Genomic DNA, 40,511 nt, shown 5'->3' on the forward strand with positions numbered 1-40,511 from the left:
CGACGTGGTGACTGGCCTCCGGATGGGTGACGACGTGGATGCTGCGCACCGGTGCGCCTTTCTCTCGGTTTGCCGGTCCGGGACTTCCGGTCCGGGGTATCCGGTCCGGGGTCGTGCTCGGGCCGTGTCGGACGGTACCGCGCGTCGGGTCCGCGCGTCGGTGCGTCGGCGCCTCAGGGCAGGGACAGTTCCAGGACCGTCAGCCCCCACAGCAGCCGGGCCCGGTCGCGGTGTCGGGCGTGCCGCGCCAGCACGCCCCGTACCGCGCCCTCGTCGAGGAACCCGCCGGCGCGCAGCCGGGGCGCGCCCAGGACGTCGGTGACGAACTCCCACAGTCGGGTACCGGGCGTCAGGAAGGCGTCCACCGGAAGGGTGAAGGGCTGTTTCTCCCTGACCCGCACCGACGCGGGGACGAGGGCGCGACCGGCTTCCCACAGGATCGACTTGCGCCGGTGCCCGTCGACCTTCAGCGCGTCGGGGGTGCGGCGCGCGAAGTCCGTGACCGCCGGCTGGCAGTAGGGCACCCGACCCTCGATCGCGTGCGCCATGGAGAGGTGGTCCAGTTTGCGGAGGTTGAGCCCGGGCAGCTTGTGCAGCCGGTCGTAGGTCAGGAGCCGCTCCAGGCGGGAGGGGCCGGGCCGGCCCAGGAGTTCCAGGGAGCGTTCCCGACTGCTCGTGCCGGAGTCGAGGAACGCACGGTACTCGGGGGTGTAGAGCCGCCGGTAGTGCTCCCGGGGGACGAGCGACAGCCGGTCGAGGTAGCGCTCCCGCCAGTCCTCCCCCTCGTGGGCCAGGGCGGTGGTGTAGCGGCGGTACCCCCCGAACTGCTCGTCCGCGCCGTCGCCGACGAAGCAGACCCGAAAGGAGCGGTCGGCGATCGCCTCGAACAGGACGTACGCGCTCAGGGCGTGCGGTGTGGCGTTGGGGCCGCCGAGCGCCGCCACCATGGGCGCGATCAGTTCCGGCAGCCGCGCCTCACGGATCTCGACGACCTCCAGGGGGATCCCGGCGTGCGCGGCGGCGTCGCGCGCGTAGTGCACCTCGTTCGAGGGGTGCTCTCCCTCGTGGGTGACGTGGAATGCGGTGACGTCGCCGCGGCGCGCGGCCAGCAGCGTGGCGAGCACGGCGGAGTCCAGTCCGCCGGACAGCTGCACGGCGACGGGCGCGGCCTGTTGCGACATCCGCTCGACCTCGCCGGTCAGCAGGGCTCCCAGCCGCTCGGGCGTGCGGGAGTCGTCCGGCGGCGGCGCGGCCGCGACCGGGGCGCCGGCCCGGACGATCGGGCGGTGGCCGTCGTGGACGAGGTGTTCGCCGGGGCGCAGTGAGGCGACACCGGAGTACAGGGAGGTGCCGGGGGGCAGGCACTGCCAGTTCATGTAGCGGTCGACGGCGTACGGGTCCACCGTCGGGCTGCCGGTCCGCAGGGCGGCCAGGCCGCCCGGCTCGGAGGAGAACGCGACCCCGCGCGGGCCCGCCTCGTAGTACAGGCTCTTGACGGCCAGCGGGTCGCTCCACAGCTTCAGCCTGCGCCCGTGACGCAGGTCCACCAGGGCGATGGCGTACATGCCTTCGAGGCGCTCCACGAAGCGGTCGCCGTGCAGCGCGTAGTACGGCAGCAGCACCGAGCCGTCGGAGTCGCCCTCGACGCGCACCCCGTGCGCGGCGAGCTCCCGCCTGATGGCGCGGAAGTTGTAGATCTCGCCGTTGAACACCGCGTACGCGGAGCCGTCGGCGGCGACGAACGGCTGCCGGCCGTGGGCCGGGTCCTGGATCGCGAGGCGGTTGCAGCCCAGGGCCCAGCCGTCGCCCCGGACGTGTTCCTGCCGGTCCGGGCCGCCCGCCAGTTGGGCGGCGCGCGCGGCGGCCATCGCGCGTGCGTCGAGATCGAATCCGAAGTAGCCGTAGATCCGGCACAAGGACGTCTCCCCCAGGTTGTCGACGGGGACCGGCGGGCCCCTCGGGCGGATCGGGCGGGTCGGACGGATCGCTCGGGCCCGGCGGGTCGGGCGGTCAGGCGGACTTGTCGTTCTCCCCGACGGGGGCGGCGCGTCCCCGCGCCCACTCCCTCAGCGGCAGGTGGTGGGGGGCGGCGCTCCGCGCGGTCATGGCGGTCAGCAGTTCGCGCAGCGGGGGGAGGCCGTCCTCGGCCTCCCGGGCGCGGAAGCAGTACTCGTTGGAGATCTCGGCGTTCCAGCGCATGCCGTCGTGCAGTTCGTTCCTCAGCAGGTCGAGGAAGTCGCGGCGCCCGACGAACGCGTCGGCCTTGTCGCGCACCGCGCGGATCCCGTCGAAGGCGAGGTCGATGAGGTCGAGCCACTCCAGGACCGCCTCCCCCGCGTCGGCCCCGTCGCCGACCCCGTACGCGTGCAACCTCCGGAAGTGCGAGACCAGTTCCCGGTCCAGCGGGAGCCGGTCGAGGAAGCGGGCCAGGTACTTCGGGTTGCGGTTGGTGTTGCCGTGGGCGTGGCTCAGGCCGCGGAAGGTGTCGACGCCCAGCTTGCGGGCCGCGATCAGGGCCGATTCGTGGTCGCCCTGCGCCCACATGCCGACGAGGTCGCGGAAGTCGGGGTAACTGCCCACCGCCGTACGGAAGGCGGTGTACGCGATCTCGCCGGGGCGCACCCCGCGGGCCAGTTCCTCGAAGGCGGCGGCGTTCGTGAGGGGGACGCCGTAGCTGAGGCGGGACAGGACGCGGAAGTCGACGGCCGAGTGCGCGAAGGCGGAGGACTTGCGGGCGCGGGAGCGCTGGTGGGCGTAGAGCCGGGCGTGCGCGGCCAGCATGTCCGTGACCTCGTCGCGCGTCCGGTACTCGACGTCGACGCCGAGGAGGCTGTGGGGCAGGTAGTCGAAGCTGGCCTTCACCCGGTCACCGCTCGTGTAGTACCGCATGTGCCGCGAGCGGGGGAAGGTGTCACGGTGGAAGCGGTCGTCCTTCGAGCGGGCGATGACGCAGAAGTCGAAGTCGGAGGAGGGGGTGCCCGAACCGTCGACGAGCGAGCCGGACAGCATCAGGATGTCGTCGTCGGCGAGGTGGATCGCCTCCAGGACCGTCTCCTCGTCGAAGTCGTCCATGCCGGTGACCGCGGCGAGGTGCGTACGGAAGGAGAGCACGGCGGCCCGCCCCTCTCTGTCTGGGTGCGCCGTCCCGGTCGGGATCGGCCTGGGTGCCCGGGTGGGCTCAACTCCGCTTCGGCGTACGGTCGTCGACGTCTCTGCGGAGCGCGGTGCGGCGCGGCGCGGGCAGATGTGCGCGGAGGTGGGCGGCGAGCCGGCGCGCCTCCCGGTCGACGTCGCGGAACACGTAGCGGAAGCGGAACGTCGGCAGGGCGGTCAGGGCGTCCCGGGTGCGGGCCAGGTCGGCCGCGTCCGGTTCGTGGCCGAAGATGTTGAGGTGCTTGTTGGGCAGGCCCAGGACGTGCCGCTCCAGCAGGGCGGCCCGTTCGGCCGGCGGGACGGGGGCCACGGCGCGTTCCTCGGGGCCGTCGGCGAGGCTCAGGTGGACGACGGCGTCCACCCCGGCCGTGCGTCCTATGCCGGTGCCCAGCAGGTCGGCGTACTCCCAGGGGTAGATGAGGGCGGTGCCGTGCTCCTCGATGCCCGATTCCCGCAGGCTCGGCAGCGTCCGGTTCGCGGGGTGGGTCAGGGACGACAGCACCGACCGCGCCCGCCTGGGGCCGAACAGCAGGTCCAGGGTGTCCAGTCGGACGGAGATGGACCGGGGCCAGCCGGCGCCGGACACCCCGTCGCCGTCGGGGTCCGCGGCGAGGCTCACGTCGTCGTTGCAGACCATGACGCCGGATCCGCCGAGGACGCTCGCCATGATGAGGGAGGTCTTGCCCGCCCGGCTGCCGCCGACGAGGGCGACGCCGAGCCCGTCCAGCTCCACGAGTCCGGCGTGCAGGAACAGCATGCCCTGCCGGCTCGCGGCCGAGCGGTGGATGGCGCGGGTGGCCCGCAGCAGGGACTGGGCCGTCCACGCGTCGCCGCCGGGTGCCAGGTGGTAGAGGGTCGTGCGGGGGCGGTCGACGGCGTAGCGGACGGTCTCCTCGCCCTGGGCGGTGACCGCTTCCGGGGCGGCGTCCGCGGGGGGATCCGCGTCCGCGACGACCTGCCAGGATCGCGGGGCGCAGGGGCCGGGGGCCAGGCTCAGGTAGGGGCGGGCGAGGCGGTCGATCTGCTCGGCGACGTACGGGGAGCAGGTCAGGCCGGTGCTCGCGAAGCGTGAACGGACGGTGTAGCGCCGCCCGGTGTCGATGGTCGAGGTCATTGCGTCTACCGCCCCCGTGTCCGGTGAGGGCCCCGCGCCGTGCCGGGATCCGGTCTGTTCGACCGATCATGGCAAGGACGGCGGGGCCTGTCCCGGGCGGTTCCGCAGGGCGGAACGGCCCTGCGGTCGGGGCGGGTCCGCCACGAGGGGGCCGCGGGTGTCCCAGCCCAGTTCGTCGAGCCCCCGGAAGAACCGGCCGTTGGCGCGTACGGCCGGCAGGTCCAGCAGGCGCACCAGGTCGTCGGCGGCGGGTCCCGGTTCGTGCGGGGCCGACGGGGTCCCCATGTCGGTGCGGATCCATCCCGGGCAGTACGAGAACGCGGCCAGGTCCGCCCGGGCCGCGGTGAAGTGCCGGGCCACGGACAGGACCAGGGAGTTGGCCGCGAGTTTGGAGGAGCGGTAGGCGAAGGAGGCGCCGTCGGCGTCCTGGAGGCGTCCCATGCCGGAGGAGACGCAGACGATCCGGCCCGCGCCGCGTTCGAGCATCCGGGGGGCGTACCTCAGGACCAGCCGGGCGGTGCCGAACAGGTTGACCTCGAAGGTGTCCCGCAGGTCGTCGGGGGTGAGGGAGAAGAGGTCGCCGTAGCCGCCCCGGGGGTCGTCCAGGTAGACGCCCGCGTTGTTGACGAGGACGTCGACGTCCTCGTCGGCGAAGAGGTCGTCGACGAGAGGGGCGCGCAGGTCGACCGCCCGGTAGTCGTCGAGGTGGTCGTGGCGGGGGTCGGCGGCGAGCCCCACGCCCAGTACGCGGTACCCCGCCGCCTTGAGCGCGCGGCAGAGGTGGGCCCCCAGGCCCCGGGAGACACCGGAGACGAGTGCACTCGGCATGGGGCGAGGGTAGCCGCCGCCACGCGGTCCGTCCCGGTCCCGGCCGGCCGCCGATCGGATCCGGCCGGCGGTCCTTCGCCCGGGTGACCGGGGCGCGGGAGGCCCTGTCTCGGGGCGGGATCCCGGCTAGGGTCTGTCGTCGAACTCCTGTCGTCGCCCGGAGCGTCGCGGGGCAGGCGGGAGTTTGACGACCGGCCCAGGGCCGGTGCGTCTCGATCACGGGGTGGGTGAGGAAGGGGAGGCGGCGGATGCACGCGCACCGACTGCTCGTCACGGGGCCGAGCGGGGCGGGCAGCACCACGCTCGGCCGGGCGATCGCGACCCTGTGGGCCGCGGCGCACGCGGACGTGGACGACTACCTGTGGATGCCCACCGATCCGCCCTACACCCACAAACGGCCCGTACCGCAACGGCTGGAGCTCATGAACGCGCTGTTCGTGCCGCGCGCCGCCTGGGTGTTGTCGGGGACGCTGCGGGGCTGGGGCGACAGCGTGATCGCGCGGGCCGACGCGGTCGTGTTCCTGACCGTCGAACAGGACGTCCGGATGGACCGGTTGATGCGTCGGGAGGTCGTCCGCTACGGGGACACCATCGCCCCCGGCGGGGTGCTGGAGCCGGCGCACCACGATTTCATGGACTGGGCGCGGGGCTACGAGGACACGGACGTGCCGGCCCGCCAGTCCAAGGACGAGCGCTGGCTGAAGGGCCTCACCTGCCCGGTGCTGCGGTTGGACGGCGCCCGGCCCTCGGACGAGCTGGTCCGCGCCGTGACGCGGTGGTTCGAGGACGGGACGCCGGGCGGCCCGGTGGGCGGCGGGCGCCGACCGTGACCGGGGCCGCGCGGCTCACCGTCGGGCGGGCCGTGGGGCTCGTACGGGCGGGCGGGGCCGAGCGCCTCGACGGTCGGGGCCTCAACGCCTCCTGGCGGGTGACGCACGCCGGGACGCCGTACGCGGTGAAGGTGCACTGCGAGGAGCGCTCGTCCCCCGCCGAGTCCCGCCGGATCCTGCGCGTGGACCGCGCCCTGCGCACCACGCCGTGGTACCCGCCGGTGCTGGACCTGGGATGGGCTCCGGGGCCGCGACCGCGCCTCGTCGTGGTGCGCCCGTTCGCCCCGGGGGCGCCCTCGGACGACGCGCGGCGCCACATCGGCGCGGTCGTGGGCGTCCTGGCGGAGCTGGTGGCGCGCGGGCGGGGGGTGGCGGTCGACGAGGAGCTGATCGGGGACTACGCCTCCCCGTGGCTGGCGGACGCGCGGGCGGAGCGGGCCCTCGCGGGGAGGCTGCTGACCGGCGAGTGGCGTGCGCTGGGGCGCGCCGTGGACGCGCACCTCGCCGAACTGATCGCCGCTGCGCGGCGGTTGACGCGCGAGGAGGCGGTGTCGGTGCACCACGGCGACCTGCACGGCCGGAACCTGATCTCCGACGGCGGCCGGGCCCTGACGGTGATCGACTGGGACGAGACCGGCTTCTCCCGGCGGCCGGCCGACGCGGGCAAGGCGCTGTGGCTGTCCTGCCGGCTCGCGCGGGGCGACTTCGCCCTGGACCGGCGCGCGGTGGTCCGCTTCCTCGGGGGGCTGCACGAGCGGCTGGGCGTGCCGTACGCGAGCGCGTGCGACCTGGCCCGGCTCGGCGCCCTGTGGTTCCTGCCCCGGCACGGCCACGTGACCCTGCTCGGGCGGGGCGGGGCGGACGCGGCGGACACGGTCACCTGGTACCTGGGCTGGGTGCTGCGTTTTTGGACGCGGTTCCGGCGGAACCTGGAGGTGGTCGCCGGGGCCGCGGCGGACCTCGCGGCGGGGCGGGGCGCGCCGTAGGGAGTGCGACCGGGCCGGGGGCCCGGCCGCACAACCGGCTCGGGCTCCGGCCCGGTCGCTCCCGGCCCGGTCTCACCTGCGGACCCGGTCGGCGAAGTCGGCCGCCAGGCTCGCCACGTCGGCCGCGCTGCCCACGGAGCAGCGCAGGACGGGGAGCTTCGTGAGGTGCTCCAGGAAGGCGTCGAGCGACGGGGGTGCGGCGGTGTGGCGGACGGGTACCTCCAGCCAGTCCTCGCCGTAGAGGTTGTCGTCGAGGGAGAAGCAGTTGCGGGTGACGACGTCGGCGGTGTGGGCGGGGTCCGCGGGGCCGAAGGAGTAGCCCGCCTCCCGGTCCACCCGGGGCAGGATCACTCCGGCGAGCGGCGCGTGCGGCACGACGCGGACGCCGAGGTGGTGGGCGACCTCGCGCGAGCTCAGCTTGAGCTTGTCCTCGCCGTGGAAGCGGTCCCAGTCCGAGTCCGCCGCGGGGAGGCCGGCCCGTACGGGCCAGGAGGCGAAGTCGGTGACCCCGAGGACATCGAGGGTGCCCTTGTTGACGGCCAGCGGCAGCGGGCAGGCCGTGACCCCGTACCCCTGGCCGTTGCGGTCGAGGTGCATGCGGTCGTTGCCCATCCAGCCGGAGGAGGGCAGCAGGCGGGCCAGGGCGATGGAGGTCGTCGACTTCCCGGCGCCGGAGTCGCCGATGACCAGGTAGGCGCCCTCGTCGTGGACGAAGGCCGAGGAGTGCAGGACGAGGGAGCCCCGCGCCTTGGCGATCCTGGTGGAGACGTCCCGGATGATGCGGGTGAGCCAGCGGTCGCCCAGGCCCGAGCGGGGGCGTACGAGGGTCGCGCGGCCCTCGGTGCGGATCAGGGCGGCCTCCTCGTCGGAGTTGGCGTCCCGGAGCACGAAGACGGTGTGGGTGTCGCCGTCGAAGCGCGGTTGCCGGTAGTGGCGCGTCAGCTCGTAGTCGCCGCGTACGCAGGTGTCGGCGGAGCGTCGGATCAGTTCGGCGACCTCGGCGGGCTCCCGGGGCAGGTCGACGATGGTGAGGTCGGGTTCCGCCCCCGGTCCGGTCTCGGTGACGCCGAGCATCCCGGGCGGGTGGAAGGTCTCCGAGACGAGGCCGTCGGCCTCGGGCGAGGTGGTGACGATCTTCAGGGCCTGGTCCCGGACGCTCAGGTACCGGGTGGTGGCGCCGGCCGGGTCACGGGCTACGAGGTCGCTGACGAGCATGCGGACTCCACGGGAGGAGGGGCGGCGGGACGTGAGGGCGGGAGCGGGGCGAAGGGGCGGGTGGCGGGTGGCGGGTGGCGAATGGCGGGGCGGGGCGTCAAAGGAGCGGGCGGGTCACGGCGGCGCCCCGGCGGAAGACGGTCCACGTCCGGAACCCGATGTCCCCGAGCGTCTTCACCACCTCCGGGTACTGGTCGGCCACGCGCTCGGGGACGTGCGCGTCCGATCCGAAGGTGATCGGGACCCCGAAGTGGTGCGCCCGTTCGAGGAGGTCGAACTCCGGGTACCAGCCTCCGCACATCTTCGTGCCGCCGGAGGTGTTGATCTCCATCACGGCGCCCGCGTCGCGGATCGCCCGCAGCATCTCGTCCGCCGCCGCGGGTGCGGGGACCGCGCCCAGGGCCGGGAAGTTGCCCTTCAGCGCGTCCACGTGCCCCATGACGTGGAACAGCCGGGAGCGGGCACAGGCGGCGACGGTGCGGAAGTAGCGCGCCTTGACGGCGGGGAGCTCGTCCTCGCGGACGTCCGCCCAACGGGTGCGGTCGAAGATGTCCCGGCCCTCGAACATGTGGACCGATCCGATGACGTAGTCGAGGGGGTAGCGGCTCAGCTCCCGCGTGTACGCGTCCATCCGGCCCTGGAAGAAGTCGGCCTCGGTGGAGACGAGGATCTCGATGCTGCCCGCGAACTCCTCCTTGAGGGCGAGGGCCTCGGCGATGTAGGAGGGGAACTGCGACTTGGGCATCGCCACCCGCGGCAGCGCGTGGTCCTCCTCCTCCGCGAACATCGGCGTGTGGTCGGAGAGCCCGAGGACCCTGACCCCGCGGTCCAGGGCCGCCGTGACGTAGTCCCTCAGGGAGCCGGTGGCGTGGCCGCAGCGCCGGTGGTGGGTGTGCAGATCGATCATGGATTCACACCGCCAGGTATCCGCCGTCGACCGGGAGGTCGGTCCCGGTGATGAATCCCGCCTCCGCGGACAGCAGGAACGCGATCGGCGCCGCGATCTCGGCCGGGTCGGCGAAGCGGCCGAGGAGGAACCTCCCGCCGTGTTCGGGGTCGGCCTCCGCGGTGGCCCGGTCGAGCCCGAGCACCTCGCGGTGGTAGCGCTCGTTGTTGGCGTTCCACACCGTCCCGGGGCTCACCGAGTTCACCCGGACGCCCCTCGGGGCCAGTTCCTGGGCCGCGCACCGGGTGAACCCCAGCACCGCCGCCTTGCCGGTGTTGTAGGTCAGGTAGCCGCTCTGCGCGATGTGCGCCGAGATGGAGGCCATGTTCACGATCGCCGCGCCGACCGGGTCCGGCGGCAGGTGGGCGACGAACTCCCGGGTGACCAGGGACAGCCCGATCAGGGTGGGGTCCAGTGCGGCGCGCCAGTCCTCGGGGGCGGCGTCGAGGCCCTTGAAGACGAAGCCGGCGGCGAGGTTGACGAGCAGCGTCGGCGGGTCCCAGCCGGCGGGCACCTCGGCGAAGGCGGCCCGTACCGTCCGCTCGTCCACCACGTCGCCCACGACGAGGCTCACCGCGTGGCCGTCCTCGCGCCACCGCTTCACCGCCGCCCGGCCGTGTTCGGCGCTCTTGTCGAGGACCAGGACCCGGCACCCCTCGGCGCACAGCCGCTCGGTGACGGCGGCGCCGATGCCCTGGGCGCCTCCGGTCACCACCGCGGTGCGCCCCGCGAGTCCGCGTGCGAGCGTGCTCATGTCGTCACCAGCCCCTTCCCGCCGCGGGCCCAGCGCGCCACGCGGCCCAGCGCCTCGTCGCGGCGCAGCCCCTCGGTGTCCCCGTGCGGGGAGAGCGTCCGTACGCCGTCCTCGGTGAGGTTGTGGTCGGCGGCCAGCGCGGCGACGGCCGGCAGCGGCACCCGCCGCTCGACCAGGGTCCGGCCGAAGCCGGTGCTCTCGACGCCCCGCCCGTCGGTGGCGTGGAAGTACCGCCAGGTCTGGAACATGCCTTCGAGGTGGCCCGCCGACAGGTGGACGGCGTTGCGTCCCTCGGAGAGCGCGATGCCCCGCTCCCGGGCGAGGGCGCCCAGGGCGCCGCGGAGCGAGGCGGGCGCGGCGTCGGCCGGGTGGAGCGCGCCCAGGAGTTCGCCGCGCAGCGCCTCGATCTCGCGCGGGCTGTGGCATTCGAGGAGCCCGACGAGCGCGGTGGCCCCGGTGGCGTAGCCCTCGGCGAGGGCCGGCAGGAAGCCGTTGAGGACGATCGCGGGGCCCCCGTCCAGCTCGGTGACGGAGGCGTACGAGCCCGAGCCCAGCTTGTGGATGCCCGCGGCCCGGCACCGCGCGTCCAGCGCCTTCGGCGTCAGGCCGGCGCCCCGGGTCATCGCCTCGTACGCCCCGAGGACCTCGCCGGCCCCCGAGCTCTCGGCCAGGGCGGCCAGTTCCCGGCGGGCGCCGGAGGCGAGCGCCTCGACCCCGTCCGCGGCGACCCGGTGCAGGCGCGGGTAGTGCAGGAGCAGGTAGCCGCGTCCGGCGAACTCGGCGGCGGGGACGACGGCCGCCCGGCGGACGCCCACCCCGCCCTCGTGGAGCACGCGCAACGCCGCCTCGGTCGCGTCGGGGGCGGCGGCCGGGGTCATGACCTCCGGCTTGAGCAGGACCACGAAGTGGCTGCCGGTCGCGGGAGCGGCGGCGGCGGGGGGCCCGGTGTCGGTGCGCAGTCCGGTGGCGCGCGTACGGGCGATGAGGGACCGCGTGCCCCTCGCGCTCACCCCGGTTCCGGTCACCACAGGGTGATGCCCGTCTCGATCAGTTCGACGGTCAGGTCGGCGGAGCTCGCGACGGTGGCCTCCACCAGGGCCCGCAGGGCGTCCTCCTCGGCGTCGGGGGTGGTGACGACGACCTCGTCCGGACGCTCCAGCGGGGCCTCCTTGGAGGTGAAGATGTGCACCTGCGCGGGACCGCCGAACTCCTCGTGGACCTGTCGGGCCAGCCGCGTGGCCATGACGTTGTAGATCTTCCCGGTGTGGTCGAGGGGGTTCTTCCCCGCGGGCGCCTCGATGCTCATCGGGCGCATGGGGGTGATGAGTCCGTTGACCCGGTTGCCCCGGCCGACGACGCCCACGTCGCCGGTGTCGGCCACGGATCCGAGCGCGGTGAGGTAGGGGCGGCCGTTGCGGTCGGTGGCGTTCATCAGGAGCCGGGAGTCGCGGATGCCCTGCGCCTCGACGTACGCCTCCAGTTCGGCGAGGACGACGGCCTTGCGCGCCAGGTAGTGGTCCATCGAGTCGATGTGGGCGGCGAGGAAGGGCATGTTGACGACGAGGCTGAACGCGTCGTCGCGCCTGCTGCCGAACACCTTGACGTCCCAGCCGGAATCCGCGTGCCGTTCCTTGAAGGAGGCCCCGTTGACGAGGCGTTCCAGTCCGAGGACCACGTTCTCCAGGCGGGAGAGCGGGGCGTAGCCGTGCAGCAGGTTCGTGTCGTTGGAGACCAGCCCGCCCGACCGCAGGGGGACCAGGTCCGCCGGGGAGGCTGGTTGGTAGCGCGAGCGGCCGCGGCCCGATCCCTGGTGGTCCACGACGCCGATCTCGACGACGAGGTGGCGGGCCGGGTCGAAGCCGGTGGTGACCTCGGCCATGACGTCGGCCGCCGCGCGGAAGGCGAGGTCGTGCACGGGTATCTCGACGGCCCCGACCCGGAAGGCGGCCTTCCCGAAGACCATCACCCGGTACGGGGAGGTGAGTTCGCCGCGCCCGTAGTCGGTGTCCGCGCCTCCTCCGTAGAGGGTCACCTTGTCGAACCAGTGGTGGGCGACCCCGCCGAACTCCTTGAGGCAGTGCAGGGAGTAGTAGCGGGACAACCGCTCGGCGATGGCGTCGCACATGGTGTCCGGGTGTCCCGTTCCCTTGCGCTCGACCAGTTCGTAGGGCAGGTCCTCGACCGAGCGGAAGTCCCTTTGCGTCGACAGCATTGACCGTTTCTCTCTCTTCGGTGACCGGGGACGATCAGCGGGCGAAGTCCAGGAACGCGGTCCTGGCCTCGGATTCGGGCAGCCCGTTCGGGGGGCTCTTGAACAGCAGGGGGGAGGGTCCGTCGACCGTGCCGGACAGGCCGCGGTCGCCGGCGGTCTTGGCCGCGCGCACGGCGTTGGCGATGACCCCCGCGGCGTTGGGGCTGTCCTCCACGGTGAGTTTGACGTCGATGCGCACCTCGGAGCCGAGCACGGAGCGGGCGGTGACGTTGGCGAAGCACAGTTTCGTGTCGGCGAGGTGTCCGATGAACCCGGTGGGGCCGGCCACGCCGTCGACGTCGGTCATGCCGGCCGCGCGCAGCGCGTTGGCCTTCGAGGTGAACTTGGACGCCGAGCGGCCGGCGTCGGCGAGGTTCAGGAAGTCCGTGTTGCCGCCGACGTTGAGCTGGTAGGTGCTCTCCAGCTCCAGTCCGCGGCTGAGGAGCAGTTCGATGAGGGCGGTGTGCAGGCAGGTGGCCCCGAGGTGGCTGCGCAGGTCGTCGCCGAGGAGGACCACTTCGGCCTCGGCGAACCCGCGGCGGACGTCGGGGTCGCGGGCGAGTTCCTCCGGGGTGCAGTTCACGACGGCCGTGCCGGCCGCGAGCGCGGCGTGCGCGAACATGCGGATCGCCCGCGAGGCACCCGTGGGCAGCGCGATGACCAGGACGTCGACCTCGTGGTCGATCAGGGCCTTGGCGACGTCCTCGTGGGTGGCGTCCCGTACGGCCTCCGCCGGGCGCACCACGGCGCCCAACGGCCCGAGGAGCCCGTCGAGGAGCGGGGCCGGCAGGACGGGGGCCTCCCCGTCGGAGCCGAGCGGGGTGAAGGCGGTCGCGGAGATGGCGGGAGCGGTGAAGGCCTGCGCGAGGGGCCGGCCGACCTTCGCCTCGTCCACGTCGAAGGCGGCGACGATCGTCACGTCGGCGAGGCGGTAGCCGCCCAGGGTGTGGCACATCAGCCCCGGCAGCCGGGCGTCGGGGTCGGCCTGGGCCAGGGCGACGAACTGGGCGAAACTCCATGCGCAGTTCCCGACGCCGGCGAGTGCGACGCGTATGTTCCTCATGGCGGGTTGGTCCTCTCTGCACGAACGACGAACGGGAAGCGGCGGACGGGACGCGACGGACGGGACGAACGGGAAGCGGCGGCTCAGCGCCACGCCCGGGGGACCCGGCGCGCGAGGTTCTCGTGGGTCTCGGCCCAGCGGCGTATCGAACGGTGCAGCACCTGGACGGTGTCGGGCACCCGGTGGGTGACGTCGAACGGTTCGGTGACCGACAGGTACCCCTGGTAGGCGCGGAACGCGGTCACGCGCAGCAACTGCGCCCGGTCCAGGTGCTCTTCGGCGAAGGGCAGGTAGAAGCGGTTCCACTGCTCGGGCGTCATGGACGGCAGCCGGTCCAGCGGCGGCACGCCGTGCTCGGCGCGCCAGGAGTTGAGGGCGGCGCGGACCGTTTCGAACACCCCGGTCACCGGCTGGGCCCCGTCGCCCCGCCCCAGGATCGACAGCCGTCTGCCCGTCGGCGGTCCGCCGGCGACGAGGCGCGTGACGTGCGCGGCGACGTCGTCGGTGCTGACGATGTCCAGCAGCGCCTTCTCCTCGGCCACCATCGCCGGGACGGCGCCGCTGCACAGGGAGGAGGGCAACCAGAAGAAGCCGCTGTAGCGGTCCAGGAGTCCGTCGGCGCGCGCCCCCATGACCACGGGGAAGCGCACGATGTCGGCGCTGTCGCGTTCGGCGTGGACCAGGCGTTCCGTCGCCGCCTTGGACCATTCGTAGGAGTTGCGGTACGCCGTCGGGGAGGCGGAGTCGATGCCACCGGCGAGGCCCGTGACGTAGGAGGAGGAGAGGTGGATGAAGTGGGTCCGCGGCTCCGCCAGGCGCAGCGCCGCCCGCAGCGGGGCCACGTTGGCCTGCTCGGCCTGTTCCTCGGGGAGGTTCCAGCGGGTGTCGGCGGCGCAGTGCACCACCACGTCCCAGGCGCGGCGCAGCGCGGGCGGCGGCTCCTGCCGGCCGGCCCGCCAGGTGTGCTGCCGGGGGCCGACCGGGCCGCGGCGGCTCACGCCGTGCGGACGGTGGCCCGCCGCCTCCAGCGCGCGCATGACCGCGCCGCCCACGGCGCCGGTGGCGCCCGTCACGAGGATGCGTACGGGAGCGGTCACGACACCGTGATCCGCCGCTCGATGGCCCGGAGCATGTGTTCGGAGTTCTCCCGCAGGGCCTTGGCGGCGACGGGGTTCAACATGTCGGCCAGCAAGGGGATGCCGATCTCGAAGTCGACGGAGAAGACGACCACGGAGCCGGCGGCTCCGCGGTCGTCGACGCGCCAGTACCCGGTGAACTCGTCGAGGTCGCCGGAGACCTGGGTGAAGGACATGACGCGGTTCGCCTCGTCCAGGTCGTCCTCCTCCACCCATTCGAGGACCGAGCCCTTCAGCAGGACCGACCAGGCGCTGGTCCGGGTGCCGGTGTCGGACGCGCCGAGCACGGTGACGGACTCGACGTTCTCCATGTACGCGGCGTAGTCCTCCAGGCGTGTGACGGCGCGCCAGGCGTCGGCCGCCGGGGCCTTGATGGGGAGTGTGACCTCGACGTGCGGCATGGCTGCGGGTCTCCTTCGGGCAGGGGGGCGGTCGGCTCAGCCGGCCGGGTCGAAGCTGATCTCACGTCCCGTACAGAAGGCGCCGACCACCTCGTCGCAGGTCAGGAGCGACGGGGGGTGGTGGTGGACGGCGAGCGAGTCGACGAGGAGGGCGGCGGCCGGCTGACCGCGCCCGTAGAGCCGGCCGCCGATGACGGGGGTGACGGCGGCCAGGACCCGGTCGCGGGTGTCGCTGAGGGAGGCCCGCAGTCCCACGGCGGCGGCCAGGGCCACCCGCCCGGTCAGCGCGCCGGAGGCGGTGTCCGCGGCGAGTTGCCGGCAGGCCCCGCCGAGGGTCAGCAGTTCCCGGGTGGCGCGGCCGAGCAGGGCGGTCCTGGGGCCGTACGCGCCGGCCCCGGTCACCTGCCGGTGGGCCAGGTCCAGCAGCGCGCTCAGCACCCCGTGGTAGGTCGCGCCGAGCAGGACGGAGAACCAGGTCATCCCGGAGATCACGTTCTCGTCGATGACGTCGGCGGGGCCCCGGTGGAAGACGAGCCGGTCGTCGAGTTCCACGTCCCGCAGGACGAGCCGGGCCGTGTCGGAGCGGTTCATGCCGAGGGAGTCCCACTCCCCCTCGACCGTGAGGCCGGGCGAGGAGCGGGGGCACAGGGCGAGGATCGTGTCGTCGGTCCCGCTCACCCGGGCCGTCAGGCAGACCAGGGTGGCGGTGGTCGCCAGGGAGCAGGGGAACTTCACGCCCGAGACGCGGTAGCCCTTGGCGGTGGGGACCGCCTCGGAGCGGCTGCTCATGAAGTTGGGGCTGCCGCCCGGCTCGGCGAAGGCCGAGGCGACGAGGGCTCCCGTCCGGGCGATCCCTTCGAGCAGCATCCAGCTGGAGTCCCGCCGGCGCCGCCAGTAGTCGGCCATCAGGCCCACGGTGAAGGCGTGCATGTTGAGGGCGATCGCGGCGGAGGGATCGACCATGCCCAACGCCCTCTGGGCGGAGGCCACTTCGAGCAGGGTGGCGCCGGCGCCGCCGAACTCGCGGGGCACGGGCAGGGCCGCGTAGCCGCTCGCGGTGAGGGCGCGGATGCGGTCGGGTCCGGCGGGCTCGGGTCCGGCGGGCTCGGGTCCGGCGGGGTGGTCCGGTCCGGGGGCGCCCCCGCCGGCCGGTGCCGGTGCCTGCGCCGGTGTCCAGAGCGTGCTCCAGCCGGCGTTCAGGAGGGCCAGGTGCGGGGCCTCGTCGTGGTCGGTCCCTCGCGTCGCGTCCGCGGCGGCCTTCGTCATGCCTCTCCTTCCCACGCTCGGGGTCGGGCAGGGGATCGTCGGGCGGTACGGGATGAACATAGGCGCGGCCCGGGGCCGGCATCAGCGGGTGTTTCCCTGTGCGGAACACGAATCATCGGGGAGCCCACAGCGCGGCGAGTTCCGCCGGGTCGGGGGCCGCCGGGTCCACCCGCACGGTGTCCCAACCGAGGGCGCGGGCGGGCCCGATGTCCAGTTCCCAGGAGTCCCCGACCATGACGCGCCGCTCGAAGGGCCCGTCCCCGATGAGCCGGAAGGCCCGCGGATCCGGCTTCTTCGGCCCGCCGTCGGCCGTGAACAGGGCCCGGTCGTAGACCTCGGGCACCGCCAGCCGTCGCAGCAACCTGCGCATGAGGGTGCCGGGCAGGTAGCAGTTGGACAGGAGCCGCACGGTGTGTCCGGCCGCGGCGACCCGCCGCATCGCGTCCGCGACCGGCTCGCACAGCACGTACCGGTCGTGGTCCGCGCACCCGAGGGCCTGCCACAGGGCCTCCTCCAGATCGGCGCGCGACCGCCGCTCGCCCCCGTCCCGCAGCGCCTCCTCCAGCAGGCCGAGGGTGGCCGGTTGGAGGGCGTACGGGTCCGCCATCGCGGTGAGCACGGCGGTGAAGACCGTGTGCACGACCTCGCCGGCGCGCCGCGCGTCGAGTGCGAGGACATCGGCCAAGCAGGCGGCGAACCGCTCGGGGCCCGGGAGGGGGCCGGACAGGACGACGGTGTCGAAGCAGTCGAAGACCACGACGGCGGGCATGGCGCCCCTCTCGGACGTCGTACGGCGGGCTGCGGGCAGTGGGCAGCGGAAGGGGAAGGGCGGGCGCGGGCGCGGGCGGCGGATCCGCTCAGGACCACGAGAGCTTGCGGTGGTGGACGCGGAAGAAGAGCAGCGTCACGCCGGCCAGACCGGCCGCGAACGCGCACAGCACCCCGGCCGGGACCAGCACGGCGCCGACCCCGCCGCCGTCGAGGATGACGGTGTTGAAGCCGCGCATCGCCCAGTAGCTCGGCACCGCCGGGGCCAGCGGGTGCGCCCATCCCGGCAGTGCGGAGAGCGGGGTCAGCGCTCCGCCGAGACCGGCGAAGAGCAGCGCGATGAGGTTCGCGAAGACGCTGAGCTGGGCGATCGTGCGGCAGAGCGCCACCAGCGCCATGCCGACGAGCACGACGCACAGTGCGAGGGGCACCCCCACCACCACCAGGGCGGGCCAGGAGCCGCGCACCCGCAGTCCGAACAGCAGGCCACCGGCGGCGAAGACCACCGCGAGCTGCGCGACCGCGACCGCGAGGGGCACCACGATCCGGCCCGCGATCAGTTCGAACGGCCGGGCGGGCCCCGCGCGGAGCCGGTCCCAGGTGTTCCAGCCGTGCTCCCTGAACATGGCGAAGCCCACGACGGTGACGAGGAAGAAGAGGAACATCACCGCCATGCCGGGCACCCCCTGCTCGGCGCCCGTGGCGTCGGGCACGTCGTCGGCCCGCAGCGCCGTGCGGAACAGCGGCTGCATGAACCCCATGATCAGGAGGGGCATGACCGTACGGACGACCAGGGGCGCGGGGTCGCGCACGAGCAGGCGCAGGTCCTGGCGGACGAGGGCCGCGATGCGACCCGGTGTTCCGTCACCCATGCCGACCCGCCTCCACCCGCTCCGCGCCCGCGCCGTCCGGACCCGCGCCGTCCGGACCCGCCGCGCCGGGGTCGGCGGTCCGTCCCGGACCCGTCAGGCGCAGGAAGACGCTCTCCAGGCTGGGTCGCACCACCCGCAGGTTGACGAGCAGCCGGGCCCCGTCCCCGAGGGCGGCGAGCACCTCGGGCGCGGCCAGGTGCGGCTCGGGAGCGTGGACGCGCAGGAGGGCGCCGTCGCGGGTCGTCTCCCAGGGCAGGCGCAAGGGGGGCGGGGCGCCGGAGAAGGTGATTTCGACCGCGCCGTCGCCGTGCGCGCGGACGAGTTCGGCGATGGTGCCGCGCGCCAGCAGTCGGCCGCGTTCGAGCACCGCCACGCTCGCGTCGAGGTCCTCGACCTCACCGAGGTAGTGCGTGGAGTAGCAGACCGCCGTGCCCTTCGCGGCCAGTTCCCGGACGTACGCGATCAGGCGGGCCCGGGTCTCCACGTCGACTCCCGCGGTCGGCTCGTCGAGCAGGAGCAGTCGGGGCCGGTGGAGCAGGGCCATGGCGGTGTGGACGCGCCGCTGTTCGCCTCCGGAGAGCCGGGCGACGCGGCGTTCGAGCAGGGCCGTCAGGCCGAGGGGCTCGGCGACCTCCTCGATCCTCCGCGTCGCCTCGCGGCGGCGCAGTCCGGCCAGCTCCGCGAAGAAGCGCAGGTTCTGTCGGACGGTCAGGGGCGGGTAGACGCCCAGTTCCTGGGGGGCCAGGCCGAGCGCGCGACGGGCCCGGCGCGGGTCGCGGGCCGACGGAATGCCCCCTATCTCGATCTCCCCCGCGTCGGGGCGCAGCAGCCCGGCGACCAGGGACATCAGCGTGGTCTTGCCGGCTCCGTTGTGCCCGAGCAGGCCGACGACCTCGCCTTCGGCGATGTCCAGCGTCACGTCGTCCAGGGCCCGCACGGCGCCGTGGCTCTTGCCGACGCCGCGCAGGGTCAGCGCGGGCGGCGGACCGCCGTACGGGGTCCCTCCGTACGGGGTCCCGCCGCCGGGGTGGAGGTCGGGGGCGCCGGGGACGCGGGGGTCAGTCGACACGCTGTGACCAGGCGTCCGGGAGCAGGTCGGGCAGGCCCACGCGGGCCAGGTGCGGTTGCCAGGTCCGGGCCAGTTTGAACCCCTTCATCAGGCCGGTGCCGGAGCGCACGTCGGGCAGCGGCTCGCGGTACCCGAGGAGGGCCTCGGTGTCGCGCAGGTGCGCGCGCAGCCGCTCCAGCCACGCCTCGCCGCGTACGCCGCCCCGCGCGTCGCCGGCGTCCGCCGCGGCCGTGGCGTCCACGGCGTCCGTGCCCTCCGCCACGAGGGCCAGCCCGGCCTCGACCTCCGCCGCGGGCACGCCCGCGAAGGGGTCGCAGGCGGCCTCGTCGCGGCCGTAGCTCAGTTCGCCCTGGGTGCGCAGGCCCCGTACGGACAGCGAGAGCTGGACGAGTTCGTACGCCATGAGGACGGCGGCCTCGGTCTGGCCGGCGCGGGTGGCGCCCTCCACGTCCTCCAGGCGGGCGCGGCAGCCGAGCAGCAGGCGGGCCGCGCCGTGGGCGCGGAAGGCGAGGAGCCGGCGCAGGTCGGCGGTCTCGGTCGGATCGGCGGGTGGGGCCTCGGCGGCGGGGACGGTGGTGGGTGACGTCACGCGGGCACCTCCGGATCGGGTCGGGCCACGCCCAACCACACCATGTCTCCGACGAACAGCGGGGCCAGGTCGTCCGGGAGCGCGGAGCCCAGGGGGCCGGACCAGACGATCGCGCCGCCGCCGGCGGGCGGCAGGTCGGGGCGGTGCACCTCCAGGGCGCGCAACTGCCACCGGTCGACGACCGTACGGTCCTCCAGCACGGTGGTGGCGACGCCGGTGGACCAGCGCAACACCGCGTGCAGGGGCGCGGACCCGGGGGATCCGCCGGGTCCGCCCGTCAGCCGGTCGACGAGGGCCAGGCAGTGCGGCACCCGCTCCCGGGGGTCGAGCGGCGGCGCCAGCGCGTCCCGCAGGACGGCCAGTCCCTCGGTGTCGTCCAGCGCCTTGAGCTTCTCCCCCACCCACTTGGCGGCGAAGTAGCTCTCCCCGCCCGCCGCGGCGCGCGCGTTGAGCGCGGCGACCACCGCCTCCCGGGCGCGGGCCGCCGCCGCCGGCGGCCGGGCGCCGAGCAGCCAGCGGGCGGCCTGGGCGAGCCGGTGCGCCTCGACCGTCCACCACTGCTCCACCACGCGGGTCAGCCACGGGCGGCGCAGGGACTCGTGCCAGGCGTCCCAGGGCGGGCCGGCGAGCAGCGGCAGTCCGAGGGCGAGCCGGTTGGCGGTGTTGATGGCGCGGCGCCGGTGGTTCCAGCCCGGCTCGTCGACCGTCGCGAACCGGGGCCAGTCGTCGGTGCGCAGCGCGGCCGTGGTGTCCCGGACGGCGCTCGCCGTGCGGATGTTGACGTCCATCAGGGTGCCGTGCTCGTGGGACTGGATGGGGAAGCGGGTGAGTCGGTCGCTCTCCACGAGGACGAGCAGGTCGAGGTCGCTGCGGTGGTTGCCGAAGCCGGCGAGCACCGATCCGGCGGCGACGGCGAGCACCGGCCGGCCCACGCCCTGGTCCACCTCCCGGCGGACCGCGTCCAGGGTGATGCCGCGCTCCGCCAGGAAGGCGTCCAGACGGCGAGCGAGGATTCCGTGGTCGGGGAACGCTTCGGCACGTGTCGTGGTGGTCTCCATGACGGTCGGTGCACCTTTCCGATACGGCTGGAGGCTGCGCGGGGAACGGCTCCGGAGGCTTCGCCGGAGGAATTCGGGGGTCAGGCCGGCGGAATCCACGGTGATCCCCTCGGAAACCATCGGGATCTCCGTTCGGATATTCGACGGAACCCCGCCCGGAATCCGTCCGGAATCCGTTCGGATCTCCGCTCGGAGCCTGGTGTGGAATTCCTCTCCGGATCCGTCCGGGACCCTGCGGAAATCCGTGGGAGTTCTTCGGGGATCCGTCGTGAATCCGCGGGGGAACGCATTCGGATTGCGTCCGGAGTCGGTCCGGCGGTCCGTTCGGAATCCGTCCGAAGCCCTTCCGGTATTCCGTCGGGGCCCATGCTCCGCCGGCGGCCCGACCCAGCCTTCCAGGAGCCGTCGGCGCTGTGCAACGGGCGTTCCGGCAGCCGGAACACGGCTTCTCACGGGCCCGGTCGAGCCGCTAGAACCGTGAACCGGACCGTTTCTCCGCGCCCCGGCGTCCGCCCGCCGCGACCGCGCCGGCGGCGGGCCGGGAACCGGACCGGACCGACCAGGAGAGGACGGTGGCGGTGGACGCGACCGAGGGACGCGAGGCCGCCCGGAGCGCGCTGGAGGCGACGCGCCGGCACCAGTCGCCCCGGCTGGCCCTGGTCTACGGGATGAACGGCTCCGGTGCGATCGAGAGCCGCGGCGAGGGCGCCCGGCTGGTGCTCTCCGACGGCCGCACCGTCCTCGACTTCGGCAGCTACGCGGTGACCCTGCTCGGGCAGCGCCACCCCGCGGTGCTGGACGCCGTACGGCGGGAGCTGGAGGCGGTGCCGGTGTCCAGCCGGGTGTTGGCCAACGGGACGACCGCCGGACTCGCCCGGGCCCTCGCGGGCTGGGCCGACCCCGGGCGGCTGACGAAGGTGTGGCTCGGGCTCAACGGCTGCGACGCGGTGGAGGCCGCGCTGAAGCTGGCGCGCCTGGCCACGGGCCGTACGCGGGTGGTCGCGGTCGAGGGCGGCTACCACGGGAAGTCCCTGGGGGCGCTGGCCGCGACCTGGAACGCGCGCTACCGGCGCGCGTTGGAGCCCCTGCTCGGCGGTGTCACCCACGTCCCGGCCCGGATCTCCGCCATCCCGGCGGCCTTCGAACCGGACGACGTGGCGGCCGTCCTGGTGGAGCCCGTCCAGGGGGAGGGAGGCGTACGCCCCCTGGAACCGGGGTTCCTGACGGCCCTCGCGGACGCCGCGCGCGCCCGCGGCGCCTTCGTGATCGCCGACGAGGTCCAGACCGGGCTGCGCCGCTGCGGGCCCCGGTCGGTCGCCGTCGACCTCGGCGTGCGGCCGGACGCCGTACTGCTCGGCAAGGCGCTCGGCGGCGGGGTCCAGCCGCTTTCCGCCGTACTGGCCACGCCGGAGCTGTACGCGCCGCTGACCGCCGACCCGTTCGCGCACACCACGACGTTCTCCGGGCACCCCCTCGGGGCGGCGGCCGGGCTGGCCGCCCTGGCGGTGGTCGAGGAGCTCGCGGAGCGCGGAAGGCGGCTGGAGCACCTGTTCGCCGAGGGTCTCGCCGAGATCGCCGGACGCCACCTCGACCTGATCCGCGCCGTACGCGGCCGGGGGCTGCTGTGGGGCGTGGAGTTCGCGGGCGCCGCCGCGGCCGGGGAGGTGCTGATGGAACTCGGGCGGTGCGGGCTCGTGGTCTCCCCCTGCCTGGGCCGGCCCGAGGTCCTCCGGCTGCTGCCACCCCTGGTCGCCTCGGACGAGGAGGCGCGGGAGGCCCTCGCGATCCTCGACGCCGTCTGCGCCGCCGTGCCCGAAGAGTTCCGCCCCGCCGCGCGCCCCGCGCGACCCGCACCCGCCGCGGGGCGACCGTAGAACGCCCACCGGGAGGTCCGTCACCGTGCCGTACACCGAGCCCGCGCCGAGCGACCGGCGCGAGGTCCAGTACCGCTACCACCGGGGCCTGTTCCCCGCGCTGCACGACTGGGAGCGCACCGAACGCGCCATCGTCGGATTCACCGGCCGGGAGGGGCCCGAGGGGCTGCTGGGCCTGGACCAGATGGGGCACTTCGGGCCGCAGGGCTGCGACCTGGTCGTCGAGGCGGTCCTCGCCCGCGCCGAGCGGACCGCGGACCTGTGCGAGCTGGGCAGCGGATTCGGGGGCGCGCTGCGGTACGCGGTGGACCGGCTCACCGCCCGCGGCGCACCGGTGCGTCGGGCCCTCGGGATCGACCTCGTCCCGGAACACTGCGCGGTCGCGCGGGACATCGACCGGGCGCAGGGGCGTACGGCGTCGACGTTCCTGTGCGCCTCGGCCGGCGCCGTTCCCCTCGCCGACGCCTCGCTCGACCTCGTCCTGGTCACGGGATCGATGCCGCACTTCCCCGCGCCGGGCGAGGTCCTGCGCGAGGCCGCGCGGGTCCTGCGTCCGGGCGGGTTGCTCGCCGTCACGGAGGAGGTGAGCCTGACGCCCGGGGAGGGCGGGCCGTCGGAGGCGTTCCGGGTCACGCACCCGCGCGCGGTCTTCTGCACGACGCCGCTCGCGGAGCGGCTGCGCGCACTGGCGGGCGCGGGCTTCGTGGACGTCGTCCGCCGCGATCTGACGGACTGGGCGGTGGCGTTGCTCGCGGACCGCCTGAAGGTGCTCCGCGTCTTCCGGGGCAGTGTGGTGGGGATCTACGGGGCGGCGTCGACCGACCTCATCCGGGACACGCTCGCGGCGGCCCGCGCGGAGTACGTGGCGGGGCGCCTGTCGCCGGCCCTGATCACGGCGCGCAGAGCGTGATGTGACGCCCCGTCGCCACCGGTGCCGACCCTCGGGCCCTCCCGGCCCAACCGGCCCTCCTGGTCCGCCCGGCCCTCCCGGTCCCCCGGCCCGGCACTCTGCCGATCCGGGGCACGGTCGGCCCCGGCTGGTTCGGGGCCGGCTGGTTCCGCCCCGGCCGGCTCCGGGCCGAAGTACGCGCCCCCACACGGCCCCCGCACCCCCGTCGCCCGCGCGGCCGGGGTGGACCGCGCGGGCGTGACGGGAGCGGGGTTCAGTGCGCGGGCGCCAGCTCGGGAGTGCGTTGGAGGGCCCGCGACACGGCGGCGCACGCCGCCCTGAGGTGCGAGACCGCCCCGGCCACCTGGAGCCGACCGTGGGGGCCGGTGACGGCCAGGGCCCCCACCGCCGTGCCCGGTGTGGTGAGGAGCGGCGCCGCGATGCCCACGGCGCCGGTGGCACCGCGGACGGCGGCGAAGCCCTGGTTCCGCACCCGCCCCACCTCCCCCTCGACCTCCGCCCGGGGTGCCGCCGGGGGCCGCTCCGGCGACGCGGCGCCGAAGGCGTGGAAGACCCGGGCGGCCGCGCGGGCCGAGGCCCACGCCTCGTCCTCGACCCCCGGCCGGGCACCCGCACCGGGCACGCGGCGCACCGCGTCCACCAGGGCGGGATCCCGGCCGCAGGAGTCGGAGATGAAGATGAAGGCGCTGCCCCGGGTGACGTGGTGGAGCTGCTCGGCGTAGGGGAAGGCCAGGTCGCGCAGTTTGAGCTGCCGGGGGACCCGCGTGCCCAGGGTGAAGAGCGCGACGCCGAGCCTCAGTCCCCTCTCCCCCCGCTCCAACATCCCCTCCTCGACGAGTTCCGCGATGATCCGGTGCGCGGTGGCCTTCGGTATATCGGCTCTGCGCGCGATCTCCGAAAGCTGGAGTTCTGGTTCACCCGGCCGAAAGCAACGCAGAATGCTCAGGCCGCGCGCGAGCATGGAACGAGAGCGCTGATCGGACAAAGACACCTCCCCTGAGGGGCCCGGTGGAGCGGCTGAGGACATGCGGACGCGCCCACCGCGAACAAGGCATCCGATGTCGTCGGGAACACCTGTTGCGTACAGGGTTTCCGGTTCTCGGGGACGCTTCTCGTGCCGCGTTCCCGCCGATGTCGACCGAGTTCGACGGCCGGAATCTGTACGGAAAGAAAACTGTAGCAGTACCGAGTTGGTCGCCGGCTCGGTGGAAATTCGCCCGGCACCGTGAACAAGTCACTTCGCACGAGTACGTCGGGAGGGGTTTGGGGCGGCGATTTCACCGTCTGCGCAGGGTGGGCGCGGACCGCGCGACCGCGCGTGGGGGCGCGCGGTCGCGTACGACGGCCGAAGAACGGGAAACCGGTCATTATCCGCACATGGCCGACGGGATGGGACATGTGGGAGCGCTTCGGAGAGGCCCCGGTCAGTCCACGAGCACGCCGGGGTTGAGGATGCCGCGCGGGTCGAGCGCGCCCTTCGCGGCCCGCAGGGCGAGGGCGAAGGGCTCGGGGCGCTGGCGGTCGTAGAACGGACGGTGGTCCCGGCCGACGGCGTGGTGGTGGGTGATGGTGGCCCGGTGTCGGTGCAGGACCTCGCCGGCGACGGCCTTGAGGTCGTCCCAGAGGGCGACCTCGTCGCCCTCGCGGCCGCCGGCGAGGACGGTGAAGTAGGGCGCCGCTCCGTCCGGATAGACGTGCGTGAGGCGGCAGTTGACGATCGCGGGGTGGCCGGTGGCCCCCAGCGCCGCCGCGCCGACCTCGGTGCGGACCGCGTCGATCAGCGCGGGTATCCGGTCCCAGGTGGCCGCCGTCTCGAAGGTCTCGGCCACGGCGCCCATCCGCACCAGTCCGTCGCGCAGGTAGGGCATCCGCAGGAACGCCGATCGCCAGGCGCCCACGGCGGCGTCACCCGAGCCCCCGCCCGCGCCCGCGCCGTCCTCGCCACCGTCACCGGGTCGGCCGCCGTACGAGCGGGCGAGGTCGACGGCGCCGCGCAGGCGGTCGGTCACCGGTCCGTCCGCCGACTCGAAGCCGAGGACCAGCACGGCGTGACCGTCGTGCGCCGCGCCCGCCATCGCGGCCTCGCCCGCGTCCAGCAGACGGCAGTTGGCGGGGGCGAGGTCGCACTGCGCGAGGGCGCGGACCGCCTCCAGCGCACGCCCGAAGTCGGCGAAGGCGACCGCGGCGGACGCCTTGTGCCGGGGGCGGGCCTGGAGCCGCACCCACGCCTCCGTGATGATCCCGAGGGCCCCTTCGGAGCCCAGGAAGAGGCGGTCGGGCGAGGGGCCCGCCCCGGAGGCGGGCAGCCGCCAGGAGTCGTTCGTCCCCGCGGGGGTGACGACGCGCAGCGACTGCACGAAGTCGTCGATGTGCGTGCGGCCGGTGGCGTAGTGCCCGCCGGCCCGGGTGGCGAGCCAACCCCCCAGGGTGGAGAACTCGAAGCTCTGCGGGAAGTGCCGCAGGGTGAGTCCGTACGGCCGGAGTTGGTCCTCCAGGCTCGGGCCGAGGGTGCCGGCCTGGATCCGCGCGGCCCGCCCGGCGGTGTCGACCTCCAGGACGCGCCCCATGGCGGTCAGGTCGAGGGACAGCACCGCCCGGTGGGCGTCGCCCCGGTACTCCACACCGCCGGTGACCGAGGAGCCGCCGCCGTACGGGACGACGGCGATCCCGCGCTCGCCCGCCCAGTCCAGCAGGTCGGCCACCTCCCGGTCGTCCGTCGGGCGGGCGACGAGGTCGGGGACGCGGCCCGGCCGCCCGCGCAGGGCGCGCACCACGTCGCGGTACGCCTTGCCCCTCGCGTGCGCGGCGCGGTCCCGGGGGTCGGCGGTGAGGACGTGGGCCAGGCTCGGCGGGGGTGCGACGGCGGGGGCGCCGATGCCGAGGTCGCGGATCCGGGGTACGGGGAGCGGGCGGGCGAGCGTGCCGGGGAGCAGGGCGCCCATCGCCACGCACTCGGCGTCGTCGGGGTGCGCGTCGGTCCAGCCCCAGCCCCACCAGGAACGGGTGCGGGAGGTGGGCTGCGCGGTGGTGCCGGCCATGGAGGCGCTCCAGGGGTCGGAGGAATTTACCCAGCGGTAAATTACCTACTGATAATATCGGCGCATGGCAACCCCTTCCTCGAAAGCCGGCACCAAGGGAGTCCCCCGGCACGAGCGCCGGCAGCAGATGCTGGACGCCGCCACGCAGGAGTTCGGCACCCGCGGCTACGCCGCCGCGTCGCTCCCCGCGATCGCCGCGCGCGTGGGCGTCACCAAGACGCTGCTGCACCAGTACTTCGGGACCAAGGAGGACCTCTACGTCGCCTGCCTTACCCCGGTCGGGGACCGTCTCCTCGACACCATCCGTACGGCGATGGGCCCGGACGGGGCCGCGCCGCAGACCCCGTTGCGCGTGCTCCACGGCATCTTCACCGCGCTGGAGGGGCAACGGGAGGCGTGGTTCGTGCTCTACGACACCACCCTGCCGGAGGGGGGCGAGGCGGCCCGGCGGGCCTCGGAGTACTGGTCGGCCATCGACCGGCTCGCGGCCGGCGGCACCGCCGAACTGCTGCGCGCGGCCGGATCCACCGACCCGCTCGACGCGGACGCGCTTCTGTACGTCTGGCGGGACCTGGTCGCCACCCTCGTCCGCTGGTGGGTCAAGCACCCGGAACAGACCCCGGCGGCCATGACCCGACGCTGCGCCCGTCTCTTCGCGACCGCCGCCACGCTCGTCCCCGAAGCCTCCGAAGCGGCCGAAGCCCCCGAAGCCGACGGGCCGGACGCCGGCGGCCCCGTCTGACGGACCCGGCCGACACGCGCACCGGACGGATCGGGGCCATCATGGCGGGAGGTCTCCCGCGCGCGGGAGACCGGCTCCGAGTCGGGAGGTGACCGGCGGGCATGGACGAATCACGCAGGGCCTGGATCGGGATCGGCGTCGTCCTCGCCGTCATCCTGCTGAACCTCGCGGCCATCATCCTGATGAACACGCTTTGAGGCGGCGGCCGGCGCCCCGCCGGGCCTGCCCGGCGCGACCGGGGCGTCCTCGCGCCCGCACGGTCCCGCGCCCGGCGCGAGGGGGGTCAGGGCCGTGTCCACCCGCGACGGGCGGGCCCGGCGGGGGTGGACACGGCGGATCCGCGGCGGTCCGGACTCGCCTTCGCGGCGACGTCCGGACCCCTACGGGATGGTCAGGCCGGCACCTCGCTCGGCAGACCGCGGGTGGTGACCACCCGGGCGCTGCCGTCGACCAGCCGGTAGGACAGGCCCACCACGGCGGTGCGCCCGGCCGCGACCTGGTCGGCTATGACGCGCGAGCGGTCCATGAGGAGGTCGACGGTGTGCCGTATGTGCTCGGCGATGATGTCGTCCTCGTCGGTGAGTCCGGCGGCGCGGGCGGCCAGCACGCTGGGGGTGACGCGTTCGATCACGTCGCGCACGTAGCCGGTGGCGCTGACGCCGTCGGTCAGGGCGGCGCGGGTAGCGGCGACGGCACCGCAGGTGTCGTGGCCCAGCACGACGACCAGCGGGGCGTCGAGCACGCTCACCGCGTACTCGATGCTGCCCAGCACCTCCGGACCGGCGACGTGGCCGGCGGTGCGGACGACGAACAGGTCGCCCAGACCGCGGTCGAAGATGATCTCGGCGGCGAGCCGTGAATCGGAGCAGCCGAAGAGCACGGCGAAGGGGGTCTGGGCCGGTGCGGTCTCGGTGCGGCGCGCGGCGTCCTGGTTCGGGTGCTCGGGGGCGCCCGCCGTGAAGCGCCGGTTGCCGGCCAGCAGCAGCTCGTAGGCCTCGGACGGAGTCGGTGACAGCGAGGTACTCATGACCGCAGGCTACGGCCCCGCCCGCGTCCGCACACCGTGGGGTACGTCGCACGGGCGGACCTCGGCGGCCCGGCCCGCCCCGCCCGCTCGGCGCGGGCGTCCGCCGGGACCGTCGGCGCCCGCAGGTCGGGCGCTCCCCCGCGCGGGTGGCGGGCTCCGGCGGCGCCCGCGCGCGTGCGGACCGGCCCGCGCCCCGCGCAGCGCGTCACCGGGCTCCGCGGCCGTACCCCTGCCGGGGCGCCGGCGCGACCCCGCCGGCTCACGAGCGGTCCTCCGGCGCCGTCCCGCCCCTTCGGCCCGGACGGGTGATCGAGCCCGGCGGCGGGGGCGCCCCCGGCGCCCGACCGACCCGCCCCGTCGTCGCCGGTCAGGACTCCTGGCCGGTCAGGACTCCTGGCCGGTCGCGGCCAGGACGATCTCGCGGACCGTGACGTGCCGAGGCCGCCCGTAGGCGTACGCGATGGCCGCGGCCACCTCGTCGGGGTCCAGCGCGCCGCCCGCCGATTCCTTCCACTCCTGGTAGTCGCTCTTGATCCGCTCGTCGCTGGTGTGCGACAGCAGTTCCGTCTCCACGGCCCCCGGGGCCACGGTCACCACCCGGACCCCGGTGGCGGCCACCTCCTCGCGGAGGTTCTCCGACATGGAGTGGACGGCGAACTTGGTCCCCACGTACGCCGCGTGGTTCGGGAACGTCTTGCGGCCGGCCACCGAGCCGATGTTCACGATGGTGCCCGCGCCCCGGTCCACCATCGCGGGCAGGACCGCGCGGGTCGCGTACAGCAGGCCCTTCACGTTGATGTCGAGCATCCGCTCCCACTCGTCGACCGGCTGGTCGGCGATCCGGCCCAGCAGCATCGCGCCCGCGTTGTTGACCAGCAGGTCCACCGGCCCGTACCGCTCCTCGGCCTCGCGCACGGCGGCCTCCACGGCCGGCCGGTCGGTGATGTCGACCTTCCGGCACAGGGCGTCGGGCAGCCCCAGCTCCTCCATGCGCTCCAGTCGGCGGGCCAGCAGGAGCAGCGGGTGCCCCTGGGCGGAGAACAGGCGGGCGGTGGCCGCGCCGATGCCGGAACTGGCGCCGGTGATCACGATCAGGGGCTTGGGCATGCCGGTCGGGGCCTTTCCCTCGGGGGCGCGGACGACGGAGCCCCGGCGCGGGCCGTCGGCTCCCGCCCCAGGAGACCACCGCCCGCCGGAGCCCGCCCGGCGCCACCGGGCGTGGTGCCGCCCGACCTGCCCGGATACCCCCGTGCGGCGCAACGGCGAGGAGGGCTCCGGGGTGGCACGGGGCATGGTCCGCGGGAGCGGAGCGACGGGGTAACGTCTTTGTCATGTTCTTCCAGACGCCGATTCCCGAGTGAACGCGTGACGGGCACCCGCCGACGTCCATCCCCGTGGCCGCGCCCGTCCCCACCGCCGAATCCGTAGACCCCTCCACCTCACCACCGGGAGAACCCGTGCCCGACAGCAAGAACATCAACAACCCCGTGGGCCAGGGCGGCGGCCCGCGCAAGCGGCAGTCCCGCGCCGAGCGGCAGGACAACGGTCCGCACCGCAACCGCGACCGCCAGAGCGCCGCCGACCGCAAGGCGGAGCTGATCCGCCTCATGCGCGAGAAGGCGGGCACGGCCGACGCCGCCACCTCCCCGACCGACGACGCCGCCGCCGCCGGACAGCAGGACGGGGACGCCGCCCGCAGCTGAGGCACCGCCGCCGCGGGGCGGCGCACCGCCCGTGGGAGGGGCCCGTACCGCGCCGCGCGGTACGGGCCCCTTCGCCGTACCGGGCCCGGCCGGGCCCGCCGACCCGACCGGGACCCGGTCCGCTGACGGTCCGGTAGATTCGGCGGCGCAGCTGATCTTCAGGAGAGCGGCCGGGGGGCCGCGCGTGCGACACGGGGGCAGTGGGTGCGGAGCACAGACGCGCGGGACCGTCGGCGGGAGACCCTGCTGCAGTGCTGGCGCGCGATCGAGCTGTTCAGTCCGCCGACCATCCCGGCGCCGCCCCGCCGGCGGCCCGCCGCGCGCTCCGGTTCGGCGGACGAGTACGTCGTCGACCTGACCCCGGAGCCGGGCCGGGCGGCGCCCCCGCTGCCCTGGGCCGTGGACCATCCGGAGACGGGGGCGCGCCGGGCGCCGTACGGCCGGATGTGGCGCCACGAGGTCTACTGCGGGGTCTTCGACCTGGAGCTGCTTCGCCAGGCGATGATCGCGGTACTGCCGCCAGGGACCGATCCCGACCCCGGGGTGCCGCAGTCCGAGCTGGTGCTGTCGGGCCAGAGCGCGATGTTCGCGCTGGTCGTGGACGACGAGGGCCGACCGGTCGAGGACACGTCCGTCGTGTCCGCGTGCGCCTGGGCGACGGGCCGGCTGTTCGATCCGGGGCCGTCCACGCCGGGGTGGCTCGACGGTTTCGAGGAGCTCGACGACGCGTTCGGCCGGGCGGTCGACGAGCTCACGGCCACCGCGATCCCCTACGGGCCCACCGCCCCGGAGGCCGGCGCGGTCTTCGAGCGCCGGCCCGGCGCCGAGGCCGCGTCGGGAGCGCCGGGCGGCACGGCCGGTGGCGGGGGCTGGCAGCGGCTGCTCGCCGAGATCCTGGGCGGCGCCGCCGTCGGCGCGGTCGGCGCCCTGTTCGGGGAGGTCGCCGGCGCCGCGGTCCAGGGCGCTACGGAGCCCCTGGTCCGCCGCGCCGCGGACTGGGCCGCGGCCCGCCGCCCCGCCGGGGAGCAGGCGGGCTCGGGCTCGGGACGGCCCGACGGCGCCGGGGAGGTCCGCGCGGGGGCGCCGGTCGAGGTCGCCGCAGCCGCGCCCGGACCCGTGGTCGACGCCGGAGCCGCCGCCGACCCCGCCCCCGCCACCGACCCCGCCCCCGTCCCCGGCGCCGGATGCCGTGCGCTCGGGTTCGCGGACCTGGTCGCCCTGACCGCGCAGATCGCCGACCTGTGCGGCGTACGGGATCACCTGCGGCCGCGCGTGATCCGCGTGCGCAGCCGGCTGGTCCACCGACCGCGTGACCCTCGTACGAAGGTCACGGCCGCGGCCCCGTTCCTGAACAGCCTGCTCCCGCCCGATCTGGCCCGGGTGTCCGCCGCCGTGGGCGAGGGGATCGGGCCGGCGCTGGAGGCGTACCTGACGGAGCTCGACGAGGTCGCGGTGGGGGCGCGGACGGACGTCCGCCAGGAACGCGGGGTCGTGCTGGACGGCGTGGCTCCGGATCTGGTTCCGGCCGGCCGCTGGCCCGCGGCGGCGCGGTTCCCGCTCGCGCTGAGCCAGCAGTTCGCGGTCGACCGCATGCTCGCCGACCGGGCGGGGACCGGGGGCGGGATGTTCTCCGTGAACGGGCCGCCCGGCACGGGCAAGACGACGATGCTGCGCGACCTGGTCGCCGCCCTCGTCGTCGAGCGGGCGGCGGTGCTGGCCTCGTACGACCGGCCCTCGCAGGCGTTCACCGGCCCGGCGTGGCGGGGCAGGGACCGCCAGGGCGCCCACGCCCGCTTCGTGTCGCGGCTCGACCCGCGCCTGACCGGGTTCGAGATCGTGGTCGCCTCCTCCAACAACGGCGCCGTGGAGAACATCACCGCCGAACTGCCCGCCGTCGACGCGCTCGACGACCACTGGCGCGGCGACCCCGACCCCTACGTCGACCCCTTCGCCGACCTCGCCTCCGCGCTCCTCGGCGGGCCGGCCTGGGGTCTGGTCGCGGCGGTGCTCGGCAACAAGGGCAACCGCAGGGAGTTCGGGGAACGCTTCTGGTGGGGCCGGCTGCCCGAGAAGGAGAGCGACGCCCGCGAGGCCGCGGGGCTGGAGCCGCTGCGCGGCATGCGGGAGATCCTCGGCGACTGGATCCCTCCCCGGCCCCGCCCCGGCGGCGCGCGTCCCGCCACCGGCGCGGACGGGACCGCGGCGGCGGTGGCCGGCCCCGCCGAGGCCGTGCCCTCGTGGACCGGCGCGGTCGCCGCGTTCCGTGCCGCACAGGCCGAGGTCGAGCGGCTGCGGGCGGAGCGCGCCGGGTTGGCCGTGACGCTGGCGGCCGTCGAGTCCCCCTCGGCCGGTCGGGCGCTCGCGGACCTGGAGGCCGCCGTGACCCGCGCCGACCTGCGGGTCGGCGAGGCCGTCGCGGACCTGGACCGGGCCGCCGCCGCCTCGGCCGCCGCCCGGAGCGCCACCGCGGCGGCCGAGGCCGCCCACCGGGCGACGTCCGAGCACGTGCCGCGGGCCCACCAGGAGCTGGCCGGCGCCCGCGCGGACCTGTCGGCCGCCCGTGAACGGGCCGCGCACCACCGCGAGTACGTGACCGCGCTCACCGTCCGCCACGACGCTCCCCCGGTCGTCGAGCGGGGCCTGCGTGGGGGGCTGCGCCGCCTGCTGCGGAGCACGGCCGAACGTGAGGCGGCGGAGCGGCAGCAGGAACACACCCAGGCCGAGATCGCGGACCTGCTCGTCCGGCAGCGCGCCGCGCTCGACGAGGCCGTGGAGCGGGTCGCCGAGGCCGTGCGCGCCGAGTCCCTGGCCGCGGACCGGCACGCCCGGTCCGGTACCGCCGTCGCCGGGGCCTTCGCGGACCTCACCGCCGCGCTCGACCGGGAACGGGCCGCGAGCGAGCGGGAGGCGGTGGCGGTCGCCACCCTCGGGCACGTCCGCCACCTCGCGGACGCGGCCCGCCGTGACCTGCGGGCCGCCGTGACGGAGCTCGACGACCGCCGGCGCGCTCTGCGGGAGGCGGCCCGGACGCTGCCGTCCCTGCCCCTCGGCTGGGCACACCTCGACGAGGCCGATCAGGAACTCGGCTCACCCTGGTCGGACGAGGCGTGGTCCACCGCACGCGGCGACCTGTTCCTGGCCGCGCTCGACCTGCACCGCGCGTTCGTCGCCGGGGCCGCGCAGAAGGTCCGGGGCAACCTCCAGGTCCTCATGGAGTTGATGGCCGGCACCAACGGGCCCGTTCCCGACGAGGAGGTCGCGCACGCCTGGCACACCCTCTTCCTCCTGGTGCCCGTCGTCTCCACGACGTTCTCCTCCATCGGCAGCATGTTCGCCCGGCTCGGCCGGGAGTCGATCGGCTGGGTCCTCGTCGACGAGGCCGGACAGGCCACCCCGCAGGCCGCCGCCGGGGCCCTGTGGCGGGCCCGGCGCGCCGTCCTGGTCGGCGATCCCCTCCAGCTCGAACCGGTCGTCACGATGCCCGCGGCCCTCCAGCACCGGCTGCTGCGCGCCTACGGCGTCGACGAGCACTGGCTGCCCTCGGCCACCTCGGCCCAGGCCGTCGCCGACCGGACCAACCGCCACGGCACCTACCTGCCCGCCCCGGACGGCGGCGACGAGCAGGTCTGGGTGGGCTCGCCGCTGCGCGTGCACCGCCGCTGCGAGGAGCCGATGTTCACGGTCAGCAACGAGGTCGCGTACGGGGGCCTGATGGTCCACGGCACCGCGCACAAGGCGTTCCCCGACGCGGACCGGGACGGCCTGCTCCCCAGCCGCTGGCTCAACACCGACGATCCGGCGCGCCCGTCCGACGCGCCGTGGGGCGAACGCGACCGCCGGGCCTTCGAGTTCGTCCTCGACCACCTGCGCCGGCAGGGCGTGGACGTCGAACGCGTGCGCGTCATCGCCCCCTTCCGGGCGCTGGTCGCCGCGTGCCAGAAGGTCTGCCGGGGCCGTGAGGAGTGGACGTCCGCGCTGATCGAGGAGCGCTGCGCCACCGTCCACCGGGCCCAGGGCAAGGAGGCCGACGTGGTCGTCCTCGTCCTCGGCGGCGGCCGACCCGGCGCCCGCGCGTGGGCGGCCCGCACCCCGCACCTGCTCAACGTCGCCGCCAGCCGCGCCAAACGCCGCCTCTACGTCATCGGCGAGCGCGCCCTGTGGGCCCCGCTCGCGCACTTCGACGTCCTCGCCTCCGAACTGACCGAGTTCCACCACCTGCGCGACCGCGCCGACTGGCCGCCGGAGAGCGACCTCCACGAAGCGACGGACGCACCCCGAGCCTCCGAACGGCCCTGAAGAACCCGCTCGCCCCGAAAGATCTTCGGCCCTGACACCATGTCACGGCCATTTCTCCGGTGATCCATTGACCGGTGGCGAGATGCCCGGATAGAAAGATCACGATCAGGACTCGCGGCGCTCCCAGGGCCCCCTGCGTCCCATCCCCACGACCGCGACAAGTGAGCGAGCACCATGACCGTACAGCGACGGCACGACCCGGACGAGCGCGGCTTCGCCAGCGACAACTACGCGGGGGCGCACCCCGAGATACTCGCCGCGATAGCCCTGGCCAACGGCGGCCACCAGGTCAGCTACGGCGCGGACGTGTACACCGAACGCCTCCAGGAAGTGGTGCGCGGCCACTTCGGCCCCACCGCGCACGCGTACCCGGTCTTCAACGGCACCGGCGCGAACGTCTTCGCGCTCCAGACCATGCTCGACCGCTGGGACGCCGTGGTCTGCGCCGAGTCGGCCCACATCAACGTCGACGAGGGCGGGGCGCCCGAGAAGGTCGCCGGCATCAAGCTCCTGACGGTGCCCACCCCGGACGGCAAGCTCACCCCCGAGCTGATCGACCGTCAGGCCTGGGGCTTCGAGGACGAGCACCGCGCCCGGCCCCGGGTCGTCTCGATCGCCCAGTCCACCGAACTCGGCACCTGCTACACGCCGGACGAGATCCGCGCGATCTGCGACCACGCGCACGACCTCGGCATGCTCGTCCACCTGGACGGCGCCCGGCTCGCCAACGCCGCGGCCACCCTGGGCGTGTCCCTGCGCGAGATGACCACCGACGTCGGCGTCGACGTCCTCTCGCTCGGCGGCACCAAGAACGGTCTGCTCTTCGGCGAGGCGGTGATCGTCCTCGACGAGCGCGCGGTGCGCGGCATGGCCCACCTGCGCAAGACGAGCATGCAACTGGGCTCCAAGATGCGCTTCATGTCGGTGCAGTTCGAGGCGCTGCTCGGCGGTGACCTCTGGCTGCGCTCGGCGTCCCGCGCCAACGCGATGGCCCGCCGACTGTACGAGGCGGTGCGCGCACTGCCGGGCCTGGAGATCGCCCGCCCGGTGCAGGCCAACCAGGTCTTCGCCGTCCTGCCCCCGGCCGTCACCGAGCGGCTCCAGAAACGGTTCCGCTTCTACACCTGGAACGAGCGGACCGGCGAGGTCCGCTGGATGACCTCCTTCGACACCACCGAGGAGGACGTGGACACGTTCGCGGAGGCGATCGCGCGGGAGCTGGCGGCGGAGCGCGGCGAGGGCCCGGCGGACGCGCTGACCCCGACCGAACGCGAGGAACTGGTGCGCCTGCGCGCCCGGGTCCGCGAGATGGAGGAGGCCATCGAGGCGCTGGGCGCGCGGTAGGACATCGCCCCCGCGACGGGAGGGCGGGCCCACCCTTCCGACGCCGTGACGGCCCTCGGGGCGCGGGCGTTGTCCCGGGTGTGCGCGGACCCCGGCGGAAGCGAGCGGCTCCGGCGGCTCCGGTTCGCGCGTGGTTCGGACGGAGAGGGAGCGGGCGAGGGATGATGGGCACCGATTGGCGAAGGCGGTCCGTGGTCGTGACCGGCGGGACGCGCGGGATCGGCCGGGGCATCGCGGAGTTGTTCGCCCTGCGCGGCGCGGCCGTGGTGGTGACCGGCCGGGACGGGGCGGTCGCCCGCGAGGCCGCCGACGAGATCGCCGACGCCACGGGCGGACGGGTCGAGGGCCTGGGTGTGGACCTGCGGGATCCGGAGGCGATCGAGCGGGTGGCCGCCGAGGCGGAACGGCGCCACGGTCACGTGGACGTGGTGTGCGCGAACGCCGGGGTCTTCCCGGAGAAGCCGCTGCGCGACATGAGCGCCGAGGACGTGGACGACGTCCTCGCGGTCAACCTGCGCGGCTCGATCCTGACCGTGAAGGCCTTCCTGCCGGCGATGGAGCGGGCCGGTCACGGCCGCGTCGTACTGACCTCCTCGATCACCGGCCCCGCCACCGGGTACACCGGCTGGACCCACTACGGGGCGAGCAAGGCGGGCCAGCTCGGATTCCTGCGGGGCGCCGCACTCGAACTCGCGCCCTCGGGCATCACGGTCAACGCCGTCCTGCCCGGCAACGTCCGCACCGAGGGCCTCACGGGGCTGGGCGAGGAGTACCTGCGGCGGATGACCGCGTCGATCCCGCTCGGCCGACTCGGCGAGACCGCCGACGTCGCCCACGCCGCGCTCTTCCTGGCATCCGACGAAGCCGCGTTCATCACGGGCCAGACCCTCACCGTCGACGGCGGCCAGACCCTCCCCGAATCCCTGGACGCCTTCACCCCACGCACTCCCTGACCCGCCCCCCGGCCCCGTCGATCGGCCGCGCGGTGCGGCAGCCCGGACGGGGCCCGGTAGCCGCTACGGGGCTGCGGGGATCAGGACGGGCTCGCCCGTGATCACGAGGGTGGCGACGCGTCCGGGGGGACCGACGGGGCCCGCGGGTCCGGCCACGCCCTGGGGCCCGGCGGGCCCGGCCGCTCCCGGGGTGCCGGCCGGGCCGGGGACCCCGGGAGCGCCCTGGGCTCCCGCAGGACCGGGGGCTCCGGCCGGGCCGGCCGGTCCCGGGGCTCCGGCAGGGCCGGGAGGTCCGGCGGGTCCGGGGGGGAAACGGCGGCCCTTCGGGGTGGGGCTCGCACGACTCCCACGGCCGCGCCTCGGCGCATGCGTCGTGGTGCGGAGGCGGATCCACCGTCAGGTACCGCGCGTCCGACGGTTCCTGCGGGCCGGCGGCGGCCGCGGGCGCCGCGAAGCCGGCGCCCGTGAGGGCGAGCGAGACGACGGCTCCGGCGACCCATCCGGTCCGGCGCGGCGGACCGCTCCGCCGTGTCGCTGCTGTGCTTTCAGACGGCATGCGTGTGCTCCTGATCATCGTCCGGTGGAAGTGGACCCGGGGCCCGGGCCCGTGGGCGGTCGGCGACCGCCTTCGGGTCGTCGCGGGGCCCTCATGGCGTGGCGCAGACGGCGTACGGGGTGAGGGTGACGTCGTCCCGCGTCCTGTTCTGCCCGTTCACCTCCCAGGCGTCGGTGCCGGGTACCGGCCTGCTGACGAGCTGATCCGGTGCGGGACCGGTGGATCCGAATCCGCCGCCGGTCAGCACGCTGCCGGCCGGGCAGGACACCTTCGAGGTACCGGGCACCGAACCCAGGTCGATTCCGATGAGCCCGGGACCGTCGACGGTCGCGGAGACTGAGTTGGTGGCGAGGTCGATGACGGACATCCCGTGCACGCCGTTGGGGTGGCTGACGTACAGGCGGGCTCCGGTGGGGGAAACCGTCATCTCCGCGGGATCGAAGGTGGTGGGGATCGACGTGACGACGCTGTTCGTGGCGGCGTCGATGACCGTCACCCGGGAGTTGTTCCGGTCGGCGACGTAGACGCGCCTTCCGTCCCGCGAGACCTTCACGCCGTCCAGCCCCTGGCCGACCGGAATCGGCACCACGACCGTGTTGGTGGCGGTGTCGATGACCGATACCTCGCCCGAGTTGTTCTCCGTGACGTAGACGCGCGCGCCGCTCGGCGAGATGGCCACCTTGCGCGGTGCGCTCGGTCCGACGTCCACCGTCGTGACGGGCGTCATGGTGGCGGAGTCGATCACTGCCACCACACCCGCGCCCCGATAGGCGACGTAGACGCGCTTCCCGTCCGGGGAGACCGCCAGCCCGTTCGGGAGCGTGTCCACCCCCGTCTCCAGGGTGCCCACGACGGCATCGGTGGCGGTGTCGATCGCCACCACGCGGTTGGCCGCTCCGTTCCCCTCCACGGTGACGTAGGCGCGACGGTCGTCCGGCGAGACGGCCACGCTCTCCGGAGTGCCGTTCCCCGTGGGGATCTCGGCCACCACGGTGTTGGTGAGGGCGTCGATCGCCGAAACGGCGCCCGAGTCCCGCTCCGTCACGTACACCTTCTTGCCGTTTCGGGTGGCGGCGACCTGGAGGGGCCCGCTGAACGCTCCGGTGTCGATGCTCGTCACGAGGGTGTTGGTGGCGGTGTCGAACACCCGGACCTCGTTCTGGCCCGTGTTGGCGACGTACGCGTACGTGCCCGGTGCGGCGGGAGCCGCCAGGGCGACGGACGGCGTCAGAACGGCCGCGGCGGCGAGTACCGCGCACGAAGCCTTCCGAACGCCGCGCTTCGACACGTACCCCCGGACGCTCCCCACACGCGGATTCCCGCGGACGGCGAAGTGCTGCATGGGTCCTCCTCGAACGACCCGATCAGGGAGTGTCCCTGTTCGAGCTGCGAGGAACGTTCTATGCGTACTTATATCTGATTATCAATCACAACATGTCCCCAGTCATCCGAATGCCGCAATCCGGCCCGCCTCCGGGGCGGGGTCGACGGCCAGGCCCCGGCGCGAACACCGCGTCGGACCGCCACGGCCGGCGACCCGATACGGGATCACCCCTCGACAGACCCCCGAAGCCCGAGCTCAGCGGACCCTTCCCCTGGGCTTCAAGTGGGTCGGCGGGAGCTGCGGCGCCGGGATCGGGGGGCCGTCGTAGCCCTTGACCTCGCCGTAGCGGGTGCCGTTCGTCCAGTCCTCGCGGAACCGCTCGATCTCCTCGTGGGAGCGGCCGATCCAGTTCCAGAACATACCACTCCTCAGGAGCATCGGTGCAGGTCAGAGCACTCCTAGGCCGCTGAAGGTCAGCAAACCGTCAGCATCGCAAGCCAAGGAGTACTACCACCGTGGCAGCCACGACAACCATCCACGGCACCGGCACCGTCTTCAAGGACTGCGGGCACGCACCCTCCTATTGGCCGAAGTGTGCCCACGGCTGGAAGATCCGGTACCGCAATGCCTTCGGCAAGCAGAGCCAGGAGTCCGGCTTCCCCGACAAGGACAAGGCGTCCGAGCGTCTGTTGGAGATCCACAACCAGAAGGCCTCCAAGCCGGCGAACCAGGCGAAGGCCCAGCGCATCGCGCGATACGGCCAGATGCGGTTCGACGAGTACGCCACCGCGTGGAAGGAAGGCCAACGCCACCTCGCGCCGGCGTCCGTCGGCCACCTCGACTCGCTGCTGCAGCACCACCTCTATCCGGCCTTCGGCAGCCGCCGGATGGGCACCTTCGACCACAAGGTCGTCGACGGGTTCATACGCACGATGGAGCGGAACGGCGCCGGGCTGGCGACGCAGTCGAACGCCTTCGACAAGCTCAAGGCGATCCTGCTCGACGCGCACCGCCTCGGCCTCTTCGAAGAGAGCCCACTGCTCGGCGTGCAAGCACCGGTTTACGACCCCAAGAAGGCCGTCATCCCGTCGCCCGAGCAGTTGCGCAACCTGCGCCTCGCGGGCGACGACATCTTCACCCTGCTGGTCGACGTCATGAGCGGGTGCGGCCTCCGCAACGCGGAGGCGGCCGCGGTCAACGTGAACAACATCGTCGCCGACGACGTGTACCGCGTCACCGAGCAGGTCAACCAGACCACCAAGCACTACGAGCGCCTCAAGCACCGGAAGCCGGGCGAGTATCGGGACGTTCCCCTGCCTGCCCGAGTGAAGGACAGCATCGAGTGGTACGCCGACAAGTACGGCACGGTGGACGGCTATCTGTTGCGCCATCCGCACGACGCTGGCCGCCCGTACCAGCCGTACCTGCTCCAGAACCAGTGGCAGAGGCTGAAGCGCTCCGGCGCCGTCGACATCCCAGAGGGCATGGTGATCTACGGTTGCAGACACTTTTTCGCCTCGAACTGCCTCGCACATCGGATCCCGATTACCGACGTCGCGGAGTGGATGGGCCACAAGAGCCTGGAGATAACGTTCAAGATCTACCGGCACCTCATGCCCGGATCGATCGGCCAGGCGGCCAAGATGCTCAACGTCGAGCTGACTGCGTAGCCGGTCGTATACCAGAGGATCCCCGGTTAGCCCAACCGGGGATCCCCTGGACCATGGATGCCGTCAGCAGCAGTTCGAGCAAGGAGTTCCGATTTCAAGCGATTTCATCTCCGCCAAGCAGTTGGCTCACCAGCTCAACATGTCTCTCTCATGGGTCTACGGAGAGGCAGCTCGATTGGGCCTACCCAGCTACAGATTCGGTTCGGGCCGCAGCGCCAAAATCCAATTCAAGGTATCCGAGGTCAACGCTTGGATACGCCAGCACAGGCAGACCACCTAGCAACCGAGACATCTCAACGGCTCCACACAAGAGGCAGGCCCAGACCCATGAAGACCCTCCCACGAGGTATGGGGACAGTATTCAAGCGCTGCAACCACTCGAGTGACGAGTGGTCGCGATGTCAACATCCATACGTGATCCGATACCGCAGCTTGAGCGGGCGGCAGACAGAGCAAGGAGGGTTCCGAACCCAAACCAAGGCAGTTTCCCGGCTTTCTGAGATACACGCAGCGAAGTCTCAGGCATCCTCAAGCTCCGGCTTCCGTCAAGAGCGGGCGGATCGATATGGCCGCATGACTTTCAAGGAATATGCCGAGCAATGGAGACTGGGGCAGCGCCATCTGGCCCCCTCGTCCGCGAGGCACCTCGACTCCCTGCTAAAGCACCACATCTTTCCGGTCCTAAGGGCTGTCCCGTAAACGAGCTCTGTGAGCGGGACTCGGTTCAGGCATGTAGCTTCGTCGTCGGAGGTTTCGCTCGTGCTGTTCAGGCCCG

Annotated in this window: 34 protein-coding genes and 1 pseudogene (1 of these 35 only partly in view); 10 read left to right on the forward strand and 25 right to left on the reverse strand. The window is 74.1% G+C overall.

Annotated features, from left to right (window positions below):
• The 5 genes from AB0D01_RS31440 to AB0D01_RS31460 form a co-directional block, all read right to left on the reverse strand.
• On the reverse strand, positions 1–49 hold the beginning of the coding sequence (locus tag AB0D01_RS31440) for a histidine phosphatase family protein (RefSeq protein WP_363061220.1). Its footprint begins 581 nt before the window's first position; 49 of the gene's 630 nt are visible here — the first part of the coding sequence; it begins with the start codon at positions 47–49; its stop codon lies beyond the left edge, outside the window.
• 124 nt (positions 50–173) lie between these two features.
• Entirely contained in the window at positions 174–1,916 is a 1,743-nt protein-coding gene (asnB, locus tag AB0D01_RS31445; RefSeq protein WP_363061222.1) for an asparagine synthase (glutamine-hydrolyzing), read from the reverse strand.
• Positions 1,917–2,010: 94 nt separating this feature from the next.
• Positions 2,011–3,111: a hypothetical protein gene (locus AB0D01_RS31450; RefSeq protein ID WP_363061224.1), complete on the reverse strand. Its 1,101-nt coding sequence runs from the start codon at positions 3,109–3,111 to the stop codon at positions 2,011–2,013.
• 67 nt (positions 3,112–3,178) lie between these two features.
• Positions 3,179–4,267, reverse strand: coding sequence for a hypothetical protein (locus tag AB0D01_RS31455; protein WP_363061226.1), 1,089 nt, complete (start codon positions 4,265–4,267; stop codon positions 3,179–3,181).
• A gap of 66 nt (positions 4,268–4,333) precedes the next feature.
• Positions 4,334–5,095, reverse strand: a complete 762-nt coding sequence (locus tag AB0D01_RS31460; RefSeq protein WP_363061228.1) for an SDR family NAD(P)-dependent oxidoreductase — start codon at positions 5,093–5,095, stop codon at positions 4,334–4,336.
• 248 nt (positions 5,096–5,343) lie between these two features.
• Here AB0D01_RS31460 and AB0D01_RS31465 point away from each other — a divergent pair, with 248 nt between their 5' ends.
• Together AB0D01_RS31465 and AB0D01_RS31470 are read left to right on the forward strand one after the other, a co-directional pair.
• Positions 5,344–5,925: a hypothetical protein gene (locus AB0D01_RS31465; RefSeq protein WP_363061230.1), complete on the forward strand. Its 582-nt coding sequence runs from the start codon at positions 5,344–5,346 to the stop codon at positions 5,923–5,925.
• Positions 5,922–6,911, forward strand: a complete 990-nt coding sequence (locus tag AB0D01_RS31470; RefSeq protein WP_363061232.1) for a phosphotransferase — start codon at positions 5,922–5,924, stop codon at positions 6,909–6,911. The genes AB0D01_RS31465 and AB0D01_RS31470 overlap by 4 nt, the downstream gene beginning before the upstream one ends.
• A 72-nt stretch (positions 6,912–6,983) precedes the next feature.
• Here AB0D01_RS31470 and AB0D01_RS31475 read toward each other — a convergent pair whose 3' ends face one another.
• The 14 genes from AB0D01_RS31475 to AB0D01_RS31540 all read right to left on the reverse strand — a co-directional run bounded on the left by AB0D01_RS31475 (position 6,984) and on the right by AB0D01_RS31540 (position 20,299).
• Positions 6,984–8,126, reverse strand: a complete 1,143-nt coding sequence (locus AB0D01_RS31475; protein WP_363061234.1) for a hypothetical protein — start codon at positions 8,124–8,126, stop codon at positions 6,984–6,986.
• 97 nt (positions 8,127–8,223) lie between these two features.
• Complete coding sequence (locus AB0D01_RS31480; protein WP_363061236.1) at positions 8,224–9,033, reverse strand: histidinol-phosphatase; 810 nt, start codon at positions 9,031–9,033, stop codon at positions 8,224–8,226.
• Between the two features lie 4 nt (positions 9,034–9,037).
• Entirely contained in the window at positions 9,038–9,826 is a 789-nt protein-coding gene (locus tag AB0D01_RS31485) for an SDR family oxidoreductase (protein ID WP_363061238.1), read from the reverse strand.
• The gene (locus AB0D01_RS31490) at positions 9,823–10,836 is read right to left on the reverse strand and encodes a hypothetical protein (RefSeq protein ID WP_363061240.1); all 1,014 of its coding nucleotides are present in this window, start codon (positions 10,834–10,836) and stop codon (positions 9,823–9,825) included. Before AB0D01_RS31490 ends, AB0D01_RS31485 begins: the two co-directional genes overlap by 4 nt.
• 11 nt (positions 10,837–10,847) lie before the next feature.
• Complete coding sequence (locus AB0D01_RS31495; RefSeq protein WP_363061242.1) at positions 10,848–12,038, reverse strand: methionine adenosyltransferase; 1,191 nt, start codon at positions 12,036–12,038, stop codon at positions 10,848–10,850.
• A 34-nt stretch (positions 12,039–12,072) separates the two neighbouring features.
• Positions 12,073–13,140: an inositol-3-phosphate synthase gene (locus AB0D01_RS31500; protein WP_363061244.1), complete on the reverse strand. Its 1,068-nt coding sequence runs from the start codon at positions 13,138–13,140 to the stop codon at positions 12,073–12,075.
• 83 nt (positions 13,141–13,223) lie between these two features.
• Positions 13,224–14,237, reverse strand: a complete 1,014-nt coding sequence (locus AB0D01_RS31505; RefSeq protein WP_363061246.1) for an SDR family oxidoreductase — start codon at positions 14,235–14,237, stop codon at positions 13,224–13,226.
• A complete protein-coding gene (locus AB0D01_RS31510) occupies positions 14,234–14,677 on the reverse strand; it encodes an SRPBCC family protein (RefSeq protein ID WP_363061247.1) in 444 nt (147 codons plus the stop codon). The genes AB0D01_RS31505 and AB0D01_RS31510 overlap by 4 nt, the downstream gene beginning before the upstream one ends.
• 36 nt (positions 14,678–14,713) lie before the next feature.
• Positions 14,714–15,943, reverse strand: a complete 1,230-nt coding sequence (locus AB0D01_RS31515) for an acyl-CoA dehydrogenase family protein (RefSeq protein ID WP_363061249.1) — start codon at positions 15,941–15,943, stop codon at positions 14,714–14,716.
• A 112-nt stretch (positions 15,944–16,055) separates the two neighbouring features.
• Positions 16,056–16,712, reverse strand: a complete 657-nt coding sequence (locus tag AB0D01_RS31520; RefSeq protein ID WP_363061251.1) for an HAD family hydrolase — start codon at positions 16,710–16,712, stop codon at positions 16,056–16,058.
• Between the two features lie 88 nt (positions 16,713–16,800).
• Positions 16,801–17,583 (reverse strand): ABC transporter permease, encoded by a 783-nt coding sequence (locus AB0D01_RS31525; protein WP_363061253.1) that lies wholly within the window; start codon positions 17,581–17,583, stop codon positions 16,801–16,803.
• On the reverse strand, positions 17,576–18,652 hold the full coding sequence (locus tag AB0D01_RS31530) for an ABC transporter ATP-binding protein (RefSeq protein ID WP_363061255.1): 1,077 nt from the start codon (positions 18,650–18,652) through the stop codon (positions 17,576–17,578). Before AB0D01_RS31530 ends, AB0D01_RS31525 begins: the two co-directional genes overlap by 8 nt.
• The gene (locus AB0D01_RS31535) at positions 18,642–19,241 is read right to left on the reverse strand and encodes a hypothetical protein (protein WP_363061257.1); all 600 of its coding nucleotides are present in this window, start codon (positions 19,239–19,241) and stop codon (positions 18,642–18,644) included. Before AB0D01_RS31535 ends, AB0D01_RS31530 begins: the two co-directional genes overlap by 11 nt.
• Positions 19,238–20,299: a hypothetical protein gene (locus AB0D01_RS31540; protein WP_363061259.1), complete on the reverse strand. Its 1,062-nt coding sequence runs from the start codon at positions 20,297–20,299 to the stop codon at positions 19,238–19,240. Before AB0D01_RS31540 ends, AB0D01_RS31535 begins: the two co-directional genes overlap by 4 nt.
• A 578-nt stretch (positions 20,300–20,877) precedes the next feature.
• Here AB0D01_RS31540 and AB0D01_RS31545 point away from each other — a divergent pair.
• Both AB0D01_RS31545 and AB0D01_RS31550 read left to right on the forward strand, forming a co-directional pair.
• On the forward strand, positions 20,878–22,173 hold the full coding sequence (locus AB0D01_RS31545) for an aminotransferase class III-fold pyridoxal phosphate-dependent enzyme (RefSeq protein ID WP_363061261.1): 1,296 nt from the start codon (positions 20,878–20,880) through the stop codon (positions 22,171–22,173).
• Between the two features lie 25 nt (positions 22,174–22,198).
• Positions 22,199–23,083: a class I SAM-dependent methyltransferase gene (locus AB0D01_RS31550; protein WP_363061263.1), complete on the forward strand. Its 885-nt coding sequence runs from the start codon at positions 22,199–22,201 to the stop codon at positions 23,081–23,083.
• 253 nt (positions 23,084–23,336) lie between these two features.
• Here AB0D01_RS31550 and AB0D01_RS31555 read toward each other — a convergent pair whose 3' ends face one another.
• Entirely contained in the window at positions 23,337–24,068 is a 732-nt protein-coding gene (locus tag AB0D01_RS31555) for a helix-turn-helix domain-containing protein (RefSeq protein WP_363061265.1), read from the reverse strand.
• Between the two features lie 439 nt (positions 24,069–24,507).
• Positions 24,508–26,121 (reverse strand): FAD-binding oxidoreductase, encoded by a 1,614-nt coding sequence (locus AB0D01_RS31560; RefSeq protein WP_363061267.1) that lies wholly within the window; start codon positions 26,119–26,121, stop codon positions 24,508–24,510.
• Positions 26,122–26,185: 64 nt separating this feature from the next.
• Here AB0D01_RS31560 and AB0D01_RS31565 point away from each other — a divergent pair, with 64 nt between their 5' ends.
• The gene (locus AB0D01_RS31565) at positions 26,186–26,863 is read left to right on the forward strand and encodes a TetR/AcrR family transcriptional regulator (RefSeq protein WP_363061269.1); all 678 of its coding nucleotides are present in this window, start codon (positions 26,186–26,188) and stop codon (positions 26,861–26,863) included.
• Positions 26,864–27,254: 391 nt separating this feature from the next.
• On the opposite strand, the gene AB0D01_RS31570 is transcribed toward AB0D01_RS31565, so the two are convergent.
• Both AB0D01_RS31570 and AB0D01_RS31575 read right to left on the reverse strand, forming a co-directional pair.
• Positions 27,255–27,890 carry a carbonic anhydrase gene (locus AB0D01_RS31570; protein ID WP_363061271.1) on the reverse strand — a complete coding sequence of 212 codons (636 nt, stop codon included), beginning with the start codon at positions 27,888–27,890 and terminating at the stop codon, positions 27,255–27,257.
• Positions 27,891–28,274: 384 nt separating this feature from the next.
• Positions 28,275–28,997: an SDR family oxidoreductase gene (locus AB0D01_RS31575; RefSeq protein WP_363061273.1), complete on the reverse strand. Its 723-nt coding sequence runs from the start codon at positions 28,995–28,997 to the stop codon at positions 28,275–28,277.
• Between the two features lie 350 nt (positions 28,998–29,347).
• Between AB0D01_RS31575 and AB0D01_RS31580 the strand changes: the two genes are divergently transcribed.
• The 4 genes from AB0D01_RS31580 (at position 29,348) to fabG (ending at position 36,186) form a co-directional block, all read left to right on the forward strand.
• Complete coding sequence (locus AB0D01_RS31580; protein ID WP_363061275.1) at positions 29,348–29,593, forward strand: DUF6243 family protein; 246 nt, start codon at positions 29,348–29,350, stop codon at positions 29,591–29,593.
• 204 nt (positions 29,594–29,797) lie between these two features.
• Complete coding sequence (locus tag AB0D01_RS31585) at positions 29,798–33,889, forward strand: DEAD/DEAH box helicase (RefSeq protein ID WP_363061277.1); 4,092 nt, start codon at positions 29,798–29,800, stop codon at positions 33,887–33,889.
• 174 nt (positions 33,890–34,063) lie between these two features.
• Positions 34,064–35,233 carry a beta-eliminating lyase-related protein gene (locus AB0D01_RS31590; RefSeq protein ID WP_363061279.1) on the forward strand — a complete coding sequence of 390 codons (1,170 nt, stop codon included), beginning with the start codon at positions 34,064–34,066 and terminating at the stop codon, positions 35,231–35,233.
• Positions 35,234–35,397: 164 nt separating this feature from the next.
• Positions 35,398–36,186 carry a 3-oxoacyl-ACP reductase FabG gene (fabG, locus tag AB0D01_RS31595; protein WP_363061287.1) on the forward strand — a complete coding sequence of 263 codons (789 nt, stop codon included), beginning with the start codon at positions 35,398–35,400 and terminating at the stop codon, positions 36,184–36,186.
• A gap of 647 nt (positions 36,187–36,833) precedes the next feature.
• Here fabG and AB0D01_RS31600 read toward each other — a convergent pair.
• Positions 36,834–38,084: a cytochrome D1 domain-containing protein gene (locus AB0D01_RS31600; RefSeq protein WP_363061281.1), complete on the reverse strand. Its 1,251-nt coding sequence runs from the start codon at positions 38,082–38,084 to the stop codon at positions 36,834–36,836.
• Between the two features lie 237 nt (positions 38,085–38,321).
• Positions 38,322–38,486, reverse strand: a pseudogene (locus tag AB0D01_RS31605) (pirin family protein); the annotation flags it as partial.
• A 95-nt stretch (positions 38,487–38,581) separates the two neighbouring features.
• Here AB0D01_RS31605 and AB0D01_RS31610 point away from each other — a divergent pair.
• Entirely contained in the window at positions 38,582–39,736 is a 1,155-nt protein-coding gene (locus AB0D01_RS31610; protein WP_363061283.1) for a tyrosine-type recombinase/integrase, read from the forward strand.
• Positions 39,737–40,511: the final 775 nt, after the last annotated feature.

This window comes from Streptomyces sp. NPDC048606, assembly GCF_040650855.1.
Taxonomy (GTDB): Bacteria; Actinomycetota; Actinomycetes; order Streptomycetales; family Streptomycetaceae; genus Streptomyces.

Bases quoted from the DNA above. Each gene is read 5' to 3' on its own strand.
- AB0D01_RS31455 (WP_363061226.1), bottom strand. From the start codon at position 4,267: ATGACCTCGACCATCGACACCGGGCGGCGCTACACCGTCCGTTCACGC.
- AB0D01_RS31460 (WP_363061228.1), bottom strand. From the start codon at position 5,095: ATGCCGAGTGCACTCGTCTCCGGTGTCTCCCGGGGCCTGGGGGCCCAC.
- AB0D01_RS31465 (WP_363061230.1), top strand. From the start codon at position 5,344: ATGCACGCGCACCGACTGCTCGTCACGGGGCCGAGCGGGGCGGGCAGC.
- AB0D01_RS31475 (WP_363061234.1), bottom strand. From the start codon at position 8,126: ATGCTCGTCAGCGACCTCGTAGCCCGTGACCCGGCCGGCGCCACCACC.
- AB0D01_RS31480 (WP_363061236.1), bottom strand. From the start codon at position 9,033: ATGATCGATCTGCACACCCACCACCGGCGCTGCGGCCACGCCACCGGC.
- AB0D01_RS31485 (WP_363061238.1), bottom strand. From the start codon at position 9,826: ATGAGCACGCTCGCACGCGGACTCGCGGGGCGCACCGCGGTGGTGACC.
- AB0D01_RS31495 (WP_363061242.1), bottom strand. From the start codon at position 12,038: ATGCTGTCGACGCAAAGGGACTTCCGCTCGGTCGAGGACCTGCCCTAC.
- AB0D01_RS31500 (WP_363061244.1), bottom strand. From the start codon at position 13,140: ATGAGGAACATACGCGTCGCACTCGCCGGCGTCGGGAACTGCGCATGG.
- AB0D01_RS31510 (WP_363061247.1), bottom strand. From the start codon at position 14,677: ATGCCGCACGTCGAGGTCACACTCCCCATCAAGGCCCCGGCGGCCGAC.
- AB0D01_RS31515 (WP_363061249.1), bottom strand. From the start codon at position 15,943: ATGACGAAGGCCGCCGCGGACGCGACGCGAGGGACCGACCACGACGAG.
- AB0D01_RS31520 (WP_363061251.1), bottom strand. From the start codon at position 16,712: ATGCCCGCCGTCGTGGTCTTCGACTGCTTCGACACCGTCGTCCTGTCC.
- AB0D01_RS31525 (WP_363061253.1), bottom strand. From the start codon at position 17,583: ATGGGTGACGGAACACCGGGTCGCATCGCGGCCCTCGTCCGCCAGGAC.
- AB0D01_RS31540 (WP_363061259.1), bottom strand. From the start codon at position 20,299: ATGGAGACCACCACGACACGTGCCGAAGCGTTCCCCGACCACGGAATC.
- AB0D01_RS31560 (WP_363061267.1), bottom strand. From the start codon at position 26,121: ATGGCCGGCACCACCGCGCAGCCCACCTCCCGCACCCGTTCCTGGTGG.
- AB0D01_RS31565 (WP_363061269.1), top strand. From the start codon at position 26,186: ATGGCAACCCCTTCCTCGAAAGCCGGCACCAAGGGAGTCCCCCGGCAC.
- AB0D01_RS31570 (WP_363061271.1), bottom strand. From the start codon at position 27,890: ATGAGTACCTCGCTGTCACCGACTCCGTCCGAGGCCTACGAGCTGCTG.
- AB0D01_RS31575 (WP_363061273.1), bottom strand. From the start codon at position 28,997: ATGCCCAAGCCCCTGATCGTGATCACCGGCGCCAGTTCCGGCATCGGC.
- AB0D01_RS31590 (WP_363061279.1), top strand. From the start codon at position 34,064: ATGACCGTACAGCGACGGCACGACCCGGACGAGCGCGGCTTCGCCAGC.
- fabG (WP_363061287.1), top strand. From the start codon at position 35,398: ATGGGCACCGATTGGCGAAGGCGGTCCGTGGTCGTGACCGGCGGGACG.
- AB0D01_RS31600 (WP_363061281.1), bottom strand. From the start codon at position 38,084: ATGCAGCACTTCGCCGTCCGCGGGAATCCGCGTGTGGGGAGCGTCCGG.